The 57671-nt window shown below is 71.4% G+C and carries 48 protein-coding genes (1 of these 48 running past the window's edge); 26 read left to right on the top strand and 22 right to left on the bottom strand.

Annotated elements, in window-relative coordinates:
• From dpdD to dpdE, 8 genes are all read right to left on the bottom strand, one after another.
• Positions 1-392, bottom strand: the beginning of a protein-coding gene (gene dpdD, locus ACI78Z_RS07965; protein ID WP_457035986.1) for a protein DpdD. The gene continues 1375 nt to the left of window position 1, outside the view; 392 of the gene's 1767 nt are visible here — the first part of the coding sequence; the start codon lies at positions 390-392; its stop codon lies off the left edge, out of view.
• A 221-nt stretch (positions 393-613) separates the two neighbouring features.
• Positions 614-1135: a phospholipase D-like domain-containing protein DpdK gene (dpdK, locus tag ACI78Z_RS07960; RefSeq protein ID WP_457035985.1), complete on the bottom strand. Its 522-nt coding sequence runs from the start codon at positions 1133-1135 to the stop codon at positions 614-616.
• The gene (gene dpdJ / locus ACI78Z_RS07955) at positions 1132-5523 is read right to left on the bottom strand and encodes a protein DpdJ (RefSeq protein ID WP_457035984.1); all 4392 of its coding nucleotides are present in this window, start codon (positions 5521-5523) and stop codon (positions 1132-1134) included. The genes dpdK and dpdJ overlap by 4 nt, the downstream gene beginning before the upstream one ends.
• A complete protein-coding gene (locus ACI78Z_RS07950; protein WP_457035983.1) occupies positions 5520-6206 on the bottom strand; it encodes a hypothetical protein in 687 nt (228 codons plus the stop codon). The genes dpdJ and ACI78Z_RS07950 overlap by 4 nt, the downstream gene beginning before the upstream one ends.
• Positions 6199-9177, bottom strand: a complete 2979-nt coding sequence (gene dpdH / locus ACI78Z_RS07945; protein ID WP_457035982.1) for a protein DpdH — start codon at positions 9175-9177, stop codon at positions 6199-6201. The genes ACI78Z_RS07950 and dpdH overlap by 8 nt, the downstream gene beginning before the upstream one ends.
• Entirely contained in the window at positions 9174-10055 is an 882-nt protein-coding gene (locus tag ACI78Z_RS07940; RefSeq protein WP_457035981.1) for a hypothetical protein, read from the bottom strand. Before ACI78Z_RS07940 ends, dpdH begins: the two co-directional genes overlap by 4 nt.
• Positions 10056-12626: a protein DpdF gene (dpdF, locus tag ACI78Z_RS07935; protein WP_457035980.1), complete on the bottom strand. Its 2571-nt coding sequence runs from the start codon at positions 12624-12626 to the stop codon at positions 10056-10058.
• A complete protein-coding gene (gene dpdE / locus ACI78Z_RS07930) occupies positions 12619-15822 on the bottom strand; it encodes a protein DpdE (RefSeq protein ID WP_457035979.1) in 3204 nt (1067 codons plus the stop codon). Before dpdE ends, dpdF begins: the two co-directional genes overlap by 8 nt.
• A 129-nt stretch (positions 15823-15951) precedes the next feature.
• Between dpdE and ACI78Z_RS07925 the strand changes: the two genes are divergently transcribed.
• Positions 15952-16539 (top strand): hypothetical protein, encoded by a 588-nt coding sequence (locus ACI78Z_RS07925; protein WP_457035978.1) that lies wholly within the window; start codon positions 15952-15954, stop codon positions 16537-16539.
• Here the strand turns inward: ACI78Z_RS07925 and ACI78Z_RS07920 are convergent.
• Positions 16514-16999 carry a GGDEF domain-containing protein gene (locus tag ACI78Z_RS07920; protein WP_457035977.1) on the bottom strand — a complete coding sequence of 162 codons (486 nt, stop codon included), beginning with the start codon at positions 16997-16999 and terminating at the stop codon, positions 16514-16516. The genes ACI78Z_RS07925 and ACI78Z_RS07920 overlap by 26 nt on opposite strands.
• A gap of 866 nt (positions 17000-17865) precedes the next feature.
• Between ACI78Z_RS07920 and ACI78Z_RS07915 the strand changes: the two genes are divergently transcribed.
• Both ACI78Z_RS07915 and ACI78Z_RS07910 read left to right on the top strand, forming a co-directional pair.
• Positions 17866-18183 carry a hypothetical protein gene (locus ACI78Z_RS07915; protein ID WP_457035976.1) on the top strand — a complete coding sequence of 106 codons (318 nt, stop codon included), beginning with the start codon at positions 17866-17868 and terminating at the stop codon, positions 18181-18183.
• Between the two features lie 171 nt (positions 18184-18354).
• Positions 18355-19647, top strand: coding sequence for a Fic family protein (locus ACI78Z_RS07910; RefSeq protein ID WP_457035975.1), 1293 nt, complete (start codon positions 18355-18357; stop codon positions 19645-19647).
• 380 nt (positions 19648-20027) lie between these two features.
• Here ACI78Z_RS07910 and ACI78Z_RS07905 read toward each other — a convergent pair whose 3' ends face one another.
• On the bottom strand, positions 20028-21284 hold the full coding sequence (locus tag ACI78Z_RS07905; protein ID WP_457035974.1) for a hypothetical protein: 1257 nt from the start codon (positions 21282-21284) through the stop codon (positions 20028-20030).
• 153 nt (positions 21285-21437) lie between these two features.
• Here ACI78Z_RS07905 and ACI78Z_RS07900 point away from each other — a divergent pair, with 153 nt between their 5' ends.
• From ACI78Z_RS07900 to ACI78Z_RS07855, 10 genes are all read left to right on the top strand, one after another.
• Entirely contained in the window at positions 21438-22085 is a 648-nt protein-coding gene (locus ACI78Z_RS07900; protein ID WP_457035973.1) for a DUF2332 family protein, read from the top strand.
• Positions 22086-22206: 121 nt separating this feature from the next.
• Positions 22207-22830: a hypothetical protein gene (locus ACI78Z_RS07895; protein ID WP_457035972.1), complete on the top strand. Its 624-nt coding sequence runs from the start codon at positions 22207-22209 to the stop codon at positions 22828-22830.
• A 269-nt stretch (positions 22831-23099) separates the two neighbouring features.
• Positions 23100-24344, top strand: a complete 1245-nt coding sequence (locus tag ACI78Z_RS07890) for a polyhydroxyalkanoate depolymerase (protein WP_457035971.1) — start codon at positions 23100-23102, stop codon at positions 24342-24344.
• Between the two features lie 132 nt (positions 24345-24476).
• Positions 24477-25529: a hypothetical protein gene (locus ACI78Z_RS07885; protein ID WP_457035970.1), complete on the top strand. Its 1053-nt coding sequence runs from the start codon at positions 24477-24479 to the stop codon at positions 25527-25529.
• A 113-nt stretch (positions 25530-25642) separates the two neighbouring features.
• A complete protein-coding gene (locus ACI78Z_RS07880; RefSeq protein WP_457035969.1) occupies positions 25643-27187 on the top strand; it encodes an acyl-CoA synthetase in 1545 nt (514 codons plus the stop codon).
• 284 nt (positions 27188-27471) lie between these two features.
• Positions 27472-28809, top strand: coding sequence for an ABC1 kinase family protein (locus ACI78Z_RS07875; RefSeq protein WP_457035968.1), 1338 nt, complete (start codon positions 27472-27474; stop codon positions 28807-28809).
• Between the two features lie 82 nt (positions 28810-28891).
• Entirely contained in the window at positions 28892-29149 is a 258-nt protein-coding gene (locus tag ACI78Z_RS07870) for a type II toxin-antitoxin system Phd/YefM family antitoxin (protein ID WP_457035967.1), read from the top strand.
• Positions 29146-29574 carry a type II toxin-antitoxin system VapC family toxin gene (locus tag ACI78Z_RS07865; protein ID WP_457035966.1) on the top strand — a complete coding sequence of 143 codons (429 nt, stop codon included), beginning with the start codon at positions 29146-29148 and terminating at the stop codon, positions 29572-29574. Before ACI78Z_RS07870 ends, ACI78Z_RS07865 begins: the two co-directional genes overlap by 4 nt.
• Positions 29575-29675: 101 nt before the next feature.
• The gene (locus ACI78Z_RS07860) at positions 29676-30509 is read left to right on the top strand and encodes a hypothetical protein (RefSeq protein WP_457035965.1); all 834 of its coding nucleotides are present in this window, start codon (positions 29676-29678) and stop codon (positions 30507-30509) included.
• 8 nt (positions 30510-30517) lie between these two features.
• A complete protein-coding gene (locus ACI78Z_RS07855; protein ID WP_457035964.1) occupies positions 30518-30814 on the top strand; it encodes a hypothetical protein in 297 nt (98 codons plus the stop codon).
• A 6-nt stretch (positions 30815-30820) separates the two neighbouring features.
• On the opposite strand, the gene ACI78Z_RS07850 is transcribed toward ACI78Z_RS07855, so the two are convergent.
• A complete protein-coding gene (locus ACI78Z_RS07850; RefSeq protein ID WP_457035963.1) occupies positions 30821-31267 on the bottom strand; it encodes a hypothetical protein in 447 nt (148 codons plus the stop codon).
• A 130-nt stretch (positions 31268-31397) separates the two neighbouring features.
• On the opposite strand from ACI78Z_RS07850, the gene ACI78Z_RS07845 reads away from it, so the two are divergent.
• Positions 31398-32378 carry an NAD(P)H-dependent flavin oxidoreductase gene (locus ACI78Z_RS07845; RefSeq protein ID WP_457035962.1) on the top strand — a complete coding sequence of 327 codons (981 nt, stop codon included), beginning with the start codon at positions 31398-31400 and terminating at the stop codon, positions 32376-32378.
• Between the two features lie 156 nt (positions 32379-32534).
• On the opposite strand, the gene ACI78Z_RS07840 is transcribed toward ACI78Z_RS07845, so the two are convergent.
• Complete coding sequence (locus tag ACI78Z_RS07840) at positions 32535-35786, bottom strand: DEAD/DEAH box helicase (RefSeq protein ID WP_457035961.1); 3252 nt, start codon at positions 35784-35786, stop codon at positions 32535-32537.
• Positions 35787-36342: 556 nt separating this feature from the next.
• Positions 36343-37743, bottom strand: coding sequence for a DUF4407 domain-containing protein (locus ACI78Z_RS07835; RefSeq protein ID WP_457035960.1), 1401 nt, complete (start codon positions 37741-37743; stop codon positions 36343-36345).
• Positions 37744-37929: 186 nt separating this feature from the next.
• Between ACI78Z_RS07835 and ACI78Z_RS07830 the strand changes: the two genes are divergently transcribed.
• Complete coding sequence (locus ACI78Z_RS07830) at positions 37930-39033, top strand: hypothetical protein (RefSeq protein WP_457035959.1); 1104 nt, start codon at positions 37930-37932, stop codon at positions 39031-39033.
• Between the two features lie 240 nt (positions 39034-39273).
• Here the strand turns inward: ACI78Z_RS07830 and ACI78Z_RS07825 are convergent, their stop codons facing one another.
• A complete protein-coding gene (locus tag ACI78Z_RS07825; protein WP_457035958.1) occupies positions 39274-39654 on the bottom strand; it encodes a hypothetical protein in 381 nt (126 codons plus the stop codon).
• Between the two features lie 106 nt (positions 39655-39760).
• Between ACI78Z_RS07825 and ACI78Z_RS07820 the strand changes: the two genes are divergently transcribed.
• The 4 genes from ACI78Z_RS07820 to ACI78Z_RS07805 all read left to right on the top strand — a co-directional run bounded on the left by ACI78Z_RS07820 (position 39761) and on the right by ACI78Z_RS07805 (position 41878).
• On the top strand, positions 39761-40519 hold the full coding sequence (locus ACI78Z_RS07820) for an alpha/beta fold hydrolase (protein WP_457035957.1): 759 nt from the start codon (positions 39761-39763) through the stop codon (positions 40517-40519).
• Positions 40520-40636: 117 nt separating this feature from the next.
• Complete coding sequence (locus tag ACI78Z_RS07815; protein WP_457035956.1) at positions 40637-41059, top strand: nuclear transport factor 2 family protein; 423 nt, start codon at positions 40637-40639, stop codon at positions 41057-41059.
• A gap of 175 nt (positions 41060-41234) precedes the next feature.
• Positions 41235-41489, top strand: coding sequence for a type II toxin-antitoxin system Phd/YefM family antitoxin (locus ACI78Z_RS07810; protein WP_457035955.1), 255 nt, complete (start codon positions 41235-41237; stop codon positions 41487-41489).
• Positions 41486-41878 (top strand): PIN domain-containing protein, encoded by a 393-nt coding sequence (locus ACI78Z_RS07805; protein WP_457035954.1) that lies wholly within the window; start codon positions 41486-41488, stop codon positions 41876-41878. The genes ACI78Z_RS07810 and ACI78Z_RS07805 overlap by 4 nt, the downstream gene beginning before the upstream one ends.
• Before the next feature lie 44 nt (positions 41879-41922).
• On the opposite strand, the gene ACI78Z_RS07800 is transcribed toward ACI78Z_RS07805, so the two are convergent.
• Positions 41923-42504, bottom strand: coding sequence for a TIGR03086 family metal-binding protein (locus tag ACI78Z_RS07800; RefSeq protein WP_457035953.1), 582 nt, complete (start codon positions 42502-42504; stop codon positions 41923-41925).
• Positions 42505-42670: 166 nt separating this feature from the next.
• Between ACI78Z_RS07800 and ACI78Z_RS07795 the strand changes: the two genes are divergently transcribed.
• The 3 genes from ACI78Z_RS07795 (at position 42671) to ACI78Z_RS07785 (ending at position 45124) form a co-directional block, all read left to right on the top strand.
• Complete coding sequence (locus tag ACI78Z_RS07795) at positions 42671-43069, top strand: excalibur calcium-binding domain-containing protein (RefSeq protein ID WP_457035952.1); 399 nt, start codon at positions 42671-42673, stop codon at positions 43067-43069.
• A gap of 10 nt (positions 43070-43079) precedes the next feature.
• Positions 43080-43943 carry a class F sortase gene (locus ACI78Z_RS07790; protein WP_457035951.1) on the top strand — a complete coding sequence of 288 codons (864 nt, stop codon included), beginning with the start codon at positions 43080-43082 and terminating at the stop codon, positions 43941-43943.
• A 68-nt stretch (positions 43944-44011) separates the two neighbouring features.
• Entirely contained in the window at positions 44012-45124 is a 1113-nt protein-coding gene (locus ACI78Z_RS07785; protein ID WP_457035950.1) for a transglycosylase domain-containing protein, read from the top strand.
• 141 nt (positions 45125-45265) lie between these two features.
• Here the strand turns inward: ACI78Z_RS07785 and ACI78Z_RS07780 are convergent, their stop codons facing one another.
• The 3 genes from ACI78Z_RS07780 to ACI78Z_RS07770 all read right to left on the bottom strand — a co-directional run bounded on the left by ACI78Z_RS07780 (position 45266) and on the right by ACI78Z_RS07770 (position 47222).
• Complete coding sequence (locus ACI78Z_RS07780; RefSeq protein WP_457035949.1) at positions 45266-45496, bottom strand: hypothetical protein; 231 nt, start codon at positions 45494-45496, stop codon at positions 45266-45268.
• Positions 45497-45617: 121 nt separating this feature from the next.
• The gene (locus ACI78Z_RS07775; protein WP_457035948.1) at positions 45618-46355 is read right to left on the bottom strand and encodes an enoyl-CoA hydratase-related protein; all 738 of its coding nucleotides are present in this window, start codon (positions 46353-46355) and stop codon (positions 45618-45620) included.
• 78 nt (positions 46356-46433) lie between these two features.
• Complete coding sequence (locus tag ACI78Z_RS07770) at positions 46434-47222, bottom strand: SDR family oxidoreductase (RefSeq protein ID WP_457035947.1); 789 nt, start codon at positions 47220-47222, stop codon at positions 46434-46436.
• A 108-nt stretch (positions 47223-47330) separates the two neighbouring features.
• On the opposite strand from ACI78Z_RS07770, the gene ACI78Z_RS07765 reads away from it, so the two are divergent.
• From ACI78Z_RS07765 to ACI78Z_RS07750, 4 genes are all read left to right on the top strand, one after another.
• Complete coding sequence (locus ACI78Z_RS07765; protein WP_457035946.1) at positions 47331-48554, top strand: MFS transporter; 1224 nt, start codon at positions 47331-47333, stop codon at positions 48552-48554.
• A gap of 10 nt (positions 48555-48564) precedes the next feature.
• Entirely contained in the window at positions 48565-49764 is a 1200-nt protein-coding gene (gene lhgO, locus ACI78Z_RS07760) for an L-2-hydroxyglutarate oxidase (protein ID WP_457035945.1), read from the top strand.
• 223 nt (positions 49765-49987) lie between these two features.
• Positions 49988-51892 carry a S9 family peptidase gene (locus ACI78Z_RS07755; RefSeq protein WP_457035944.1) on the top strand — a complete coding sequence of 635 codons (1905 nt, stop codon included), beginning with the start codon at positions 49988-49990 and terminating at the stop codon, positions 51890-51892.
• Positions 51889-52311 (top strand): DUF1810 domain-containing protein, encoded by a 423-nt coding sequence (locus tag ACI78Z_RS07750; RefSeq protein ID WP_457035943.1) that lies wholly within the window; start codon positions 51889-51891, stop codon positions 52309-52311. The genes ACI78Z_RS07755 and ACI78Z_RS07750 overlap by 4 nt, the downstream gene beginning before the upstream one ends.
• A gap of 47 nt (positions 52312-52358) precedes the next feature.
• Here the strand turns inward: ACI78Z_RS07750 and ACI78Z_RS07745 are convergent, their stop codons facing one another.
• The 4 genes from ACI78Z_RS07745 to ACI78Z_RS07730 all read right to left on the bottom strand — a co-directional run bounded on the left by ACI78Z_RS07745 (position 52359) and on the right by ACI78Z_RS07730 (position 57275).
• Positions 52359-52886 carry an Lrp/AsnC family transcriptional regulator gene (locus ACI78Z_RS07745; protein WP_457035942.1) on the bottom strand — a complete coding sequence of 176 codons (528 nt, stop codon included), beginning with the start codon at positions 52884-52886 and terminating at the stop codon, positions 52359-52361.
• An 82-nt stretch (positions 52887-52968) separates the two neighbouring features.
• Positions 52969-54366, bottom strand: a complete 1398-nt coding sequence (locus ACI78Z_RS07740) for an APC family permease (RefSeq protein WP_457035941.1) — start codon at positions 54364-54366, stop codon at positions 52969-52971.
• A gap of 257 nt (positions 54367-54623) precedes the next feature.
• A complete protein-coding gene (locus tag ACI78Z_RS07735; RefSeq protein WP_457035940.1) occupies positions 54624-55922 on the bottom strand; it encodes a DUF1116 domain-containing protein in 1299 nt (432 codons plus the stop codon).
• 6 nt (positions 55923-55928) lie between these two features.
• Complete coding sequence (locus ACI78Z_RS07730) at positions 55929-57275, bottom strand: glutamine synthetase family protein (RefSeq protein WP_457035939.1); 1347 nt, start codon at positions 57273-57275, stop codon at positions 55929-55931.
• Positions 57276-57671: the final 396 nt, after the last annotated feature.

Here is a 57671-nt window from a genome sequence, read left to right as displayed (position 1 = left end):
TCTTGGCCGAGTCGTGCGAGTCGTCGAATCTCAAGATAGGCGAGGTTCTCGTGGGAGATCCCGCCCAGGGTCTCGATCTCGTGCAGGATCTCGGCGGAGGTTTCGGCCGACCCGTTGGCGAGTGCCAGTTCGAACTCGCGGAGCATTCGTCCGATCGGGCGGGCCGGATTGGGGCGGCGCAGTGGTTGGTCACGGAGGGTGTCGACCAGGCGTTTGATCGCGGTGTAGGCCGGTCCTGCTGTCTGCGGTTGGGGGCGCAGGACGTAGGTCGTGCCAGGGCCAACGAGGTCCAGGATTGCTGCGTCGATGGGATCCTCCGCCTTGAGCGCGGCTACGCGCCCATCGAAGGGACACCAGTTGTGGGCGACCGCTGCCTCCAGCAAGGGGCGCATGCGGCCGGCGTGCGCGGTATCCCAACAGGTCACGTAATACAAGGCCGCTGGCCAGGACGTCTCGCGGCGAGGCAGCACCAATGGGCACTCGCCGCGTTTCGACAGCGCGTCAAGAAACGGGGCCAAAGTCGTGGCCGCGGGATGCCGCGGGTCGGTTTTTGGCCACGCCGTGTTAGGTGCAGCGAAGAACCGCGACAGGAACGCTTGTGCAGTCGCCTCTGTCATGATTGTGCGCCGATCCACCGAGTCCTGACCTCGAGGCGCTGACGGGCCGCGTTGGCCGGATCGACTTCAAGATCGAGGGCTTCTTCGTTTAGTTGTGTCCCGTTCCAGGTGAAGTTCATAGATCCTTTCAACACCCAGTTCCAGCCGATCATGATTTTTTCGTGCAGCTCGCTGCTGGAGTACAGGTGGAGGTGGTCGGCGACGCAGGTACGGCGCAACCTGTCGACGAAGCTCAGGTTGTGCGGGTCCTGTCGAACGGCGACGTGAAGGTGGGTGTCTTGCCGGGTCAGCAGCGCGAAGACCTCGCTCAGGCTGAGGGTGGATCGTGATTCGAGGCCGAGGACGTCGTCGAATTGGCGGAACGAGTTGTCGATGATGGGGATGTCGGTAACCCATCCGGTGACGAGCCAGAATTCCGGGCTAGGTGCGCAGAGTTCGGACAACAGCGCGGCAGTAAGGACGTCGCCGATGGCGAGGCCGTTGCGGGGTCTGGTCCGCACCGTACGTTTGCCGGTCACTGCAGTTCCTCGGCGAGTGAGAAGTTCGCTTGCAAAGTTCCGTGTCGCTGGAGAATCCCGGTGATTCGACCGTAGACCCTCAATCCGTTACGTTCGGCGGCGGTAACCGTGGCCTGCCGGATGCTCTCGGCCAGGACTGCCCGCTGAGGATAGGGAGCGGTGAGAACGACTCGTCCATCGCTCTCAATGGCTTTGATGTAGTCCTCCAGCCAGTGGGGTCGCGTCACGTCCACGGCGGTTGTCCGGTCACGGATGACGCTTTCGAGCGCGAGGCGTTCAATCACGACGTTGTCGCGGTAGGGGTGCCAGTGTTCGAGTCGTTGCACGCGGGCTTGTGGTCCTCTCAGCCACAGCAGAGAGAACGCGGCGTCGGACGTCAGTGGTGCGAGGCTGAAGCCGAGGTGGCCTTGGTCAGCGTGGAAGAGCAAAGTGCGTGCGTCGATCTCCACGCCGATCCGAGCTTCCTGCTGAGTCCACGCCGTGGCGAGATTCGCGACTAGGTGATCGATCGTTGGGGTCGATCCGGGGCGTAGTAGTCGGGCGGCGAACGTTGAGACCAGCAGGTGTCCGGGCGGACCGTCGGACTCGGTCCAGGCAGTCAGCAGGCTGTCGAGGGCGCCGTCCATCGCGGCAATCCCGGTTGCGTTCCGGAAGGCCGCCACGGATTGAGCAAGGCGATGTGCCGGATTGAGAACGTCGACAAGGACGTCCTGCATGGCTTTGTCGACGTCTTCGGCTTCGGTCGGTGCACAGGCGCGGGCGACGGCGTCCCAAAATCTGCGTGGGTCTTGGGTGTAGTCGCGGTGGAGGCCTTCGATAAGTCCGAGTCCACCGATGGATGTTTCCGAGACGATGACTCTGTAGCGGCGGGTTTCAAGGTCGAACTCGACATCGACCGCAAGATCGGTTTCCTGGGCGTCAGGAAGAGTCTCTTCGGTGGCCGTCAGGACGGCGTTGGCCAGTGTGTCGAGGAACACGCGCTCCAGAAGGTCACTGGTGTAGCCGTACAGGTTGGGGGTCACGAGGAGGTCGCCATGCTCCTCAAGGACCGCTCGGACACTGGTGTCTGCAGACAGAGCGGTGAGATCAGTGATGGTGCGGGATTGGCCCGCGACGCCGTTGGGGTCGGCACGGTAGGCGATCGCGAGGAACTGGGCGAGGTCGTCGGCCCAGCGACCTGCTGCCAGGTTCGCCGGTATTTCAGTGAGATTCTGTCCGGCGAGTCCCTGAGCGATGAAGGCGTGCAGGTAGATCTCGGCGAGCCATTGTCGCTGGAAGACGTTGGCGATGTCGTCTAGGCGTGGGTCCTCGAGAACGCGGCGGCGGAAGGCCAGGGTTCGCCATTGGGGAGTGGTCGCGAAGGGCCGCAGGAAACTCCTGTCGGCGGGCGCCAATCGTCCGGTAAGAATCATGGCGTCGACATCCAGTTCGAAGCCGAGTGCAGCCGCCTGGCCGTTGTGTGTGTAGCGGACGTGGAGTGGGGTGCTGGTGCCGTTCTGGAGCAGCAGTTCACCGTCGGACCCGATCGTCATTCGACGGACGGTGAGCGGCCCACCGGCGACGTGCAGGGCGAACGCGCAGGTATCGACCAGATCAGCCCACGCCGAGGGGGTCGGCACGTCAACGTGGCGTAGGGAGACGAGGTCGTACTCGAATGTCGATCTCCACAACGGCATTGCATTAGACGTATCGCCGACATTCGCTGGTGGGCTGGCCAGTCGTAGCGCCAGGGGTCGGACCACCTCATAGTTCTGTCCGTCGGCGGTGGTCCATGTTCCCAACCCGTGCCCGCGGGCGACGATGTCTTGCAGTTCGAGGTCTTGTCCCGGTGGCGGAACGGGCAGCCAGGTGCGGGCCTGCGCGTTGGCGTAGCCGAACCGACGACTGACTCTGCCGGGGACCGCGTCACGCAGTGCTTGGGCTATCGGCATCGTCGCTTGCTGATCGGCGAAGCCGGCGGGCAGTTCGAATCGCACGTCGGGGGTGTTGAGGGACGCGAACAGAGGAGTGGTCATGAACTCCGGCAGCGGTGTTCGCTCTTGGGCGCCCGGATCAGCGTCGCCAGGCAGAGTTCGCCAGGCCGCTTCCAGTCGGCGCAGCGCGGTGGGCACAACCGACAGCAGCAACGAGCGGGGCTCTTCCCACAGCGCGGCTTGGACCTCGTCCGAACTTAGCGTCAAGGACCGGCGCAGGTATTCGGCCAGGTCCTGTTGACGCTCGGCGTTCCCGATCACCTCGCGCAGTAGCGTGAGTACCTGGCTTGTCTTCGGGTCCGACCAGCCGGGTCGTGGTGGGGACAAGATCGCGCGCACGTCGGCCGTCGACTTACGGGCCAGCCAGTCGAGCAGACCGTGGGCGGCCTGCATCTTGATGATGTAGCGGTTGTTGATCGGCAGTGATCGGGCGTCGATCTCGGGGTCGAGCAGTTTTTCGTAAGTCTGGTAGGCGATTCTGTCGCGGCCGTAGTCGGACAGGACGACGGCCGTGATGGGTCGCATCTCCAGTCGGCGTCCGGCGCGTCCTCGGCGTTGCAGGAAGGAAGCGAGGTCGCGGGGGGCTTTGTGTTGAATAACCGCGCCAACCCGGGGATCGTTGAATCCGACCTCGAGCGAGGAGGTGGCGGTGATGACGTCGGCGTTGGAGTCCGTGCCAACATCTTGAGATGACGTTCTAGCCACCCGTAGCGCGCGGTCCATGCGTTGCAGGCGTGCGGGCAGGTCCCAGGATTGGCCCTCTAGGTATCGGTCTGCGGCTTGCGGTTCTTGGGGGCTGCGCAGGTTGGCGAGGATGGCGCCACGCGCTCGGCCGTTGGGCAGGATTCCTTCGGCGTCGCGCAGATTGTCGTAAAGACGATTGATAACGTCGAGGTTGTCGGTGAACGCGAATGTGACCGAACCGTAAGTGCCAGGCGTGGTGTCCAAGGTGCGACCCAGCAGCATAATGGTCTGGATGGTTGTCGAAAGCAGTGACGCCCCAGAGACGGGGTCGCCGCGCAGCACGATGCCGTATTCGCGACTCGTCGGAAGCATGTCGTCAGGGGCAGGAGCGATGATTTCGACGTTGCTGCGCTCGGTGCCAGTCAAGGTAGAAAAGAAATCGCCCGCATCCCGCAGAGTTGCGGACAGCCCGACCATGACCGGTGCCTTGCTACCCCATTGGCGGTTGGCGTAGCGCCAGCGCCGCAGCATCAGACCCACCTGGGCACCGTGCGCTCCGGAGTAGGTGTGCACTTCGTCCAGCAGCACGAGACGAGTTCCGTTCGCTCCCTTCCACCCGAGCAATCGCCCCAGACCCGCACTCGTGGACTGCTGGCTGAGCATCTCGGTGGAACTGAACAGGATGTCGGGGGGCCGGGCGATCATCGAATCACGCGTCAACGCCACCGTGCCTGGGTTCGTCGCGTAGTTGCACGCTGAGCACACGAGTCGCTCGAGGCCTGCGCCTCGATCCTCGTCTGACCAGACCAGAGTGCCGCGGCAGTCATCGGTCGGGCACCCGAAATAGGGGCAGGCCCAGCCTTGTCCGTGCCGATTCCATTTGGTCCGACCCTTGCCGACCTGCAGGTCCGCATCCCAAGGCGTGTCGCCGTACAGCAGTGCGATCCGCGCCGACCTGGAACCAGGGCCGTGGAGCGGCCCCAACTCCTGGACAGTCCGCAGCGACTCGCGTGCTTGGTCCCGCAGCAACTCGTTGCGCGGGTAGAGCGCCAAGGTGTGCGGGCCGGTTCGAGCGGCGTCAGCGGTGGCCGCAATGTCGAGTAGCGCTGGCAGATAGAACGCAAGGGTTTTGCCCGAACCGGTGCCGGCGGTGATGATCCGTGCGGACATCGTGGACCCGGCGAGTGCGGACAGGATCGACGAAGCCGCGTGGACCTGGAAGTTGGCCAGCAGTGATCCGCCGACGAGGCGAGTGAGCACATCGGCGTGCAACGGACTCCAGTAGGACGCGCCGGCGAGTTCGCTGATCGCGTCGGCCGCTGTAACCGAGCGGCGTGGATATCGCCGCGGTGCGACGCGTAGTCGGTAGTCGGCGACGAGGGTGCTGGAGTTGCGCCACCAGCCTGCCGCTGTGGGGGTGTTCGGTGGCCAAAGTTGGCGCAGTGTGCGAAGCAGTCGCAGCGTCTCGCTGAGCCTTGTGCGGTAGCGCGGGATGGAGTCGGGCAACTTGTGCAAGAGTCCGGTGTCAAGGAGATGCTGCAGATACTCGTCACCGCTGGGCAGTGATCCCGTGGTCCTGCCGGCGTCGATGAGGCGTTGGTCGTCGATGGCTTGTTCGACGTCGGCGTGGTCGAGAAAGCCGTCGACGACCCCCCACTCCAGCAAGGGCCGTTCGAGGTCTTCCAACCTGCTGAGCAGGTCGCCGGTGCTGGCCCAAGGATCTGGGTTCACGAGATCACCACGTACAACTGATCCTTGAGCGCCTCGTCGCTCCTGAGCGTTGCCAGGTCCTCATCGCTGAGCAGGCTCAGCAGGATCTGGCCGCTCTGGAATCGGCTTAGAATCCCGTCGGATTCGGTTGTTCCAATGTTGGCGAGCAGTTCGGCGGCGTTGGAAAGCGCGACTCGGAAGATTGTCACCTCGCTGATGCTGATCTGCGATGCAGCGGCGGCCTTCTTCATCGTGTCGAGCGCACTCGCGGCTTGCCTGCGGTCCGCTGGATTCAGCTTGGGCAGGGCCGCGAGTGGGAGTTTGTCGATCTCTTCGGTGGCCCACGACCGCCACGCCTGTTGGTTCGCGGCAGCCATGTCCGTGGCGGCTTTACTAACGTCCGTCTTGCGGGCGTTCAGGAATTGATGGGTGGGGCGTCCGGTCGTCTCAACGTGATCCCGCAACCGTCGAGCAGGAGCGGCAAGGTCGGGCAGGTCTGTCACGGGGGCGCCGACTTCGCGCAGTTTGCGGTAGACACCTAGGGCGTTCTCGAGTCTGGCGAGCTCCGCCTTCAGGTTGTACAGAGCCGTCTCGGCTTGCCCCTGCTCCTGGGTCTCCTTCGCATTCTCGCTCTTGGCGCGCGATAGCGCCGTCAGGCGCTTAGCTCGCACGTAGAGGCTTTGCATGTCCGCGGTCTCAGTCATCCGTGGCTTCTTCCTCCAAGATGCGGGACCAGGTCTCAACAACATCACGGATTTGATCGTCGAGGTCTGATACGGCGCCGCTGTCGCTTTCAGCATCGGCGATTCCTGCCTCGATCCATTGCCTGCTGTACGCGAGGTAACCAGCCATCGCCTGTAGGTCAGCGCCCACAGGCGCGCCGACAAGGGAGAGCAGTGCCAGACCGCTCTCGGCCTTAGCGGTATCCAATAGTCTCTCCATGGATGACACAACGGACTGATCCCATTGGGCGGCGGCCTCGTTTCGCGCTTGAAGATCGGCCAGCGGTGAAACTTTCACGAACCCATAACTCTGGCCAGCCTTCACCGCGTCTATGATCGCCGTGACTGTCTCGTTCACGGTGGTGCCCTGAGGGACATCGACTCGGATGCGGTCGACCAGCTCCTGCCAGTGAGAGAGTTGCGCATGGCAGGCTTGCTCGAGGAATGCGAGTCGTCGGTGCGCTTTGGTGCTCCAGTTTGGAATGTCGAGTTCGGCGCCGTCGGTGATGAGTTTCCGCGCCGTGCGTATGATGGCGCTCAGGCGTTGGTAATCCACGGCATGCACGGCACCGGTCCCCTGTGCAACACCGATCCCGCGCAGGAAGTGATCGATGACAGCCCCACGTTCGGCCGTGTATTCCCTGTAGGCCGTCCGCCACCCTGGGGAGCGCGAGGCTTCATCGCTGCGCTGACCGGTCGACGACTGCCAGAAGATCGCGTTGGCGAAGTCGAGTTCCTTCGGCTTGGCAGGAAGACCGCCGCTGGCGGCGGCTCCCCGAATCAGGGATGCCGCCACTTGAGCCAGCGACGCGTCATCGACGGCCATAGCTCGCTGGATGCGGATTTTGGCTTCCTGTACGTGGCTGGCGACGGCGGCGTCCAGGCGAGGCAACGCATCGCCGGCGCGCTGCCAGAATCCGGCCTTGATCAATATGAGGCCGCGGAACATCATCGCGGTTCGAGCGTCTCGCGGGAGTCGCATGATCGGAACGACTCCGGCGAGGTTCTCACTTGCGCCGATGATCGAGATGCTGCGCATGTTGTTCGGTATTGCTTTGTTGACGGTCGTGGCGTCCGGTTCTTTGATGGCGGGATCGAACCAGTCGATTCGAGCCAGGAGGCGGTCACGGACTATGGCGCGCAATTCTGCGGCTAGGCTTTGCCGCAGGTCAGTGCCGTTGAGCCAACTGTCGATGCCGTCGAGCTGGCTGCGTACCGACGGTGGGAGATCCCCCGGTGCGGTAGTGACAGGGCCAGGTGCCGGATCGGTCGGACGTTCCCGGAACAGATCGGCAGGAAGCGATGGATGCGAGAACGCGGTGAGGATCTCATCGCTGATCGACTCTCGTCCGACGTTTCCCCAGAACGTCAGTAGGGAGTCGGCCCGGCCGCCGTCATCGCCGCTGAACGTTTTCTGGAGTTGCTCTTGCACGTAGGCCGGGAGAAAAGGCAGACCCATGGCAGATGATTCGTGACTGAGGAAGCCGGGCGGTGGGAACCTGCCGGCTTTGAGGGTCTGCACGTTGTCGTTGAGCACGTCGCGCACGGCACGGGACAACACACGCCGGGGGTTGAAGACAGCGCGCTCGCTGCCCTTGTCGGCGAGAGCACGTACGGCGCGCATCAGGGCGGCCCCGTTGTACGGGTAGAGACCATATCCCTGCTGCGATGCTCCAAAGGTCTCATGACATGACGGCTGGAACTGGCAACTCATACAAGCGTTCGGCACCTCAGGACTGGCCTGTTCTAGACTTGTCTTGCCAACCCGTGCCGCATTGAGATAGCGGCCCATGAAGTTCATAAATACCTGTTCGTCGGCGCCCGGCGTATCGAACTCCACGTCCACCGTATAAAGAGGGGACGAAGCCTCCGCGCGCGTCCGGAAGGTGTCGGGAAGCAAGTCCCGGTAGTAACCCGAAGTGACAGCGAGCATCGTGCGAACCGTGGCGTATTTTTCTTGCCCCTGCACGACGCCTACCTCAACGATCGCGTCCAGCAGGTCCCGCCTCACGCCCTGGATCAGTGCGACGTCCTCGATCAGCAGCACGATCTCATGGCCGGCGAACTTCTCGCGGATCCGTTTGAACGCTTGACTCACGTCGCCGGCGTTGAGACTCGCTGCCTTGGTTGTAGCCGCCTCGAGTACCTGGTTCAGGAGTCGTACGGCCTCAACTTGCATCGCCGGCTTCGAGATCAAGTCTTTGACGACCTCGCGAGTTTTCAAAGCGGCGTCAGAGAGATTCGCATAAGCGACAATATCGGTTGGCAAGTCTTCAAGAGTGAACTCCAGAGGCACGTCGGGTTCAGACTCTCCCCGCCCATGAAGTGCGTAATGCGCGTAGCGCTTCACAAACGAGTTGGGGCGCAGTAGATGGCTCCGAAGGAGCGGGTCGAGAAAGATCAGTCGCAGACCGTTATCTCCGACCAGTTTTTTTGCGAAGGGGTTATCGCCCGCTCTGGTGCGCAGCGCCTCGGCCAACCCGTCCAGGATGCGCTGTTCCATCTCATCGGGTGTCATTCCACTGCCCAGGCTGGACAGCTTTCGTCGGATCTCCTCGAATTCTGGGTCCACCTGACCGAGTAACAGCTTTTCGATAACGTCCTTTAGGCTCGTCTCGGTCTTCTGCAAGTAGATGACGTGACGACTCGGGCGTCTCTCGATGTTCGCTTCGATCCAGCGAATCAAATGGGACTTGCCCGCTCCCGATTCGCCGAGAACAGTTGCTGCGAGCACGCCGTTCGTGGGTGGCGACTCGAGAAACTCATCGAGCACGTCCTTCTCGGATATCGAGTTGGTCGCGGCCTGCCCGCCGCCCTCACCTCTCTGGCGGGTGATGCGCAACGGGGAGTGCGTTGCTAGTAGAACCGCCCGGGACTGCGTCGCTGCCTCAGTGGGGATCGTTGAGGTGACCTCCGCGGCAGACCAGCAGACGAAGTTGACCTGTGCGGTCACGGTGCCAACTCCTTGATTGTCAGGGCGGAAACGTACCGGTCGCGCCCAGCATCTTGGGCATCGGGCAGTGCGATCACGCCGGAGGGGTCGGACTGATAGGTCATGGTGAGGATGCCGCGCGCCTCGGCGCTGGTTAGAGCCAATCCCACGGCACGCAACCCGTTGTCGGGATCACCTGCAATCCCGTCGTAGTTGGCGCTGGGATGGCCAGGAAGGACGGGGAGTTCGGCGCGGAGGAATTCGAGCAGTTGCTGGATAGGGATTCGTTCGCCTCGCGGTATATGACCGGTGACGGGGTGCTTGATTACGTCAATGACAGCCTGGGTGGGATCCGGCACAACCTTCTCGCCGGTTGCCTTCTGTTTCGCCCCTTCGACCATGGCGCCCAGCGCCGGCATGCCCATGCCAAGGGCGATGCTCCACGGGCGGAACGCGTTGAAGCGAGTGTCGTTGGTGAACAACTGCGTGCGATTGACGGTCTGAACGTAGCCCCAGTCCAAGGGCACAAACGGTGCCTGCCGCATCAGCCATATGAGCCCAAGGCGTAGCGAGGGCGCGCCTTCGAAGTCGGCGCCGAAGGTCTCCGGTGGCGCGAGCAGTCGGTATCGCAGCACGCGTATGAACTCTGCGGAGTCTGCCAGTTTGTCGGCCTGGTACAACCCGTCGCCGCCAACGCAAACGAGTCCAAACTCGCGCAGCGCGGCCAAGGCTCGTGTCGCGTGCGCGCCGTTGCCGGGCGTGCGGGGCCGCATTGTCTCTGGTGTCACGAAGTCGAGGATCTGAGTTTGTGAGAGATCCGGATGTTCCATAATCACCCGATAGGTGAGCCACATGGCCTGCGGAACGCAGTAGGCAGGGCTCGGGTTGAGCACATCCATTCACAGACTCCTCAGTAGAGCGTCGAGCGCAATCGGGGTCGTGTCCCCCGTGACGTCCCGCAGCAGGCTGCCCGGTTTGTGCGGATCGGGTGTTGAGTCTGGGCCGATGACGTAGCTAATCAGGCCCAGAGCCAGCCGTTCGCTAATTTCGGCCGTCACGTGCGCTTGCGGGAGCACGAAGGCAATCGGCCCCGGAAAATAGTCGGACAGTTGGTGCGTCAAGGTGTGATCGTCCGTCACGATGGCAGTGTTCGGAACCGAGCGTTGCAGGTGGTCACCGACGGCGCCGGGCATACCGGCGAAGACGTGGACGCCGCGTTGGGCCAATCGCACCAGCAGTGGATCTGCTTGTTGCCCCTCGGTATACCAGATGAACAGCCCTGGTCTCTCCCCGCGCCAGGCCGCCAGGGGGTCGCGCCCACGCGGTGCTGGGAGGTCAGGGGCCGCTTCAAGCGGGTGCGTGCCAGGGCATTGCTCAGGCACTCGTCGGCAGGCCGGGCATCCACGGCAGGCCGGTGCCGTTCGAAGTGTGCCTCCTCCGAAGGGAACCTGGAAATGTCTGGCGATGACTCGCCCGACGCACTCCTGGCCTCGCACGAGAGAAAGCACAGCATGGAGTGCTTCATGTTGAGCGGTGCGTACTTCTTGGCGAATGAACGCCAGTGCGGTCTTCCAGCCTTGTTCCCCAAGCAGTTCGCCGTCAATCAGGTCGAACTCCAAGAAGTCATCGACGTTGGCGTAGAAGTCGTCGCGGTCTTTCGCGTTTGCCTCCTCCGAGGCGTCCGGATTGGGCGTCCAACGCGGGGCCCGCAAGCCGATGACCCCGGCCTGCGCCATCAGCGTCAAAGTGCGCACATTCCACTGCGCACTGCGCCCGTAGCCGTCGGTGAGGTAGGTGGGCAGTGTGCTCTTCCGCACGCGGTATCGAAACCCCGTGAGGTGCTCCGCGCCGTGCATCATGCTCCGCCAGCGTTTCCAGCCGAGATCGTCGCCGATTAGCACGACGCGACTGAGGCTCTCGGCGATCTGTTCGTCTTGCGGGCCACCGCACAAATATGCGATCGACGGCCGACCGTCGCGGCCGGCGCGGCCGACCTCTTGGTAGTACCGGTCGATGGTCTCCGGTAGGCACGCGTGTAGCACCGTGCGGACATTGGGCATGTCGAGTCCCAGTCCGAACGCAGACGTGCCAACTACAACATCGAAGCCCGTGGCGGTGGGCAGGCCGGCGGTCGTCGACCCGCGCCATTGCTCCATGACGGTGCGGCGTTGCTCGTCACTCGAGTCGCCGGTGACACATCCGACCCGCCGCAACCCTTGCGCGCGCAACGTCGCCGCCCAGGACTCCGCATCGTTGACCTTGGTGGTGTAAAGCAGCAGTGGTCTCGGCAGGCAGCTGACGGCGGTCACGATCGCTTCGGCGCGACTCTGTTCGTCGGGATACGAGTCGAGAAAGTACGCCGGTTCGGTACGCAGTTCGGACCCCCAGACGAGTTCGACCTCGTCCCCGCCCAGGGCGAACAGCTTGGTCAGCAGGCGCAGAGGTTGCCGGGAGAGCGTGGCACTGAGCAGAAGCACCGCGGGCTTGCTGGCCTGCGGGGCCCTGTCGTGCGCTTCGCGAATGAGCCCGGGCATGGTCTGGAACTCGGGACGAAAGTTCGCGCCCCATTGGTCGACGAGGTGCGCTTCGTCGATAACGATCTGTTGCAGGTGGCCCGCCGAGGCACACTCCAGCACCGCACTGGCCAGTCCAGAGACGAACGCCTCGGGTGAGGTGTACAGCAGTCGCTGCCGACCTGAGCGGACTTGGTCGCGAAGTTCCTTCTTGGTGTCATTGTCCAGGGATCCGACATATGCGTAGCGGCCGTTCGGGCTGAGCTCTTTATTCGAATTCCTTGCCAGTTCGGCTGTGCGGCGTTCCATGTCCAGTGCGAGCACCACGGTGGGTACCACGACGATGGTGACGCCGTGGCTGGACAACAGCACTTTGGACCACGCGACTGCGGTCTTCCCGCGGCCCGTGGGTAGGGCCACAACGAGGGCTGCGCCGTCGTTAAGGACGGCGGCGCGCGCAGCCTGGCGCTGCGACTCGCCGCGGTAGGCGGGGTAGCCGTGGGCGAATTTCCAGAATGGATCAGCCGGCAGCAGGGCCACCCCATCCGGCTCGACATCGCGGTAGACAGCGCGCACTTGCTCGCGTGCCAGAGATGCCGAGGTGGGCCCGTCGCGGGGAACAGGCGGCTCCCACTCCAGAGCCCCGACAGCCAGGCCTCCTCCGACCAGCGTGCTGGCGGCACATCGCACCTCGTGCCACTGGTCAACGGTGGGCCAGTGCTGCGTGACGGGAACCGACAAGCGTCTATCACCGCCGTACGTCGTCTGTGAGATGAGCAGCACTTGCCGGATCAGTGCGGCAACGTCGCGCCATCCCGCCTGCCCCACTTGCAGGCCTGCCATCGCGTTCAGGAGGCGCCGACAGACATCGCTGCAGAGGCTCTCGGCAGGGACCTCGACCGGGTCGGGCCAGGCCGACAGCGCTGCTTGCGCCACTGCCAGATCGTCCCTAGACATGCGAGCTCCACGGCTTGGAGGCGAGGACGACGCAACTGACCGTGCTGAGCCGGATGGCGGGTGCGGTGACGGCCGACTCCAGGGCCCTTCCCAGCGCCACGTCGGTCTCGAGCGCCAATGGATCGGCGACGAGACCGCCTGCTTGCGATCGGGCTCGGCTCTGCGCAAGCAAGTAATCGGTCTGCTGCCGGACTCGGTCACCGGCTCGCCGCGACGCCTCCACAACATCGGCGACATCCGTGACCCTGTTCAGCGCTGTTTCATAACAGGCGGTGGCTATGGGCGCCAGGTTCTCCTCGCCGCCCAGGATGGCGTGGAGGGCAGCGATCCGTTGCGAGTTGAGGTTCTTGTCGCTCCTGTCGCTGTAGGGCCGTGACAGGAGCTCGACGAGAGCGGCGTTCTCGACGGCTTGGCTGGTGTTCGGGGGAATCCAGACGCAATGGTGCTGTGGAGTGAACGCCACGTCGGCGCGGCGGCGGGAGATCGGTTCGAGTTCGGTGTTATCCGCGAGTACTGCGAGAACTGGTGCGATGTCGGCCTCGATGAGGAAGTCGAAGCCGAAAAACACCGTCGGCTCCTGGTGCCAACGCGGCTCGACTCGCCACATCGCCACTGCCTGGCCACGGTCGTCCAAACTCAACAGTGATTCAATTCCGCTAATGAAGGGGTTGCCCCGTCGAAACAGTCGCCGTCGGCCAGTGAGGCGCCAACGGTCAAAGAATCCGATCCGGGCCGCCTCGACAGTCATCAGTCGTGTCAGCAAGCGTCCGCTGACAAGTGGATCCGCATCCGGATTGCGTCCAAATGCGACACTGCCGTCCAGATTCGCCTTGCCAGCCAGACGTAGCCCCTCCGGACCTTCGACGAAGCCGCGGTATGCCCGTTCGATCTCAGCCGTGCGTGCCTCGTATTCGGCGATGGCCAGAGCCATCGCATCGCCGCCCGAGTGGGTTCCGTAGCTCGATTCGAGGGCGTCGATCTCGTTGATCCGGCGCTTCTCCTGCGTCAGCAGCGAGTGGATGGTCTCGGCTTCTGCGAGGAATCCTTCGACTCCCTCACGAATGAGTTGACCCCAAGCCCGCGCAGCCAGATCGCCGACAATCTCTTGCATCGCCGAGAGTGACTCGGTAAAAATGACAAAGCCGTTGGCGAGCACCTTGAGCCACGTGGTCAAAATGCCTTGGAGATCGGGGTCGACGACCACGAATTGCTTTCCGGCCCTACGATCGCTGTAGCGGTCAACGCGACCGATCCGCTGCTCCAGTGCGTTCGGGTTCCAGGGAACCCGCAGGTGGTACACGGCATCAGCATCTTGGAAGTTGCGTCCAACCTCGCCGCTGTCATCCACGACGAGCATGCCGCCGCCCGTCCGCCAGGCCCGCACTGCTTCTTCGCGCTGCTGCTCCGTCTGTGTGCTCAAGTGCGAAAGGGCTCGTCCGGGCCCACTGCTCGACAATTTCTGCACCAACTGGCCGGCGAGCGATCCTCGGCCGCAGAAGACGATGCTTCGTGCTGCCTTGCAGTGGTCCCGCAGCGCCGCCGCCAGCGCCTGCATTGCATCGGAGCCCTCCCCTGCACGCAGCCTCTCCGCGAGGTCGGCTTCGAAGGCCATCGCGGGATGCGCTCTTAGCAGCGCCTTTTCGGCCGGGGACAGCACCTCGCTATCGATGCCGCCGATGCGGTAGTCAACTGCCGCCAGCAGGTCGTTGACCGGACCTCCCGCCCGGGAGGCAAGCACGGCAAGAACCTGACCGAGGGGGACAACTTCCGCTCCCTCATCCAGCACCGCTGCAGCGCTCTTCGCCGCCCAATCAGCCAGGAAGGTGGCTGCGGCGGTAGCTTCCTCGGCCTCGATCCGAAGGACACCCGGCCGACTGCGCCCAGCGAACTCGAATGGCGTGAGCAGTCCCTGATCGTCCAGGCGTTGCATCTCCACGACATGCCGTCGGTTGCGGATGACGCGGTGATGTAAGCGATAGGTCTCAGAGACGTGGGTGCGAACCGCGGCCACGGCCCGTCGCAATTCCGCCCTGTCCACGTGTGCCGGATCGGCCCCCGGTGGCCCGAATAGAAGCATCGTCCGTTCGATCGTCTCGGCGAGAGTGCTGTCGTCGGGCACGATCTTGCGGATCTCGTCGAATTCGAACTGAAGCAGTTCGGGGTTGTCCGGGTCTGGATCCTCATCGAGGCCGAAGATGGCGAGTGCCAACTCTCTCCGCGCCTCCAGCAACCGGTCGAACTCCGCCCGGCGATCCCACCGAAAAAGGAGCGGGTCCAGTAGGTGTAGCAGCGCGAGATGAGTGGCGCTGTGACGCGAGAACGGCGTTGCGGTGAGCATCAGCAGTCGTGGCACGGCACGCGCCAAACTGGCAAGTTCGCGGTACGGCGATTCCTGCGGGCCTTCGGTGCGCGCCAGCAGATGCGCCTCGTCGATCACCAGAAGGTCTGCGCCGTCCAACTCGCTCCAGTTGTCGACCTCGTCGTGACCGAGAATCTCGAAGGGCAGGCGACCGCCGGGCAAGGGGAAGTCGTCCAGGTAGAACTTTTCGAGCAGTTCAGCGCGCCATTGGGCCTTTAGTGCGTCGGGGACGATGACCCCGATGCGTCGACCCGGGACGTCGATAAGCAACTGACGCATGACGAAGCCGGCCTGCACCGTCTTGCCCATCCCGACCTCGTCGGCTAGCAGATACCGCTGTACCGGATCTTGGATGATTCGCAGGGCAGCACTGATTTGATGCGCATGGAGTCGGACACCGGCCGACACGATCCCAGTCGCCGAAGCGGTGGCGGCCCGCTCAGCCAGCAGCAGTCGCCGGACCGGTTCACGCGCGTCGCGATAGCGCGGCGTCTCGTTCGCTCCTGCTAGCAGGACCTGCAACGGGTCTTGAGGAGGTCGATCCCAACGCACTCGCAGTCGGTCCTCGGAGACCTGGAAGTCCACATCGCTGTTCGGCAACCTCACGTGGTAGAGATCTGGACCGCCGCCGAGGACCCGGCCCGCGCGCCAACGTCCCCAACCATCCTGGAAGAAGACGCGCGTCTGCGGGCTGAGTCGAACCCGTCGGACCTCGGTCATCGGCACCCACCGCGACTCGGCGACGGGTTGAGCTACGGACTCGAACAGATCAAGCCGCGCTCGCCCATCCGCGACTTCACCGATCCGGGCGATGCCGGCAGCGTGGGGATGCAGCACGAACTTCCCAACATCGCCACTCGACGACACTCTTATCGCCCTCCCCCGTCTCGGAACCGCTGTGAGTCTGGCACCGGAGGTCGGAAGCTTCGCCGAGGCTCACCCTGTGAGGGTCATCGAGCACGCTCCGTGGCCGAGATCCGCGTCTCGCAGCAGCCGGAACGACCCGCCGGGGAGTGCTGGCGCCATCGACTGGTCGCCGAACTGCTCGCACTGCAGGAGGACGTGGCCGCCCCGGCCGGCGACAGTCAGGCTCTCCTGGCGATGGCCCTCTGCCATCCCAGGCGTCCGGGTAGGACCGACGACGACCGCGCATGGTCGGACGCCTTCCGCGACGTCCTCGACGACGCCCTGGGCACCTGTTGGAGGCCGCACCTGGCCGCGGGCGGCCAGGTTGAACCGCTCACGGACGTCCCGTTCTTCCTCGACCGGTTCCCGACCGCCGAAGACGGTGACGGCGCAGCACGGCGAGGCGCCCGTCCGGGACGGCGTCCCTCGCTGGACACCTGGTGCCGGCGACTGGGTGGTCGACACCGTCCCAGCCCCGCAACCGCGCGGCCGGCGCCGCTGGCGTCGTGGGCCTTCGTCGCCGGGGCAGCGCTCACGGTCGCCGCGGTCGTCGGCCGTGTGGTCGCTCACCAGGTACTCGGCTCCGGCCGGACTCACCGGGCCGAGGTGTTCGAGCAGTACCTCACCGCGGACCAGCGCCACGACTAGAACGCGCCGTGGGCACTGCTCTGCTCCGCACCCCGATAGAGGCCGACACCCGCACGGGCCGACAGCCCAGCTCGACTTCGTCCACGAGCACAGCAGCCAGCCTGTGCCCGATGGCCTCGGCCGTAGCAGTGTCCACTCCGGGCAGGACCGCCACGAACTCGTCCCCGCCGAGTCGGCCGACCACGGCCCCCGGCAGTTCCTTCTCCACGTGCCGGCGCAGCCGGTCGACGAGCCGGACGAGCAACTGGTCCCCCACCGCGTGCCCGCCGCGGTCGTTGACCTCCTTGAACCGGTCCACGTTCACGAACAGCACCGCTCCCCCGACGGCCAGCGCCGCGCGGCCGGTGTCGAGCAGGTGGCTGCGGTTGGCCAGCCCGGTCAGCGGGTCCTGCCGCGCCGTCCGCAGCAGCGCCTGCCGCCAGCCGTCGGCCTTGGTCGCCACCGCGGTCAGCCGGTCCACCGTCTCTGCAGCCGCAGCTCCTGGTCGGCGTCGGCATCCGCCACCCAGCCGGCGCCGGCTGCCTGATCCCAATCGATCGGACGCCCGACCCGGAGGCGGCCTGACGCTGAAAGACGTCGGCGAGCCGCAGTAGCGTCCATCGTCGATGCCGAAGAGCAAGAAGTGTGCGAAGTCCCGCCGCCCGCAGCAGCGACGGACGGCGCCGGCGACCGACCTGATGGACGCTTTGCGCGGCGGCGTCGACTCTGCCACTCCCGGTCCTCTCCTGGGGTCGTCGGCTGCTGCTGTCCGTGGTCGCCTCCGACGACGATCCCGGCGCCACGCTGGAGGACCTGGTCCGCAGCTTCTCCGCCGTCGACCGGGTCGAGACGTCGGCCGCCCTGCTGGCGATCGCGCCCCTCACCGTCGACGCCGAGCTGCGCCGGCGGGTGCGCCGCGAGATCGCCGACCGCGGGCACGTGCTCCCCCGCTGGCTAGCCGAGCTCGACCGCGCCGCACCGGTCGACCGGGCGGTCGAGGTCAGCACGGTGTTTCGGGGACGCCGACGAGCTGCTGGGGGGCGTCACCGTGCCCGGCGGCCACCCCCTGACCGCCGTCGTCCTCATCGACAACAAGGTCGGTGCCGACGCCACCGATGGGTACGTCGTGCAGTCCCCGCTGGCGTGGCTCGTCGAGCTGTGGGTCGAGGACGACGACCCGGACGTCCGCATGCGCGACATCCCTCCCGCGGACGCCCGCGCCCGCATCGCCGCGGCCCTCACCGAGCTCGACCTCGGCCCGGGCAGATCGGGTCCGAGGCGTTGGCCGAATTCCGCGCGCTGGTCGAGTGGATGCTCTAGCTGCTCTCCGAGGGCGGCCACGGCTCCGTGCTGCAGGAGCCGTCGGCCGACGACGACCTGCGGTGGCTCGTGGACGAGGTGCTGGCCGCGGGCAGGGCCAACGGCATCGGGGATCCGCTCATTTGGAGCCGGGACGACGTCGCCCGGCTGCTCGATCCCGAGCGCACGTTCCTGGCCCCCGGCACCCCGCGCCTCGACCACGCACCGCAGCTGCTCCGCGATCTGATCCGCCACGGGCACCCCGCCCGCGGCCCCCGGCAGGAGCTCACGGACGATGCCGTGGCCGCGGTCGATACGTCCACCGACGCATTCCGTACGGCCGTGCGCACGCTGGACGAGAACTGACACGCCCCAGGCCGAGCTGACCGGGCGCGCCTCGATGGCAGGCGGGACGACGTCAAGCTCGGTGCCGTGATCGTCGCCCGCGGGCCGGCACATCCTTGAATCGCGACACCGTCGACCAAAGGATCGCGTGTCAAAGTTCAATGGCGGTCCCGGTCATGAAAGGTTTTCCGCATGGCCCGCTGGCTGGACGAAGTCTGGGAACACTCGGACGTGACCATGGTCCCGCGCGCCGACCGGCTGTCCGGCCCCTACCGCACGTACGGCCCTGACGGCGTCACCGCCCGCCCCCTGCGCATGTCCCGCGAGGCCAATCACGCCGCGACGGTGGCCGAACGAGCGGTTCGAGAGCTGGACAGGGGACGAGGAGCGCGGGCGCTGGAAGGGCTCGCCCGCTTCCTCCTGCGCTCCGAGGCGATCGCCAGTTCCCTCATCGAAGGCATCGCCCCGTCACCCCAGCAAGTGGCACTCGCCGAGCTCGCCCAGGACGAAGACGTACGCGGGTTCAGCGACCAGGCGCGCCTCGTGGCCAACAACATCACGGTCCTGCGCAGGGCGAGTGAGGAGCTCGCTCGCGTGGACGCCGTCACGGTTGCCGATGTCGAGGCCTTGCACCGTGCCCTTCTGCCCGACGAGCGCCACCACGGTCTCCGGCGGGTCCAGAACTGGATCGGTGGCTCGTCCTGGCATCCGCTGTCCGCCGAGTTCGTCCCACCACCACCCGAGCTGGTCCCCGGCCTGATGGCGGACCTCGTCGACTACGTGAACGGTTCCGTCCATGCGCCGCTCGTCCAGGCCGGGATCGTGCACGCCCAGTTCGAGACCATCCATCCGTTCACGGACGGGAACGGGCGTGTCGGTCGTGCCCTGATCCACACGGTGCTCACACGCCGCGGGCTCACGCCGTCGGCGGTCCTGCCGGTGAGCCTCGTACTGGCCACACTCCGCGATCGATACGTCCAAGGGCTCACGTCCTACCGGTACGTGGGTCCGCCGGAGTCGGACCAGGCAGCCGAGGGCGTGGCTGCCTGGCTGGACCTGTTCCTGCACGCGACGACGGTTGCAGCCGAACAGGCGAGTCTGTTCGGCACGCAGATCAGCGAGCTGCAGACGGAGTGGGAGGCGAAGCTGGCGGAGCACCGTGCCGCACGGGGACGACGCGAGACACCTCGTGCTGACTCGGCGACCTCGCGCATCCTGCGCACCTTGCCTGAGGTGCCCATCATGACCACCCGCACGGCCCAGCGACGACTGGGCGTCTCGTTCCCCGCTGCACGGGCCGCCCTCGAGGAGCTCGCGGATGCCGGCATCCTCACCCGCCGCTCCGTCGAACGCGGAACGACCGGCTACACCGCCACGGACGTGTTCTCGGTCGTCACCCATGCCGAGCGGCAACTGGCCAGCACGCGCTGGGACACGCGCATGTCCGCTCCCAACCGTTCCGTTCCTGCGCCGCCACGACCCTGAGCTGCAACCTCGCGGACCCCCGTCGCACGCGGCTGAGAAGCACCCGGGTCCGGACGGGCGCGGTCGCGCCGCGCCGCGGTGCTCGAGGCCCCTGTCGAAGACGAGCTGCAACTCCTCCGTCGTCTCCACGTCCGGCGCCGCCCACTCCCCGCCGCCACCCCGAGGTCGAGCCGGGGCAGGTGCCAGCCTTCTCGGTGGGAGGTCAGGTCGGTCGGGCCGAGCGCCAGCCGTCCGTCGAGTTGCTGCACAGCTCCGTGCCTCCCGATCGCCGTCGCCCGGCAGCCCGCCTCTGCCGACCCCAGGGACAGCGGACGCCTCCGACACGAATCGGTGGGCGCGAGCCCTGGCAGCAGAAGCGTCACTCGGACAGGCGACGTCGCTTACTCGACCCCCTGCGCGGGCTCCTCGTCGTTCCGGCGCCAGCGGAGCGTGCGCCCAGCGATGCCGCTGGAGAACTTGCCCGTGACCGACTTCGCCCGGCCGAAGGTCTCGTTCCCCAGGCGCCAGGACGCGTCGACGCCCTCCGCCCCCGTCTCCAGCACCTTGTCCCGGAACTCCGTGGCGGCCGACGTCCAGGCCCGCGCCTCCACCGACTGCCGCCCGTCCGACTCGAGCCCCAACCGCCCGTGGAAGTCAGTGACGGCAATCGCGACGTGCTGCCTCGCCCGCACGATGGCCGGCGACTGGAGGGGGTTCAGCAGCACCTTCGCGTTGGCCGTGCCCGCTGCCGCGTCCATGCGGGCCAGCAGACCCTCGGTGGTCTGCGTGATGGTGTCGAGGCGCTTCTGCCGGACAGCCTTCAGCCCGAGGCGGTGCCCGTCGAGATCCTCGGGCGCCACCTCCAGCACCCGGTCGAGTTCGAGCACGGCGATCGCGTCCTGGAGCTGGAAGCAGCGAGCCAGGACGGCGAGCCAGTCCTGGGTCTTGGCCTCGGCCTTCTTGGCCGACTCGGCGAGGTCGCCAACGCTCGTGTGGCGCTCCAGCTTCTCGGCGAGCGCGTCGAGCTGGCGCAGTGCGTACGCCTGAGTGCGCGCAATCGTCGCCGACGACCCCTGAACCTTCGACCACGTGACCTCGTTGACCCGGCCGCCGTGCTCGCGCAGGGTCATGGCCTCGTCGATGTCGAAGCCCACGCCGATCATGTCTGCCAGGACGGCGTCCTCCTGGGCGCGGAGCACGTCATCGAGCTTCGCGTCGATCGCGGCGAGATAATCGGTGATTTCCTCCATGGTCTGCTGCATCGCCAGCTGCGCCATGAGCCCCGCCGCACCGGACAGGAGCGCCGGGTTGGTGAGACCTGATCCGGGGCTCTTCACGATTTCGAGAAGTCCCGTGATCTTGCCGTTCTCGGTGAGCACGGCGCGGTTGACGTCCGGCCGCGAACCCTTCATCAGTGGGTGGTTGCCCATCTTCTCGGCGGATTCCTTGGTCAGCTTCACCCAGCGGCCTGACTGGGTGGCGATCTCGGAACCCGCCTGTGCGATCTTGGATCCGGTCTTGAGCACGGAATGGAGCCGCTTCAGCCCTAGATCTCTCGACGGCAGCCCCTCAGCGGTGAGGAAGCGTTCGACAGCAGTCGGACTCCCGATGACCGCCAGGCCATCGCCGTCACTGATCAGCTGGATGTCGGCATCCACCGTGGGCTCCTCGAACGCGGGTAGGGGAACGCCCTGCGAAGGAGACAGACGAGTCGGGCTCTTCACAGGCGCCGGCCAGGCACTCATTGGTGGCTTGCGCGCGGTGCGATGCATCCTGACCGAGCGGAACGCCGATGTGACGCAACCTGCGCGGTGCGCAGCCGGGACTGGCCGCCGGCCCCGATCCGGCCGCCCGACGTGGCCTACCGGCTCGGTGTGGACGTCGAGCCGCTGGACCTCACCGACCCCCGCACCGTGCGCTGGCTGGGCGCCTGCGTGCCGCCCGAGGTCGACGCCGTCACCCGGTTCGCCGCCGCCGTCGATGTGGCCCGCGCACACCCCGCGCCGACGATGCGCGGCGACCTCGTCGAGGTGCTGTCCGCCGAGGTCGACGAGGTCCCGGCGGACGCCCTGCTCTGCCTCATCGACACCTACGTCCACGTGTTCCTGCCGCCGGAGCGCCTGGCCGCGTTCCGGGAGGCGGTCACGGGGATCGGCCGCGACCTCGAGTGGATCTCGGTCGACCCGCTCGTCCCGCTGGGTCCGGCCGCGACCGGGACCGTGCAGGGCCTCGACGTACCGGCCGACTGGCTGCGGGACAACCGCGAGGGCGGCGTCTTCGGCATGATCGGTCGGGTGAGCGTCCGCGACGGCACGCGCAGGACGGAGGTGCTGGGCCGGGCCCACCCCGGCGCCGCCTGGCTGGAGTGGATCGCAAGGCCGGTCACGCATGCAGCTGGCTTCAGCGCGCCGCACCCCACAGCGGCGCAGTCCATCGACTCCCGTGCCGGTCCGGGCTGAGCCGACCCGGTCCCCGTCGACCGATCGCACCGCCTCACCGGAGCCATTGCCTCGCGGGTCGGCGGCCGAGAAGCTGACCCGCGAGGCGATGCCGCCGGGGCGCCGCCCGAACGGAGGTGGCATGTACGCCCGATCCACCAGCATCCGCGGCAACCTCAGCAACCTCGACGCCGGCATCGCCTACGTGCGCGACGAGGTGATGCCGACGGTCCAGAAGACCGACGGCTGCGTCGGCCTGTCCTTGCTCGCCGACCGCGAGAGCGGCCGGTGCATCGTCGCGACCTCCTGGGTCGACGAGCAGGCCATGCGCGCCACCGCCCACGAGGACCGCACCGTCCAGCACCGCCTCATGCACACGCTCGGCGGCGAGCACGCCGACGTCCAGGAGTGGGAGATCGCCGTCCTCCACCGCGAGCGCCCAGCCGGGGACGGCGCCGGCGCGCAGGTCACCTGGGCCCGCATCGCCCCCAACCACCTCGACGACCTGCTCGACGCCTACCGGCACAACCTGCTGCCCAAGCTCCAGGAGCTGCCCGGCTTCTGCAGCGTCAGCATGCTGGTCGACCGGCGCCTCGGCCGGACGGTCAGCGTCACCAGCTTCGAGAACCGCGACGCCGCGGGGCTGGTGCGCAAGCACGCGAGAGTCCTGCGCGAACAGTTCGCGCAGGCCATGGGCGCCAAGATCGTGGACGTCGCCGAGATGGACCTCGTCCTCGCCCACCTGCACGTCCCCGAGGCCGTGTAACAGCCCCTGAAGCGCAGAGCGCCCCGGCGACCGTGGTCGCCGGGGCGCTTCCGCGAGGTGGGTCAGCCTCCGGCCCCATCGACCACACCACCGCGACGTCCCGTCCCGCGACCGGTGCTGGAGTGGCCGCTGCTGCTCACGGGACGCCGGTGCCCCGACACGTGGCCCAGACCAGACCCCTCCGCGCGGCCGTCCTGTACAGCGGTTAACGTCTCTGCGGCAAGTGACCTAAGTCACTTGACAGATCCGACTCCGCGACAGGCAGGCCGATGCTCTACACCGCTTACGAGATGAACCGCCGGATGGGAGCGCCCGTCGTCGCGGCGTCCGAGTGGACCGCCCGCGCACTGCAGGGCCTGCCGGACCCGTGGGCCCGCACCCCGGCCGTCCGTCACGCGGTGGCCGCCTGCGACATCCTCGCCAACGCGCGTCCCACCCACCACCGCCCGGCCTTCGGCATCCCCACCGTGCCGGTCGGCGCCCGCACGGCGGACGTCTTCGAGCGCCCGGCCCTGAGGACGCCGTTCGGCACCCTGCTGCACTTCGCCAAGCCCTCGGTCGTCGGCCAGCCCCGCGTGCTCGTCGTCGGTCCCATGTCCGGCCACTTCACGACGCTCATCCGGCCGACCATCCGCACGCTGCTGTCCGACCACGACGTCTACGTCATCGACTGGCACAACGCCCGCGACATCCCCGCCGAGCACGGTCCCTTCGGACTCGACCAGTACATCGACCACGTGATGCAGGCCCTGCGCCACCTCGGCCCCGACACCCACGTCGTGGCCGTCTGCCAGCCCGCCGTCCCCGTGCTGGCCGCCGTCGCCCTGCTTGCGGAGGACGACGACCCGGCCCAGCCCGCCAGCGTCACCCTCATGGCCGGCCCGATCGACACCCGGATCAACCCCAACCGGGTCAACAAGTCAGCCACCGGCAAGCCGCTCTCCTGGTTCGAGCGCCGGGTCGTCGACACCGTGCCCAGCCGGTACGCGGGCGCCGGACGGCGGGTCTACCCCGGCGTCGTCCAGCTGACGGCCTTCATGTCGATGAACCCCCGGCGGCACCTCACCGCGCACGCGCGGATGTACCGCGACCTCGTCACCGGCAACGCGGCCAGGGCCGCGGCCACCCGCGCCTTCTACGACGAGTACGGCGCGGTCATGGACGTCCCCGCCGAGTTCTACCTGGAGACGGTCGGCCGCATCTTCCAGCAGCACGAGCTCCCCCAGGGCCGCTTCACCTGGCGGGGACGGCGCGTCGACCCCGGCGCCATCCGGAACACCGCGCTGCTCACCGTGGAGGGCGCGAACGACGACATCTGCTCCCCCGGCCAGACCGAGGCCGCCCACCGGCTGTGTACCGGGCTCCCCGAGGAGCGCAAGCGCCACCACCTGCAGGAGAAGGTCGGCCACTACGGCGTCTTCAGCGGCTCCCGCTGGGAGGCCGAGGTCTACCCCGTCGTCCGGGAGTTCATCACCTCCGCCCGCGCCGCCGTGCGGACGGCGTCCGGCGGCTGATGCCATCGGCGCGCTGACCGGCACCCGGACCCGCGGGCGACAGCGGCGGAGCAGGCCCGCTCGGCGGGGGATCACTGGTTGCCCTGGGAACCGGCCCGGCGGGACCCTCGGCCCCCCGCCCCGGGAGCCGACATGTCCCGCACCACCGCGGCAGCACTGGCCGTCCTGCTCACGGCCGCCTGCACCAGCGGGGACGACGACGTCGCGCCCGACGACCCCGCTCCTCCGCTTACGGCTGTCGTCGCCACCGTCGACCTCGACGAGGCTGTCGGCACGGACGTCGTCTTCTACGACCTCGCGCCCAGTCCCGACGGCGGGCCCGTGGCCCTGGTCGGCGCGGATTGTGCGGACCAGAACTGGCTCGTGCCGCTCGCCGGCGACGACGCCTCCCCCACCGTCCGCGCCATCCCCGCCGTCGACCCGGGCAGCGAGCTCGTCATCGCCGACGACGGCACGCCGCTCGTCGTCGGCACCGAGCTGACGAGGGTCGGCGACACCCCCACCGCCGTCCCGCTCCCCCTCGGCGGACCGCCGACCGCCGTCCTCCTCGACGGCGACACCCTCTACCTGGCCCACGACACCCGGCTCATCGCCGTCGACGCCATCACGGGCGCCGTCCGGGCCACCGCCGCCGTCCCCGCGCCCGTCACCCACCTCGCGCCGTCGCCGGGCGGCGGTCTCGCCGCACTCGTCGCCCAGCCGCGGGACGGCGGCACCGGTGCCCTCCTCGCCCGCTTCACCGCCGATCTCCGCCCGGACGGCGACCCGGTCGAGCTCGTCCCCGAGGGCAGCAGCACGCCGACCGGCCTGGAGGTGACCGCCGACGGCACCGTCGTCGCCGCGGTCTACGTCGGGGAGGCGCTCGAGACCGGTCGGCTGGTCACGGTCCCCGACGGCCGGGTGCGGACCGTGGCCGAACTGGAGGGCACCGACGACACCGCCTTCGACCTCGCCCTCGACCCCGGCGGCCGCGTCGCCTACGTGGTGCTGTCCGCCTCGTACCACCCGGCCGGGCTGACGGCGATCGACCTCGCCACCGGGGAGCCCCTCGGGACCGTGGCGCTGTGCGACGGCGTCGGCGTCTTCGGCGCGATCGCGCTCTCCGCCGACGGCAGCAGGCTCACCATCGCAGGCTCGTGCGTCACCGCTGACGGCTCTTCGACCACCGCCTTCACCATCGGGTGACCCATCCGGCCCCGAGGTCGGCGCGCCTGCAGGCGCCTCAGGGCCATCCGCCTCTGTCATCGCGGACGCCGTCGACGCCACGATCCGGACCCCCACCGGCTCGGGAGGTCGCCGTGTACCTCACCCAGGGGCTGCACCGCCACGTCCAGCAACGCGCGGACGAGGTCGCCACCGTCTGCGCCGGCCGCACCCGGACCCACGCCGAGTCGGTCGACCGGATCGCGCGGCTCGCCGGCGGCCTCCGGCAGCTCGGGATCCGGGACGGCGAGCGCGCGGCCATCCTGTCCCTGAACTCCGACCGCTATTCCGAGTTCCTCGCCGCGGCGTTGTGGGCCGGTGGCGTGGTCGTCCCGGTCAACATCCGGTGGAGCGTCCCGGAGATCGCCGACTCGCTCGCCGAGGTCGACGCCCGGGTGCTCGTCGTCGACGACGTCTTCGCGGGGTGCGTCGACGGCATCCGGTCGGCGCACGGCCGGCTGGAGCACGTCGTCCACGCCGGCGACGGCCCGACCCCCGACGGCATGCTCTCCTTCGAGCAGCTGATCCAGAGCTCCGAGCCGGTCGAGGACGCCCGCCGCGGCGGGAACCAGCTCGCCGGCGTCTTCTACACCGGCGGCACCACCGGCCGCTCCAAGGGCGTGATGCTCAGCCACGACAACCTGCTGACGTCGTCCCTGGGCGGGCTCGCGACCGACGACTTCCCGCCCGGCGGGGTGCTCCTGCACGCCGCGCCGATGTTCCACCTCGCCGCCTTCTCGACCTGGGTCACCGGCGGCGTGCTCGGCGGCACGCAGGTGATGATCCCGGTGTTCGACCCGGTCGCCGTGCTCACCGCCGTCCAGGAGCACGGCATCACCGACGTGCTGCTGGTCCCCACGATGATCCAGCTGGTGGTCGACCACCCGCGGGTCGACGAGTTCGACCTGAGCAGCGTCCGGCGGGTGATGTACGGCGCCTCGCCCATGTCCGACGCCCTGCTCGGCCGGACGATGAAGGCGCTGCCCAACGCCCGCTTCATGCAGGCCTACGGCATGACCGAGCTCGCCCCCGCGGCCACCGTCCTCCGGCCGGGCGACCACGAGGACCCGACCCACCGGCGCTCCGTCGGCCGCGCCGCTCCGCACGCCGAGGTGCGCGTCGTCGGCCCGGACGACGCCGAGCTGCCCCGCCGCGAGGTCGGCGAGATCGTCGTCCGCGGCGGCAACGTGATGCTCGGCTACTGGAACCGGCCGGAGGAGACCGCCGAGGCGCTGCGGGACGGCTGGATGCACACCGGCGACGCCGGCTGGATGGACGACGAGGGCTACGTGTACCTCACCGACCGCCTCAAGGACATGATCATCTCCGGTGGGGAGAACGTGTACTCCGTCGAGGTGGAGAGCGTCCTCGCCCAGCACCCGGCGGTGGCCACCTGCGCGGTCATCGGCGTCCCCGATGACACCTGGGGCGAGCGGGTGCACGCCGTCGTCGTCCCGGCGGCCGGCGCCGCCGTGACCCTCGAGGAGCTGCGCGCCTTCTGCGCCGACCGGCTCGCCGGCTACAAGGTGCCGAGGTCGATGGACGTCGTCGACGCGCTGCCGCTCTCCCCCGTCGGCAAGGTGCTCAAGCGCGAGCTGCGCGCGCCGTACTGGGCCGGGCAGGAGCGCGGCATCCACTGACCGCCCTGGTCGGCGCACTCTCCGCTCCGGACCGGGGACAGGGTGTCGGAGGCCTGGCACCTCGGCGACCGGCTCGGCTGGTCGACGAAGGCCGGAGTGCTGCCGCCCGCGCCAGGCATGGGTGGCTGACGGACCCCCCGGGGACGCCGGCGGGGGCGACCGGCCGGCCCCGGAGCGTCGTGTCCGGCCACGGCAACCGCTGACCCCGGTCACGGGTGGGACGACACGCCTCGCCGGGCCGGCGAGGCGTGTCGTCCCCTGCATGTCGGCGCTACGGTCCGCCGGTGACCTCCGAGGACGTCGGCCCGCCGCGGGGCCGCCTCGCCAGGACCGCCCGGCTCGCCGCGCTCCCCGCGGCGTACGCCGGGCGCACTGCCCTCGGCATCGGCAAGCGCCTCGGCGGCCGCCCCGCCGAGGTGGTCGCCGCGCAGGTGCAGCAGCGCACCGCCGAGCAGCTGTTCGCCGTCCTCGGCCAGCTCAAGGGCGGCGCCATGAAGGTCGGCCAGGCGATGTCGGCGATGGAGGCCGCGCTGCCCGAGCAGCTGACCGGCCCCTACCGCGAGGCGCTGGTGAAGCTGCAGGAGGCGGCGCCGACCATGCCGGCCGACCTCGTTCACGGGCAGCTCCGGGCGTCGTTCGGACCCAGCTGGCCGCAGTTGCTGAAGACCTTCGACGACCGGCCGGTCGCCGCGGCCAGCGTGGGGCAGGTGCACCGCGCCACCTGGTCCGACGGCACCCCGGTAGCGGTGAAGGTGCAGTACCCGGGCGCCGGCGAGGCGCTCGTCGACGACCTGGGCGTGCTGCAGACGCTGACGCCGATCGTGCAGGCCGCCGCGCCCGGCCTCGACGCCCGGCAGCTGGTCGCCGAGCTGCGCGACCGGCTGGTCGAGGAGGTCGACTACGTCCGGGAGGCCGACGCCCAGACGGCGTTCGCCGACGCCTACCGCGACGACCCGGACATCGCCGTCCCCGACGTGCTGGCCGTCGCAGGTCAGGTCCTCGTCACCCGCTGGGTCGACGGCACACCCCTGTCCCGGGTCATCGCCGACGGCACCCGGGACGACCGGGACCGTGCCGGTCAGTTGCTGGTGCGCCTGCTCGCCTCCGCGCCCGCGCGTGCCCGCCGACTGCACGGCGACCCGCACCCCGGCAACTTCCGGCTGCTGCCCGATGGCCGGCTCGGCGTCCTCGACTTCGGGGCGACCGAGGCCCTGCCGCACGGCTGGCCGGCCCGGCTGGGGCCGCTGCTCGCGGCCGGTCGGGACGGCGACGCCGCGACGCTGCACCGCATCGCCGCCTCCGCTGGACTGCTCCGGGCAGACCAGGTCTCCTCCGGAGCCCTGCTCGCGCTGCTCGACCCCTACCTGCAGCCGCTGCGCAGCCCGACGTACGAGTTCACCCGGGCCTGGATGCAGGAGCAGACCCGGCGCACCTCCGACCCCTTCAACGCCGCCTCCCGGACCCAGCGCCGGCTGACCATCCCGCCGAGGCACCTGCTGCTCCAGCGCGTGGCCGCGGGGCTGGCCGGCGTCCTCTGCTCCTTGGGCGCCACCGTGGTCGTCGACGTCGAGCTCCGGCGGTGGCTTCCCGGCTACGACGGGCCACCGCTCGGCAACGCCTGACGAGCAGTACTGCCGACGACGTCGGCGGATCCCTTGTGGCTATGATCGACCTGCGATATGTAGCCACAACGAGGGGGTAGCGATGAGCTCGGTCGGCGTCCGTGAGCTGCGGGACGGGTTGAGCCGGTTCTTGGCCGAGGTACGCGCCGGGCGCAGCATCACGGTGACCGATCACGGCCGACCGGTCGCCCGCATCGTCCCGGTCGACGAGCCCAGCCCGTTGGAGCGGCTGATCGCCGATGGGCTCGTGCAGCCAGCCCGCCAGCGGCAGCGGTCGGCACCTCGGCGCGTCAAGGCCTCCGGGCCGGTCAGTGACCTGGTCGCCGAGCAGCGCAGGTGATCGCCTACTTCGACACCTCTGCAGTGGTGCCGTTGCTCGTCGACGACGAGCCCGGGTCCGAGGTCTGCCTCCGGGTCTTCCTGCAGGCCGAGACCGTGGCGACCGTCCGGTTGACGTTCGCCGAGGTCTGCGCCGCGCTGGCCCGCGCGGCGCGACTCGGCCGACTGACCGCCGAGGCACACGACAGCGCACTGGTCGAGTTCGAGTCCGTCTGGGCCCAGATGGACGTCCTGGACGTGGATGAGGACCTCGTCCGCCAGGCCGGCGCGCTTGCTCGAACGCACGCCCTCCGCGGCTACGACGCCGTCCACTGCGCCTCGGGTCTGCGCGTGCGGAGCGCGACCACCGTGGGGCTGGCCGGCGACCGGCAACTGCTCGCCGCCTGGCACCGGGAGGACCTCCAGGCCATCGACACCGGGGCCTGACGGGGAGCGGTCGCCCGGCCTCGGATCGTCCGCGCTGGTCACGCACGAGGAGCACTCCGTCACTCGCTGATTGTCAGACCCTCGTCGATGATGTAACGGAGATGACCAGGACCGATTGCGTCGACATCACGGTCTGCACGAACGGTGAGTTGACGTACGACGAGATCGGTGGACACCTGCGTCCTTCGGGCACCGGATCCGTCGTGATCGACCTGACCCGGCTCCAGTTCATCGACCCGGCCGGACTGGTCAGCCTCGCCGTCGTCGCCGAGCGGGCCCGGCTCCTGGGCCGTGCCGTCTGTTTCCGCAAGCCCGAGGGCGGCGACGTCGCCAACTACCTCACCCGGATGCGGCTCGGCGAGCAGCTCGCCGGGCTCGACGTGGCCCACGACCTGCCCCAGGTGCGGGAGCGCCGGCTCGGCCACCGCCTCGTCGAGCTGCGCCGGTTCGACGGCGAGGCCGGGCTGGACACCGTGGCCGCGACCCTCGTGCAGAACTACGTCGACGACCACCCGGAGCTCGTCCAGCCGCTGTACGCCGCACTCGACGAGATGGCCCGGAACGTCCTGGAGCACAGCGCCCGGTCGCACGGGTACGTGGCGCTCCAGCGGTACGACAACGCAGGCGACCTCTCGTTCGCCGTCGGTGACAGCGGCATCGGCCTGCGTGAGCGACTCGCCGCGGTGGTCCCCGTGCCCGACGACCGGACGGCGATCGTGCGCGCCGCGCAGGTGCACGTGACCTCCATCGGCCGCCCGGGTCGCGGGCGCGGGATCAGCAGGGTCATCGGCATCACGGGGGAACACCGCGGGAGCGTGACGCTGATGAGTGGAGCGGCCAGCGGCACGTTCCGGGGCGGTCACACCGTTCCCGAGCTGACGGATCTCCCGGCGTCCTATCCCGGTACGCTCGCCCACGTGCGCCTGAGCCTGTGAGGAGGTCGATGACCGTGCCTGCTGTCCTCCCACCGATCGAGGTCCCGCAGCTGAGCGGCGGCCGCGAGCGCGCCCGTGCCCTGGTCGACGGCCTCGCGGACCGCATGTCCGGCGCCACCATCGTGGTCGACTTCCGGCGGATGGTCGCCGGGACGCCGTCCTTCGCCGACGAGCTCGTCACCCGCGTGCTCGTCGACGGTGGCGCCGCACTGCTCCGCGCGGAACACGTCACCCGGGAGTTCGGCGAGTACCTCCTCGAGGCCGCCCGCGACCACGGCGTCGCGGAGCGGCTGGAGACCGTCTGACGGCACTCAGTCCGTGGCGCGGACGGCCTCGCCGGTCACCCGCATCGCCGTCTCCCACGCCTCGGCCTCCGCCGCGGCGGTGGCCGAGTCGTCCCCCTGGAACCAGGGCAGGGCGACCACCTCCCACGCCAGGGCGGCGTCCCGGGCGGCGGACGACGACACGCGGTGCGCCAGCATCTGGTACCTGGACCGGGCGGCCGCGAGCTGCATGTCCGTGGCCCGCGAGGGCAGGATCTGGATCCTGTCCCGCACCAGCGCCGCCCGGTAGTCGGCCATCGCGCCCTGCAGCTCGATCAGCGTCTCGCGCTCGAACTCGCGCCACGCGCGTTCCCGCTGGTCCTGCCGTGCCCGCGCCGCCGCGCGGGCCTTGAGGGACTCGGCCGTGGCCTGGGCGGCGACCGTGAGCAGCCCGCCGGCCACCACGCCGATGAACGCCCACACGGCAGTGCTCACCGCTCCCCCTCACTCACCCTGAGTACAGGCTAGGGCCGGGGGACGACAGTCTCCGGCGTCTGCACGCGTCTTGACGGAGCCCTCCCCCGGCGGGACCGTCGACCCGCTCCAGCCCCGGAGGGAGGCCGGCATGCAGACCCGGTTCACCGAGCTGGTCGGTTGCACCGTCCCCGTCCAGCAGGCCCCGATGGGGACGATCTCCTCACCGGACCTCACGGTGGCGGTCGCCGATGCCGGTGGCGTCGGGACGGCCAGCGCGCTCGGCCTCCCTCCGGAGCTCCTGCTCCGGCGCCTGGAGGACGTGCGCCGGCGCACGTCCGGCGTGCTGTCCGCCAACTTCACCAGTGAGGACGTCGACGAGCAGGTGCTCGTGGCCGCCGCCGAGCGGGTGCGGCTGGTCGACTTCTTCTGGGCCGAGCCCTCGCCGCGGCGTGTGGAGCTGGTCCACCGGTCCGGAGCGCTCGCGGGGTGGCAGGTCGGCTCGCTCGCGGAGGCGCGTGCCGCGGTGGACGCCGGTTGCGACGTCGTCACCGTCCAGGGGGTCGAGGCCGGTGGCCACGTCCGCGGCGCCACGCCCCTGCGCCGCCTCCTCGACGAGGTGCTCGGCGCGGTCGACGTCCCCGTGCTGGCGGCCGGCGGGATCACCGACGGACGGGCCTTCGCCGAGGTGGTGGCGGCCGGTGCGGACGGCGCCCGCATCGGCACCCGGTTCATCGCGACCGTCGAGTCCGGCGCGCACCCGGCGTACAAGCAGGCCCTCGTCGACGCCGCCGGCGACTGCACCGTCATCACCGACGCCTTCGCGAACTGTCCCCTCTGCGCCACCAGCCCGCGGGCCCGGGTGCTGCGGGCCGCGGTGGAGCGGGTCGCCGAGCTGGGCGACGACGTGGTGGGGACCGCGGTCATGGGCGGCAAGCAGGTTGCCGTGCCGCGGGGGTCCGGCCTCCCGCCCGTGGCCGGTTTCGAAGGTCACCTGGACGCGACGGCCATGTACGCCGGGGCCGGCGTCGGCTCGGTGACCGGCATCCGTCCGGCCGCGGAGGTCGTGGCCGAGCTGGTGGCGGAGCTCGAGCGGCGGCTGCCTGCCGCACGCCGGAGCGGCGTCCGCTGAGCGCCGGGCCGGCCGACCGATCGCGCGGGAAGCGTCCCCACCGCCGCCGTCCGGCTCAGCGACGGCCCTCGCCCGAGACGGAGCTGGTGGCGCCCGAGCTCGACCGGGCGGCTTCGTACGGACGGCGCCCTCGGCCGGACGCGAGATGGTCGGAGCTCAGGTGAGCAGGCCGCGGATGTCCTCGGCCGTCAGCGGTCCGGCCAGCGCGCCGCCGTCGTCCAGCACGCGGGCGAACAGGTCGCGCTTGCGCTCCTGGAGCGCCATGACCTTCTCCTCGATGGTCCCCGCGGCCACCAGCCGGTACACCATCACCGTCTTGTCCTGGCCGATCCGGTGCGCCCGGTCGACCGCCTGCGCCTCCACCGCCGGGTTCCACCACGGGTCCAGCACGAACACGTAGTCGGCCTCGGTCAGGTTGAGCCCGAACCCGCCCGCCTTGAGGCTGATCAGGAACACCGGGGCCCGCCCGCTGCGGAACTCGTCGAGCCGTCGCTGCCGGTCCCGGGTGCGCCCGTCGAGGTAGGCGTAGGGCAGGCCGTGGGCGTCGAGCCGAGCGCGCACCGTGCCGAGGAAGCCGGTGAACGAGCTGAACACCAGCGCGCGGTGACCCTCGGCGACCACCTCCTGCAGGTGCTCGAGGAAGGCGTCGGCCTTGCTCGACCGGATGCCGGCGTAGACCTCGTCGACCAGCGCCGCGTCGAGGGCCAGCTGCCGCAGCAGGGTCAGCGACCGGAAGATGGTGAACCGGTTGCGCTGCAGGTCGTCGACGAGGCCGAGCACCTTGCGCCGCTCCCGCTGCAGGTGGGTGTCGTAGACCTTGCGGTGTCGCGGGTTCAGCACCACCTCGAGCACCTGCTCCTGCTTGGGCGGGAGCTCGGCGGCGACCTGCTCCTTGGTGCGGCGGCGCACCAGCGGCCGGATGCGGCGGCGCAGCGCGGCCAGCACGTCGGCGTCGCCGGCCTTCTCGATCGGCGTCCGGTAGTGCTCGGTGAACCGCTGCGGGCTCGGGAACAGCCCCGGCGCCACGATCGACAGCATCGACCACAGGTCCATCAGGTTGTTCTCCACCGGGGTGCCGGTGATCGCCAGCTTGAACCGGGTAGGCAACCGCCGCGCGGCGGCGTAGGTCTTGGCCGCGTGGTTCTTCACGAACTGCGCCTCGTCGAGCACCAGCCCGCTCCACGGCAGCGCGCGGTAGTCGTCCTCGCCGAGGCGCAGCAGCGTGTACGAGGTGACCACCAGGTCGGCGCCGTCGACCGCCTCGGCCAGCGGCATGCCGAGCTTGCGGCCGGTGGCCTCGATGGTCCGGACGACGAGGCCGGGCGCGAACCGCTCCGCCTCGCGCGCCCAGTTCGACACCACGCTGGTCGGGGCCACCACGAGCACCGGCGCGGTCAGCTCGCCGACCTCCTGGGCCCGGCACACCAGCGCCAGCGTCTGCAGCGTCTTGCCCAGCCCCATGTCGTCGGCGAGCACGCCCCCGAGCCCGGCGTCCCACAGCACCGAGAGCCACTGGTAGCCCTGCAGCTGGTAGGGCCGCAGCTGCGCGGCGAGCCCGGCGGGCGGCGCCGGCGGCTCGGCGGCGTCGACGTCCAGCAGGGCCCGGACGTCGCGCGCCCACCGCTCGCTCTGCTCGGCCACCACCCCCAGCTCCACCAGCTCGTCCCACAGCCCGGCCTGGTACCGGCTGATCCGCAGGCCCGGCCGCTCGGCGTCCTGCAGCGCCCGCGCCTCGTCGATCAGCCGGCGCAGGCGGTCGAACACGGGACGGCGGATGTCGAACCAGGTCCCGCTGGGCAGCACCAGGTGCGGGTCGCCGGCGGCCAGCGCGGTGAACAGCAGCGCGAACGGGATGTCCTCGCCGTCCACCGTGACGGTGACGCCGAGGTCGAACCAGTCGGCGTCCGGCCCGTCCGTGGCCGAGACCTGCACGACCGGGGCCGCGTCGGTGTGCCGGTAGTCCGCGGGCTCCCCGGTCACCTCCACCAGGACGCCGGCGTCGGCCAGCCGGGGCAGCACCTCGGTCGTGAGGACGACGGTGTCCATGCCGGACAGCACCGCGGTCGGTGCCAGCCGCCGGTCGGGGCCGTCCTGCCACAGCCGGGGCAACCGGTCCGCCGGCAGCGGCAGCGACCGCACCAGCCGCTCCTCCGCGGCGACGTCGCGGCCGGGATCCGCAGCCTCCGCTGCCAGCGGCACGTGGCGGACGTCCGCGCCCGTGCGGTACCGCACCGACCAGCTCAGCCGGGCGCGGTGGTTCCCGGTGTGCTCGACCTGCAGGTGCAGCTGCGGGGGCAGCACCTCCGGCAGCTCCACCGAGCCGTCGGAGGAGCGGACCGGCAGCGCGCGGTGCAGTGCCGGGTAGAAGCCGGTCAGGAAGCGCGCGCGGTCGGCCGCGGGCACGCGCAGCGAGCCGGCGGTGAGCAGCTTCCCCGCGCGCCGGGGAACCGGCTGCACGGGCACCAGCAGCAGTCCCCGCTCCGGCACCAGGTCCGGGGGCAGCACCGGGTCGCCGGGCAGCAGGACGGCGCCGTGCGGCGGGGTGCCGAGCAGCCGGACCGCCCCGGCGGGGAGGCAGACGCCGGAGCCCAGGTCGACGACGGGCTCGATGCGCAGGTCGGCGTCGCCGTCCCGGCGCAGGTCCACGGCGAGCGTCGCCGGCTCCCCGGCCACCCGGACCGCTCCGCCGCTGGGGGTCACGAGGGTCACCCCCTCGTCCACGACCTGCTGCAGGGCCGGCCACAGCGCGGGGCCGAACTCCTCGAGCAGCACCGGCGCGTCCCCGTAGCCGTAGTACGTGGGGCCGTCGTCGGTCACCTGGTGGGCGCGGTGCAGCGCGCGCAGCGCGGCGGCGTGCGCCGGATCGCACCGCGTGTAGTAGTCGTACTGCAGGGACCGCCAGGACACCCCGGTGCGGATCCAGCGACCCTTGGCGCCCGGCACGACCGGGCGCAGGCGGACGGACGGGCCGCCCGATCGGGTTGGCTCCACGTCGAACTGCAGGCCGAGCGGGGCGCCCGTCCGCTGCGCGGACGGGGCGGTGGACGGCACCAGGTCGGCGAGCGCCGTCTCCCACTCCGGAGCGCGGGCCGCGGCCGTCGGCGGCGGGCCGTCCAGGGCGTTGCGGCCGGTGATGAGGACGGCGGCGACGTGCTTGCAGTCCGCGCCGACCGGGCAGCTGCACTCCCCCCACCAGCGGGCGCTGCCGGCGTCGTAGGCCGCGACGGTCCGGTACCGGCGTCCCCCGCTGCCGATCACCGTGGCGTCGAACTCGCCGAGCGCCGGGGACCAGGCGACGTCCGAGACGCGCCCCTCGCTCGCGTAGGCCGCACCGCGGCGGAAGGTCTCGTGGCCGACCGACCGGCGGATGACCGAGTCGGTGAGCGCCGGTCGCAGCTGGTCCAGCACCCGTCCGAGGCTAACCGCCGCCAGGGTCGTGGGAACCGTTCGTCCACAACCGTCCTCCACGCCCGCGGGTCCGCTCGCAGCCGCGCGGGAAGTCGGCGAGGGCTGCCCGCGGACCTCAGCCTGAGCTGCGAGAACTGTCAGCGGTGCTCGCTACCGTGCGGGCATGAAGGACGGCGGATCACGACCTTCGCCCGCGGCTGGTCCTCCACCCTGCTGCCCGACGGCCGGCTCGTCGTCCGCACGCCGTCGGGGGTCGCCCGGACCACCCGCCCGCCCGGCTGGTGCCACGACCCCGAACCCGACCCGCCCTGGCTCGAGGACCTCGCTCCACCCGACCCGCTCCGCCTGTGACGGGCTCATCCACCGCCGCTCCTGCCGACATGTCGACCTGTCGAGACGCCGCCCTGTCCACCTGGCGAGCCCCGGGCCATGAACCCGCTCGCGCTGCCGCGCACCGCGCCCGGCAGGGGCCCGCGCGAGATCCCGCACGGCCGGCCCCGAACGCACAACACCCCCGGCGACCGTCGTCGCCGGGGGTGTTCGCGCTGGTCCTCGCTCAGACGCCGGCGGGCACGCGGTCGGCCGGGCGGCGGCGGGCACCGAGCACGGTGCGGGCGAGGCGCATCGGCCCGGTGTCCCACGGCCGGAGCCCGTCGCCGGCCGACTCGGCAGCCGGCGCGGCAGCCGCCAGCTCGGCAGCTCGGGCTGCGGCAGCCCGCTCGGCCCGGGCGGCCGCCTCGGCGGCCTCCCGGCGGGCGACGATCGCGGCCTTCTGCCGGTCGATCCGCTCCTTCTCGGCCATCACCAGCATCTCCTCACGGGCCGCCGCCACGGTCAGCCGCGACTCCTTCTGCAGCTCCTCGATCTCCACGTCCCCGGAGTCCCGCAGCGCCGCGAGCTTGTCGTACGCCGACGGCGGGCCGAAGTTCAGCAGCAGCTTCATCAGCACGGGGAGGATCTCGATGCTCATGAACAGCAGCGACAGCATCAGCTGCGCCGCGGCCAGGGTGGCGTTGCGGTCGCCCAGCCGGTCGAGGGCCTCCAGCCGCGCCAGGATCCCGTCGGCGTCCTCGACGGTCGCATCGAACGCCGTCTGCAGCCGGGTCTGCTCCGCGGTCAGCCGCTCCAGCTCCGCCCGGTCGGTCTCCAGCGACGCCGACGCCAGCTGGGCCGCGCGCCCCTCCGCCGCCGAGGCGGCCTCCGTGGCGGCGTCCAGAGCGGACCGCGCCGACGCGACCACCGCAGCCTGAGCGTCCGCCGCCGCCCGCGCCTCGACGTACGCCTGGCCCGTGCCGGCGTCCCCGGTGCCGCAGGTGCCGTCCAGCTCGCACTGCGCCTTCGCCTCGAGCTCCCGCTGGGTCGCCAGCGCCGCGTCGTAGGCCTGCTGGGCCGCCGTCGCGTCGCCCTGCACGACCGCGACCTGCGGGTCCGCGACACCACCGGAGGCCACGATCGACTCCTGCAGCGCCACCCGCTCCCGCAGCTCCGGCAGCCCGGCGAACCGGGCATCCTCCTCGAGCGACGAGCGGTAGGCGTCGGCCGCCTCCGCCTGCATCGCCTTGACCTCGGTGTCGATCTCCGAGGAGAACACCTGCAGCGTCAGCGGGGTCGCGATCACCGCGCCCAGGATGAGCGCCAGCCCCACCCGCGGGACGGCGAGCACCACGTTCCGCTTCAGCGAGGCGTCGTGCGCCATCCCGACCAGCAGCATCCGGTCGAGGTTGACCACGACCGCGCCCCAGCCCAGGCCGACCAGCAGCGCCAGCGGCCACCACACGCCCAGCGCCATCGCGACGGCGAACGCCATCGAGACGACGGCCAGCCCGCCGGTGCTCAGCAGGACGCCGCCCAGCGCCACGAACCGCGGCCGCGAACCGGGCGCCGCCTCCAGCAGGTCGGGGCGGGCGCCTCCGAGCACCGCCAGGCCATCACCGAGTCGTCGCTGCCATGCCGCCATACCGAGCCACTCCCGCGACGACGGGGGTAGAGAACAGTCCGTCGTCTCCCCCGGCTCATCGGCACCCATCCGCTGCGTCCGGACGAGCCAGTCACACGCGCCCCAGCCGCGTCACGGACCGCCCGCCCGAGTTGCCGTGATCACAGCTCCGGCGGAGGCTCGGCGTCTGCCGACCCCGGAGCCGACATGCCCCGCGTCCGCCGCGCCGCCGCGGTCCTCGCCGTCGTCCTGACGGCCGCCGCCTGCACGGGCAAGGGCGACGCGGGCCCGGACCAGCCCACCGGCCCCGCCCTGCTCGGCACCGTCGACCTCGATGCCGCCGTCGACGGCGACGCCCGCCTGCTCGACCTCACCCCCAGGCCCGGCGGCGACCCGGTCGCCCTGCTCGCGGACGGCGGCACGCGCGGCTGGCTGGTCGAGGTCTCCCCCGGCGAGGACGGCCCGACCGCGACGACGCTGCTCGAGCTGCCCGCCGTCGGGGACGACGCCGAGCTCGCCGTCCTCACCGACGGCTCGTTCCTGGTCGCCGGCACCGGCCCCACCACGGGGTACCAGCTGCTCACCGTCCCGCCCGACGGGCCGGCCACCGTCACCGCCCTCGGCCTGCGCCCCGACCGCGCGGCCACCGCCGTCTCCCTCGACGGCAGCACGCTCTACGCCGCGCTCGCCCTCCCCGGCGCCCCGTCCCAGCTGCTCGCCGTCGACCTGGCCGCCGGCGTCGTCACGATGACCGCGCCGGTCGTCCCCGAGGGCACGGTCACCGCGCTCGCCCCGCGTCCGGACGGCGGCCTCGCGGCGCTCGTCGAGACCGCGGACGGGCGCGCCGTGCTCACCGCGTACGACGACGACCTGCTGACGGTCGGCGCGCCGGCCGACCTCGCCCCCGACGCCCCGGTCGGCGCGCCGGCCGACGTCGACGTCACCGCCGACGGGACCGTGGTCGCCACCCTGCACGTCGGCGCCGGCCGCGAGCTCGGGCGGCTGGTCACCGTGGTGGACGGCGCGGTCGCGGACTCCGTCCAGCTGGACGGCGTGGGCGACTCCGCGCTCGACGTCGTGGTCTCCCCCGACGGCAGCTCCGCCTGGGTGCCGCAGGCCGACCTCTCCTACCCCGCCGAGCTGGTCACCGTCGACCTGGCCAGCGGGGAACGGGTCGCCACGGTGGCGCTGTGCGCCGGCGCCGCGGTGCTGGGCCACGTCGCCCCGATCGGCGCGGATGCCGGGCTCCTGGCCACCGGCTCCTGCGTGGACGGCGACGGCCCGCAGGCCACCGCGTTCCTGGTCGGTTGAACGCCCACGACCTCTGATGCAGAGCGCAGCCCGTTCATGAGAGGTCACGTCCGTGGCTGGATGGCGGGACGCGGTCTGGGAGCACTCAGACCTCGACATGGTCCCGCGCGGATCGGCTCTTCGGCCCCGTCGCCGGGCGCCGAGTGTTGATCATGGGACTGTTGCCGGTCTGCCCGGCTTGTCTGCCCGTGTCGCCGGCAACGAGCCCATGATCAACACGGGTGGACCGTGGCGCTCAGGTCAGCCCTTCATCGAGCGGACGACCAGCGCGGCGGCCCCGTAGGCCAGCGAGCTGGCGACCGCGCGCAGCGTGGTCGCCCGGCCGGCCTGCGCAGCCGCCGCCAACGCGGTCAGCGCGTCGATCGCGTTCATGCCGGCCACCACGGCCAGCCCGCGGTTCGTCTCCTCCTCGGTCTGCGCGCTCAGGGCCAGGACCGAGATCGCCAGCGCGTGGCTGCCGAACAGCCGCTGCAGCTGCAGGCCGGCCGGGGTGACCGGCACGCCGTAGGTCGCGGCGACCACCCTCGGCGCGACGACGCTGACCAACCCGAAGGCTGCTCCCGTGGCGCCCAGCGCCCGTGCCAGCTGCTGCTTCGACATCCCCGCGACCGTCGTCGCCATGGCGAACCCCTCCCGGGCCGGCCCGGACGGCTCGGCTCACCGTCTGCGGGGAGTCAACCAGCAACGCCGTCCGGTCGCAGCGCACGCCGGCGGCTACCGTCGCGCCATGACCGCCGACCCCGGCGTCGCGCTCGCCCACCGCCCCACGTCCTGGGGCGTGATGCGCAGCCGCACGGTGGGCACGCCAGGCGCGGGCGTCCCCGAGGTGGTCGTCGTCCCCGGCCTGGCCGTCGCGGATTACCTCCAGCCGGCACTGTGCGCGCTCGGCGCCTGGACCCGCGCCCACCTGGTCGAGCTGCCCGGCTTCTCCGGGAGCGGCGAGCCGCCGCACCCGCTGGACGTCGCCCAGTTCGCCGACGCCGTGGTGCAGTGGCTCGAGGGCAGCGGCCTCCACCGGGTCGTGCTCGCCGGGCACTCCAGCGGCACGCAGGTGGCCGCCCGCGTCGCGGTCCGCCGTCCGGACGTCGTGCGGGCGCTCGTCCTGGCCAGCCCCACCATGGACCCGCGGTTCCGCAGCACGCGCCGGATCCTGCTGGCCTGGCGCCGCAACCACCCGCTGGAGCTGCCGAGCCTCGACCAGCAGCACACCCGCGAGCGGCAGCGGGCGGGCTGGCGGCGCGTCCGGCACGCGCTCACGGTGCACCTCGCCGATGCCCTGGAGGACGTCGTCCCGCAGGTGCCGGTCCCGGTGCTCGTGCTGCACGGCGACCAGGACCGGTTGTGCACCGACGAGTGGGCGCGCGAGCTCGCCGGGCTGGCCCCGGACGGCCGGTTCCGCGCCGTGCCCGGCGCGCACAGCTTCGTCTGGACGACGCCGGACGCCTGGTCCGCCCCGATCGAGGAGCTGGCGCGAGGACTGCCGTGACGCCCGAGCAGCACCGGCGAGTGGCCGCGCGGCACACCGCTCGAGGACCTCCGCCACCTGTGCCGCGACCGAGCGGCTCACTACGGTCGTCTCATCCGCCTCTGGGAGGAGGTCGCCATGAGCCAGACATCCGCCACCAGCGTCGAGACGGTCAAGGGCATCTACGAGGCCGTCGCCCGCGGGGACCTCGGCGCGGTCACCGGTGCCCTGGACGAGAACATCGAGTGGTTCGAGGCGGAGGGGAACCCCTGGCACCCCGGCCACGCCTTCGTGGGCCCGCAGCAGGTCGTCGACGGTGTCTTCGCCAGGATCGGCGAGGAGTTCGAGGACTTCCGAGTCGAGCCGCGCCGCTTCATCGAAGCCGGCGACACGGTGGTGGTCGAGGCCCGCTACCACGCGACGAGCCACCGCGCGACCGGCAAGCCCATGGATGTGCAGGTCGCGCACGTGTGGGACCTCCGGAACGGCAAGGTGGTCCGCTGGCAGCAGTACGTCGACACCCGGCAACTGGCCGACGTGATGGGAGTCAGCGCCTACTGACCGCGGGGCGCCACGGTCCGCCGGCGCCCCGGCCCGAGGACGGCAGAGCCCCCTCGGGCGCTGCGGATGGCCCGACTGTCCGCGCTCTTGAGCTGTCCGAGCGTCGCGAACATCTGCTCGGCGGTGCGCTGCTTCACCTGGCCCGCAACGGCTACAGGAGGGCTACATTCGTAGCATGAGGGTCGCATCCCGTGAACTGCGCAACGACACGGCCGGCGTTCTCCGGCGGGCCGGTGCCGGCGAGTCCGTGGTGATCACCGTGAACGGCGAACCGGTCGCCGAACTGGGCCCCGTGCGGCCGCGACGCTCGCACTGGACGGCCCGCTCGGTGTTCCTCGAGCGGCTGGAACGGGCCCAGGCCGACCCGGACCTGCACGGCGAGCTGCTCGCGATCTCCGGAGACACCGACGAGCTGGGCCCCGTCCGGTGAGCCGTGGCCTCCTGGACACCAGCGTCTTCATCGCCCGCGAGGGGCGGGGCCTGGACGCGTCGGCCCTGCCCGACGAGGTGGCCGTCTCCGTCGTCACCTACGGCGAACTCCGCGCAGGCGTCCTCGCCGCCTCGGAGCTGTCAGTGCGATCCCGCAGACTGACCACCCTGCAGACGGTGGCCGACATGCACCCCGTACCGATCGACACGGCCGTCGCCGACGAGTGGGCCCGGCTCCGGCTCCTCCTGGCTCAGGCCGGCCGCCGGGTGAACGTCAACGACATGTGGATCGCCGCGACCGCCCTTGCGCTGCGCGTGCCGGTCGTCAGTCAGGACGCCGACTACTCCGCCCTCGCGGGGATCAGCGACCTGCAGGTCATCCCCGTCTGACCCACCACCGCCTGGACCGCCCGCCGTCCGCGTCAACGGGGGACTCAGGTCGGCGGCCGCCAGGCGGGGTCGCGGCCGGTGAGGGCGAGCAGCCGGTCCAGGAGCGGTGCGTCGTCGGGCACGGGCACCGGCGGGCCGAACAACCCCGGCGTGGGCCCCTCGGCGGCGGCCTGCGCCGCGAACTCGGTGCACGCGGCCACCGACGCGGGGTCGGCCGCGTAGTGCTGCCCGGTCGCGACGGCGAGGTCCCAGCCGTGCACCAGCACCTCGTCGAGCGCCACGATCGCCGTGACCGGCGCGGGCATCACCACGCCACCGGCCTCGGCGGTCCCCTCCCACGCCGACGGCCGCTGCCACGCGGCGACCAGCGCGTCGAGTTGCGCGGGCAGCCGGGTGCGCCATTCGGCCGGCAGGTCGTCCGGCGACGCTGAGGGCTGACCGAGCGCCGGCGTCTTTTCCGCGGCCATCCGGAACGCCGTGGTCAGGCCCACCACGTGCGCGAGCAGCCCCGCCACCGGGGTGCCGGCGCACGGCGTGGGGTCGCCGAGCTGGTCGTCGCGGATGCCGGCCACCACCCGCGCCACCTCGGCGGCCTGTGGACCGAGGTCGAGCCGTGTCGTCTGCATGGAGGACAGACCGTCCGGCGGCGCGGAAGTCAGCGGCGTGTCGGCGCGTGTTCTGCTGGCATGATCCGCTCAACGAGACGCTCACGTTCCGGTATGTCGCTCCGTACTGAACCGGTCACGGATCGGTGATGGTGGTCTCACCCCACCACCGTCTCCAGGAGATCCCATGCGCCGCACCACCGCCGCCGGTGTCCTCGTCACCGCACTGCTGACGCTCGGCACCACCGGCACCGCCCACGCCGCCACCGACCGCGACTGCCCCGACTTCGCCAGCCAGGCCGCTGCCCAGGCCGCCTTCGACGCGGTCCCCGGCGACCCGGAGCGCCTGGACGCCGACGACGACGGCATCGCCTGCGAGGACCAGCAGTACGCGCCCGCCTCCTCCACGAGCACCGGCACGTCGCAGGTCTCCACCCGCCCCGTCGGCGCGGTCGCCGCCGGCGACGGCAGCGCCAGCGCCAGCGAGGACGGCAGCGCGCTGCCGTTCGTCCTGGGTGGCGCGGCGCTGGCCGCCGCCGGTGGCGCGGCCGTCGCGGCCCGTCGCAGCGCCCGCGCCTCCGCCTGACCGGCGGCCCGTGCCGCAGCGCCCGCTCCCCGCCCGCCCCGGTCAGCACCCGACCGGGGCGGGCGGCGCCGCGCCCGGCACCGGCACGATCGCCATCCGGCTGCGCGGGGACGCCGACGGCGAGGTCCGGATCGTCGGCGCCTATCCGCCGCCCCTGGTCCCCCCGGACGTCGGCGCGCTGCTCACCCGGCCGCCCCGCGTCACCCGCTACGGCCGCCACCGGCGCCGGCGACCGCGCGCCGCGCTCGCCTGGTCGGCGGCCTCCGTCGTCCTGACCACGGTCGGCGCCGGCCTCCTCGTGCTCGGCCCCTCTCCCGCCGACGCGCCGGTGCACCGGGTCGTCGCCGCCCCCGCCGAGCTGCCGCCGGCGCCGCCGGCCCGTGCGGCCGTCACAGCCGTCGCGCCGGTCGCCGTCGTCCACCAGCTGCCGGCGAGCGCGCCCACCGCCGTCCGGATCCCGGCGCTCGGCGTCACCTCCGACGTCATGGAGCTCGGGCTGCAGCGCGACGGCTCGATGGAGGTCCCACCCGGCGGCTACCCGGTCGGCTGGTACGAGCGCAGCCCCACCCCCGGCCAGCTCGGCCCCGCCGTCCTCGCCGGCCACGTCGACTGGGCCGGCGAGCCCGGCGCGTTCGCCGGCCTCGACGAGCTGCTGCCCGGCGACACGGTGGAGGTCGACCGCGCCGACGGCAGCACCGCGGTCTTCCTCGTCGACCGGGTCGAGGAGCACGCCAAGGACGCCTTCCCCGGCGACGCCGTCTACGGCGACCTCGACCACGCCGGCCTGCGGCTGATCACCTGCGGCGGCGCCTTCGACGAGGGGACCGGCGACTACGCCGACAACGTCGTCGTCTTCGCGCACCTCACAGGCTGAACTCCGCGGTCATCACGGTCCGCCGCCGTACGATTGCGGCTCGCGTCCACCAGGGAGAACACCGACCCATGCCGCACGCCCCGTCGGACCGCTGGCCCACCGTCCGCCGCCGCCGGAACCGCGACAGCACCACCGCCGACCGGCCCCGCAGCCGACGGCCCCGGCACGACGACGCGGTCCCGTCCGGGCCGGTGCAGTACCCCCGCTCGACGTGGGACGACGTCGACGACCGGTACGGCCCCGACGGCCACGGATACGGATACGGCCCCGCACCGGAGGAGCAGGCCCGACGCCGGCGACGCCGCCGCGACCGGGAGGCACCCGACGAGCGGCGTCCCCGCGACGACCGTCCCGAGCAGCCCCGCTCGCGCTCGCGCCGGGAGCTGGTCGGCCGGATCGGCCGGGTGCTCGTCGTCGGGTTCGTCCTCCAGGCGCTGGTCATGTTCTCGCTGCGCTGGATCGACCCGCCGACGACGGCGTTCATGGCGGCCAACCCGAACGGCGCCCTCCAGCAGTCGGTGCCGGTCGAGCACGTGTCGCGCAACTTCCTCGCCGCCGTGATCGCGCACGAGGACGCCAAGCTCCCCTACCGCGCCGGGGCCTTCACCTGGGACGAGATGCTCGGCCGCGCGAAGGCGCACATGACCGGCGCGGAGGACCCGTCGGGCTCGACCATCCCGCAGCAGGTCGCCAAGAACCTCTTCCTCAACCAGGAGATGAGCGCCTGGCGCAAGGCGGTCGAGGCGGCGCTGTCCGCGGAGCTGGCCCTCGCCGTCGACGACCGGCGGATGCTCGAGCTCTACGTCAACTACGCCCAGTTCGGGCCGTCGCTCTACGGCGTCTGCGCGGCCAGCTGGTACTACTTCGACCGCCCGCCGCAGGACCTCCCGGTGGACCAGGCCGTGCAGCTGGTCGGCCTGCTCCCCTCCCCCGGCCACGTGCAGCGCGCCCCGGGCGGCGGTCTGGACTTCGACGTCGCCGACGGCAAGGGCTGGCTCTCCCGCTCGCACGTCATCAACGCGCAGAACCGGGTGCCGCGGCACATCGACCGGCTCGGCTTCGAGCCCGTCGAGGACGCCGGCGTGACCGGCCTGGCCAGCGAGCAGCCCCCCTCCGGCGACGACTGCTCGACCCGGCCGCAGGCGGTCGCCGACCTGATCGCGGCCGAGGGCACTGCCTGAGGAGGGACCCCCTGCCCCCGCCGCTCGCGGGCTCGCGGCGGCGCTCCCGCAGGGGCCAGGTGTCTCCCGGGAACCTCCGGCGCTGCTTCCACGTGTAAGCAGGGCCGGAGGTCCCGGCAGGGAACGTCGGGCGGCCGGAGCTCAGCCCTCGTCGTCGGTGTCGTCGTCGTCATCGAGGCCGCCGGTGCCGGGGTCGATGCCGTCGGCGTCCTCCTCGCCGCCGTCCACCGGGTCCGGGTCGGCGGAGCTGTCCGCCTCCTCGCCGGGCACCGCGTCGCCGGGCGGGTCGCCCGCCGCGCTGCCCGAGCAGCCGGTCACCCCGAGGGTCACCGCCAGCACCGTCCCGGTCAGCCACCGCCGCGTCCTGCGCATGCCGCCCCCTCCTCGCCGTCCGGTCGTCCGACGAGGCTGCCCGGCACGGCCGGGGCCGTGCCGCGGACGACGGCACCGACACGAGTTCGTCATCCGCGGACGGGGCCGGCCACGGCCGGGCTCAGGCGGTGTCGCGCCGCCGCTGCGACCACATCTGGGTGGCCCGCTCGAAGTGCAGCGCGGCCTCCCAGCCGATCCCGGGCGGCCCGGACTCGGTGCGGAACGAACGCGCCGCCTCGCGGGCCAGCTCCGGGTCCCTGGCCGCCCGGCCGGCCAGCTCGAGCGCGAGGTCCTCGACCTCGTCGTCGGGCACGGCCCGCCAGGCCAGCCCGATCTCCGCGGCGCGCACGCCGTCGATCTCCTCGCTGAACAGCCCCATCGCGGCGGTGGCCTCGCGGCCCGCCGTCCGGGAGCTGATCGTGAAGTAGCCGCCGCCCGGGTGCAGGCCGATGCGCAGGAAGCCGGCGAGCAGCCGGGCGTCCTCCCCGACGATGCGCAGGTCGGTCGAGAGCGCCAGGTTCAGCCCCGCGCCGACGGCGGCGCCGCGCACCGCGGCGATCGTCGGCACCTGCAGGGTGCCGATCCGGCGGAACGCCGTGTAGACCGCGCCGAGCTCCTTGTAGACGGTGTCCTCGGCCTGGTCGGCGCCGGCCGTCCAGCGCCGCCGGTCGGCCCCGGAGCAGAAGGTGCCCCCGGCCCCCCGGATGACGGCGGCACCGATCAGCGGGTCGGCGTCCACCTCGTCGCAGAGGGCCGCCAGCTGCAGCCCCATCTCGGGGCTGAGCCCGTTCTTGACCTCGGGCGAGTCGACCGTGAACACGGCGACGCCGCCGTGCCGCTCCAACTGGACCTGTCCCACGTGTCCCTGCCTCTCTGCTGGGTTCCGGGTGCGCCGCCGAGCATGCCCACCCGCGCCGGCGGCGGGGACGACGGGGTGTCAGATCGCGCGCACCATGCCGCCGTCGACCAGCAGGTGCTGGCCGGTGACGTAGGTGTTGGCGCCCGAGGCGAGGAAGGCCGCGACCTTGGCGAACTCCTCGGCGGTGCCGTAGCGGCCCACCGGGATGCCCGCCTCCTGCTGCGCGCGGACCTCCTCGACCGGTCGGCCGCTGCGCTCGGCGCGCGCGGCGTCGAGGGTGGCGACGCGGTCGGTGGCGATCCGGCCCGGGCCCAGGGTGTTGACCAGCACGCCGTCCCCGGCCACCTCGAGCGCGACGCTCTTGGCCAGCCCCAGCAGGCCCACCCGGAACGTGTTGGACAGCGTCAGGTCGTCGATCGGCTGCCGGATGGACGACGACGCGATGGTGACGATCCGGCCCCAGCCCTGCGCGCGCATGTGCGGCAGCACGCCGCGGAACAGCCGCACGGTCGACAGCAGGTTCAGCTCGAACGCCTCCTGCCAGGCGGCGTCGTCCAGCGCGTCGAAGCCACCCGGCCGCGGGCCGCCGGCGTTGTTCACCAGGACGTCGACCCCGCCGAGGCGCTCCCGCGTCTCCCGCAGCAGCCGGTCGAGGTCGGCGGCGTCGGACACGTCGGCCGGGCAGGACTCGACCTGCGCGCCGGTCTCCTCGGCGATCTCTGCCGCGGTCCGCGCCAGCTGCTCGGCGCCGCGGCTGGACACCACCACCCGCGCGCCCTCGGCGGCCAGCCGGGTCGCCGTCGCGCGGCCCAGGCCCTTCGAGGCGGCGGTCACCAGGGCGACGCGGCCGGTCAGTCCGAGGTCCATCGGGGCACTCCGTCGGGGGTCGGTGGCCGCGGGCCACGGGCGGGTCGGGGGCGAGGCGCACCGTAGTCTCCGGCCGGCGCGGGAGCGCCACGGGGAGACGGGAGTGGGATGCCGGTCCAGCGGTCCGCGGGGTCGGCCCGCGCGACGACCGCGGCGGTCACGGTGACCACCGCGGGGCTGCTGCCGGCGTACCTGGCCGGTGTCCTGGCGGTGCAGCTGCGCGCCGACCTCGGCGTCGGCCCGTCCCTGCTCGGCCAGCTCGTGGCGGTCTTCTTCACCGCCTCCGCGGTCTCGGCGTTCGCCGCCGGCGCGCTGGTGCGCCGGCTCGGCACCGTCCCGGTCGTCCGGCTCGCCGCCCTCACCGCGGCGGGAGCGATGCTGGTCGTCGCCGTCGCCGCGCACGATCCCGCCGTCCTCGCCGCCGCGCTGGCGGTCGCCGGGTGCGGCAACGGGATCGGCCAGCCGGCCAGCAACGACCTCGTCGCGCGGTCGGTGCCGGTGGACCGGCAGGGCCTGGCCTACGGGCTCAAGCAGGCGGCGATCCCGCTGTCGACGCTGCTCGCCGGGGTCGCCATCCCCCTGGTGGCCATCCCGCTCGGCTGGCGGACGGCCTTTGGCATCGGCGGCGCCCTGGCGCTGCTGGTCGCGCTGTCGGTGCCGGGGAGCGGTCGGCTGGGGTCGGCCGGGTCCGCGGCACCGCCGTCGGAGGCGGCCGGACCGTTCCGCCGGACGCCGCTGCTCGTGCTGGCCGCCGGGCTGATGCTGGGCGCCGGGACGGGCAACGCGCTGGGGACGTTCTCCGTCGCCACCGCCGTCGACAGCGGCATCGCCCCGGCGACCGCCGGCCTGCTCGCCGCCGGGGCGAGCACGGCCGGCGCCGGAACGCGGGTGCTCCTCGGCCGGCTGGCCGACCGGGTGCGCACCCGGTGGCTGCTCGTCGTGTCCGCGCAGATGTCGCTGGGTGGCCTGTCCTACGCGCTGCTCGGCACCGGCTCCGAGGCGCTCATCGCGGTCGGCGTCGTCGTCGGCTACTGCACCGGGTGGGCGTGGGCCGGGCTCGCCACCTACGCGATCGCCCGCATGCACCACGGCATGGCCGCCCGGGCCACCTCCATCACCCAGGGCGGGGTCGGGCTGGGCGCCGCGCTCGGCCCCCTGGCGTTCGGCGCGGTCGTCTCGGCCGCCTCCTACACCGTCGCCTGGACCGCCACGGCCGCCCTCGCCGTCCTCGGCGGGCTGGTCTGCCTGCTCGGCCGGCACCTGCTGCTGCGCGAGCGCCCGGCCCTGGTCGAGGCGCACCGGCGCCGCCGCACGGCCGCGCCGCCGCCGTAGGGTCCGCGCGGTGGCAGGGACGCGGTACGCCGTGGTCGGCGGCGGGATCATCGGGACGGCGGTGGCGCGCCGGCTGCTGCACCGGCGGCCGGACGCCGAGGTGACGGTGCTGGAGAAGGAGGACCGGCTCGCCGCCCACCAGACCGGCCGCAACTCCGGCGTGGTGCACGCCGGCCTGTACTACGAGCCCGGCTCGCTCAAGGCCACGCTGTGCCGCCGCGGCGTCGCGCTGCTGCGGGAGTTCTGCGCGCAGCACGCCCTGCCCCACGACGAGATCGGCAAGGTGCTCGTGGCCCTCGACGCCGCGGAGGAGCGGCGGCTGGACGCGATCGCCGAGCGGGCCCGCGCCAACGGCGTCCCCGGCGTCCGGCTGATCGACCGGGCCGAGCTGCGCGAGCTCGAACCGCACGTCGCCGGCACTGCCGCGCTGCACTCCCCCACCACCGCGATCGTCGACTACGTCGCGGTCACCGAGCGGCTCGCCGCGGACGCCCGCGCGGCCGGCGCGACGGTGCGCACCGGCTTCGCGGTCGGCGGGCTGCGGCCGGCCGGAGGCGTCGTCGTCACCAGCACCGCCGGCGAGGAGGTCGTCGCCGACCGGGTGGTGCTCTGCGCCGGGCTGCACGTCGACCGGCTGGCGCGGCTGGCCGGGGACGACGCCGACCCGCGGATCGTGCCCTTCCGCGGCGAGTACGCCGCGCTGCGCCCGGAGCGGCGCGGGCTGGTCAACGGCCTCGTCTACCCGGTGCCCGACCCGCAGTACCCGTTCCTCGGCGTGCACCTGACCCCGCGGGTGGACGGCGAGGTGCTGGTCGGGCCGAACGCCGTCCTGGCGCTGGCCCGCGAGGGCTACCGGTGGCGGGACGCCGACCCCGCCGAGCTGGCCGCCCTGCTGCGGTACCCCGGCTTCCGGAGGTTCGCCCGGCGGCACTGGCGGACCGGGCTGGCCGAGGTCCGCGGCTCGCTGAGCTCCCGGGCCTACGCCGCCGCGGCCCGCCGCTACGTGCCCGAGCTGACCGCCGGCGACCTGGTGCCCGCCCCGGCGGGCGTGCGCGCCCAGGCGATGCAGGCCGACGGCAGCCTGGTCGACGACTTCCGCGTCAGCCGGCGCGGCCCGGTGGTGGCGGTGCGCAACGCGCCCTCCCCCGCGGCGACGTCGTCCCTGGCGATCGCCGAGCACCTGGTCGACGTCCTGCTGCGGGAGGAGTGACGACGGCCGGCGGGTGAGCACGCCCGCAGGCCGGAGCCCTCGCGGGCCCGTACCGTGGGGCCGCGGTGCCGGGCGACCCGGCGGCCGGACGGCGTGGCCCGCTCCGGCCGGGGCCGGCGCAGCGCATGCTGCGCGAGCCGGACGCTCCGGACCACTCCCGGCACGGCAGGCTGTGGCAGCCTGCGCCCGCGACGAGGCTGCAGAACACGGAGGACCTGGCACGGTGACGACGCACGTGTACGCGGACCCGACGGTGGTCGAGGACGCGATCGCGCTGGGCGACGCGCTCGTCGACGCCTGGGGCAGCTGGGGCCCCAACATGACGCCGGACGCCCGGCAGGTCGCCTTCATCAGCGACCGCTCGGGGGTCCCCCAGCTCTACATCAAGGACGTCGTGCTCGACGGGCAGCGGCCCGTCGCCCGGCACATCAAGCTCTCCGACGACCCGGTGGTCTCCGTGCGGTGGGCGGCCGACAGCGGCTGGCTGACCTGCGAGGTCGCCACCGGCGGCGGGGTCCGGACGGCGGTGTGGGTGGTGCGGCCCGACGGCAGCGACGCCCGCCGCGTCGCCGGCGACGCGACCACGCACGCCGAGCTGGGGCCCTGGACGCGCAGCGGGCACCGCTTCGTCGTCAGCTTCCCCGGCGCCGCCGAGGGGGTGCCGACCCGCTGCTTCCTCGCCGACCCCGCGACCGGCCGGCTCGACCCGCTGGCCGAGGGCGAGTTGATCCGCGTGCTCGACGTGTCGCTGGAGGAGCGCTTCATCGTCGTCCGCGACGGCACGCGCGGGCAGCAGTACGTCGTCGTCGTCGACCGGCTCACCGACGAGGCCCTCAGCGTGCTGCCCCAGGGCGCGACCGGCTCCACCGAGGTCGCGCTCATCCGGCCGGCGCCCGCCGAGCACGGCGGGCCGGTCTACGTCTACCTGGCGTCGGACGTGGGTCTGCCCCGCCGGCAGCTGATCGGGGTGCCGTTCGGCCCCAACGGCTGGCGCGGCGAACCGCGGACCCTCGCCGCTCGCGACGACGCCGAGCTGGAGTTCGTCGACGCCGACGACGCCGGCCGCCTGCTGCTGCTGGTGTGGAACGTCGCCGGGCGCAGCGAGCTGGAGCTGATGGACACCGCCACGGGCGGGCGCACGCCCATCTCCGGCCTGCCCGGGCTGGTGGCCGCCGACCCGGTCCTCAGCCGCGACGGCTCCAGCGTGGTGCTCGGCGTGCAGGGCCCGACGCGGCCCCGCGAGCTGTGGCACCTGGACACCACGACGCACGCCTGGACCCGGGTCTCCTCCTCCCCTCCCCTCCCCGGGCGGCGGCTCGTCGTCCCGACGCTGGCGACGTTCGAGGGCAGCGACGGCCTGCCCCTGACCGGCTGGCTGTACCGCGCGCCCAGCCGGCTGAAGGGCACCGGCCCCGCGGTGCTGTGGCTGCACGGCGGGCCCGAGGCCCAGGAGCGGCCGACGTTCGACCCCGAGCACCAGGCGCTGGCCGCGGCCGGGATCACCGTGTTCGCGCCCAACATCCGCGGCTCGTCGGGCTTCGGCCGGGAGTTTGTGCACGCCGACGACCTGCACGGCCGCCACGACGCGTTCGCCGACGTCCTGGCCGCAGCACGGCACCTGGTGGACACCGGTGTCGCCGACGCCGACCGCATCGCGGTGACCGGTCGCTCCTACGGCGGCTACCTCACGCTGGCCTCGCTCGCCTTCTCCCCCGGCGTCTTCGCCGCGGGCGTCGACATCTGCGGCATGTCCGACTTGGTCACCTTCTACCGCGACACCGATCCGTGGATCGGCGCGGCCGCCGTGTCGAAGTACGGCCACCCGGAGCGGGACCGCGCGCTGCTGGAGGAGATCTCCCCGCTGCGGGCCGCCGCCGCCATCGACGTCCCGCTGCTCGTCGTCCACGGCGAGCACGACACCAACGTGCCGATCGGCGAGGCCCACCAGATCGTCCTGGCGCTGCGCGAGCTGGACCGGAGGGTGCAGTACCTGGAGCTCGAGGGGGAGGGCCACGAGTTCCGGCGGGCGGACGCCCGCAAGCGGCTGCTGGGGACGATGGTGCGCTTCCTGGCCCGGGCGCTGTCCCGGGTGCGCGAGGCCGACCGGGTGGGCGGCCGGGCGCAGTGAGCGAGGACGTCGACCTCGAGCGGTTCGTCCGGGCGCAGGACGGCGGCGGGTACGAGCAGGCGCTGCGCGAGCTGCGGGCCGGCGTGAAGCAGAGCCACTGGATGTGGTTCGTCTTCCCGCAGGTCGCCGGCCTCGGGCACAGCGCCATGGCGCAGCGGTACGCCGTCTCCGGGCTGGCGGAGGCGCGCGCCTACGCGACCCACCCGGTGCTGGGCCCGCGGCTGGTCGAGTGCGCCCAGGCGCTGCTGGAGCTGCCCGGCCGCGACCCGGCGCGGGTGCTCGGGTCGGTGGACGCGCTCAAGCTGCGCTCCTCGATGACCCTGTTCGAGGCAGCGATCCCCGACGAGCGGGTGTTCGGCGAGGTGCTGGAGCGCTACTACGGCGGCGAGCGGGACGAGGAGACGACGCGCCGCCTGTGATCCCGGCGAGGCGGGCCGACGCCAGCCCGGGACTCAGCGACGCACCGTCAGGGGATCTGCCACTCGTAGGAGAACTTCTCGATCTTCAGGATGAGGGAGGTCTCCACGTCGGTGATGCCGTCGAGGGCGCCTAGGACCTCGCTGGCGAACCTGACCACGTGCTCCTGGTCGGTGAAGAACGCCTCCACGATGAGGTCGTACCGACCGGCCGAGATCCCGCAGTAGCGGACCTCCGGTCGCTGGACCAGCGCGTCGGCGACCGACTGCAACGACTTCAGCTGCACCGAGATGCCGATGATCGCCGAGACCGTGTACCCGGCCAGCCGCGGCGTCGGCACGGCGACGACGGACACGAGATCGGCCTCCAGCATGGCTGCCAACCGCTTGCGGACCGTCGTCTCGGTGACGCCCAGCCGCCGGGCCACCTCCGAGTTGCTGGTGCGGCCGTCGACCTGCAGGACCCGCAGGATCTCGCGGTCGGTGTCGTCGATCGCCGCCTTCGGCGATCCGGCCGGCGCGTCTGCGAGGTCGCCGGGCCGGGTGTCCTCCTCGGCACGCGTGCTGCGACGGGTCATCCACGGAGGGTACGGGGAACACCCGGCGTCGCTGCCTGCACCGACACACGCCCGCTGGGGAGGACGGCCATGTCCGTACCACTCAGTAGATCCGCGACTCGGTCAGTAACTCGTACCGCACCGGGTCCCGCCGGCGGATCACCCAGGTGACGACGACGCCGGCGATGAAGGCCAGGGGCAGCAGCGCCAGCAGCAGCACGTTGACCCAGTCGGTGCGCCCGGTGAGCAGCTCGAAGTTGATGACCACCAGCCAGGTGGCCACGAGGAGGCCGACGAGGCTCGCCAACGGCGCCACGAGCGTGGCCCAGATCGAGGGGCGTCCCGTCCTGGCCTGGCGCCGGAAGAAGACGACGATCGCCGCGGCGCACAGCGCCTGCAGGACGATCACCGCCAGGACGCCAGGGGCCACCACGAGAAGGAACAGGCCGAGGTAGGGGTCGGCGCCGAACACCGCGAACAAGGCTGCGATCACGACGGCGATGACCACCTGCACACCGCTGGCAACGTACGGGGAACCGTGCACCGGGTGCACCGCCGCCAGGCGCCGGGGGAGCAGCCCCTCGCGCCCGAGGGTGAAGAAGTACCGGGACGCCGTGTTGTGGAAGGCCAGCGTCGACGCGAAGGCGCTGCTGATCAGCAGGACCTCCATGACCACGGTCGCCCAGTGGCCGACGTACTGCTCGGTGGCGGTGAAGAACATCCCGGTGGGGTCGTCGGTGGCCGCCCCGACGACCTGGGACTGCCCGAACGCGACCACGGCGATCCAGGCCATGAACGTGTAGAAGGTGCCCAGGAACCCGATGGCCAGGAACGTGGCGCGGGGCACCGTGCGCGCCGGCTCGCGGGTCTCCTCGGCGTAGATCGCCGTCGACTCGAAGCCGATGAAGGCCCCGAACACGATGGCGAACATCGCTCCGGTACCCCCGCCGGCGAAGATGGCGGACGGGGCGAAGGAACCGAAGTCCAGGCCCTCGGGACCGCCCTCCACGAGCACCGGCACCGCCAGCACGAGCAGGATGGCGACCTCCGCCAGGAGGGCCACCCCGAGCACCTTGGCGCTCAGGGAGATCCGCCGGTGCCCGAGGACGGCGACCACGAGGATGGCCGCGAAGGAGAACACCGGCCAGGGGACCTCCGCACCGGTGAACGCGGTGACCGTGCCGGAGGCGAACGCGCCGATGGCACCGAGCTGCCCCACGGCGATCAGGGAGTAGGCCCCCAGGGCGAGCATCGCCGCGCCGCCCCCCATCGGCTTGCCGAGGCTGCGGCCGATGTAGGAGTAGAAGGCACCGGGGTTGCGGATGCGCAGCGCCATCCGCGTGAACCCGACCGCGAACAGGAGCAGGACCAGGGCGGCGATGAGCTGGGCGCCGGGCGCACCGAGCCCGCCGATCAGGAACGCCAGGGGCGCGTACCCGGCGACGATCAGGAGCGGACCGGCCGCCGCGACGACGAAGAAGGTCAACTCGAACGTGCCCATGCTGCCCCGGGACAGGCGCGAGCCCGGCTGCGCGGGGGCCGGCCTGGGAAGTGGGGCCTGGGTCGTGGGGGGTACCGGCCTGGAGGGCGGCGCCTGGCTCGCCGGGGGAGCCGGCCGGACGGGATCGGACGTTGCCACGGAGTCTCCTGCTGGTGTGAGCGCGGAGTGCGGACGGGTCGTTCGCGGAGCAGGTCGTGCGGGGCGGTGAGCGGTCCGCCGGTGCGGCGGGACGCGCGCCGAGGAGGCGCCGTCCTCGTTCAGTCGGCGACGTAGCGATGCCGGTAGGCCTCGGCCGCGCTGGAGAAGCAGTCCAGGTCGGGCCGCAGCACGCCGGCCCCGATCTGGCCGCCGTCCCGGCCGGCCAGGCCACCGTCGATGACCGGCGTGACACCGGTGGCCAGGACGGCGAAGATGTCTATGCCGACCGGGGATCCCCGGAAGTCCAGGGGCGGTAGCCGGAAGTCGGGGTGCTCTCCCACCGTGATGGCGTACATGGCTTCGTTGTTGGCGCGCATCGCCTCTGTCGTGCCGCCCTGGTAGGCCTGCAGGGTGGGGGCACACGCCTGGGCGAAGCCACCGAGCCCGATCGTCTCGGTCACGCAGCTCTCGCCCCCGATCCACTCCGCGTCGGCCAGGGAGAACCCCTCGAAGAAACGACCCTCGAGGCGGGGGTGGACACCGCGGAACCACTGGTCCTCGAGCCCGCTGACCCGGATGGCGAACTCCCGGCAGTTGAGCGCCATCCCGGTGAGGACGCTGCTGCAGGGGACCCCGTGCGCGGCATCGGCCGTGGCCTTCGCCGCCGCCATCCCGACCCGGAGGAACGCGTAGTCGTTGCGGCCGAGGAAGTCCAGCACCGCTCGTGCCGCCGCGGAGTGCCGCGTCGTCTCGAGGTCCAGGAACGCCGGGGTGAGCTCCCGGGTGAGCAGCAGCGTCGCCGCCGTGTTGCGACTGTGCAGCTCGTCGCCGAGCCGCAGCGCGCGGGCCATCAGGGGCTTGAGCCTGATCGGGCCGTGCCGGCGCAGCACCTCGGCCAGCAGCGGCCCCATCGTGGTCTCCAGCCAGCGGAGGCCGCGGACCACCTCGTCGTCGTAGGAGCCGTAGTTCAGCCGGTGCCGGCTCTCGCCCTCGTAGAGGTTGCAGAAGGCGGTGTTGCCGTGCGTCTCGTCGCGGACCACGAACACCGGCATCGAGGCGGTGTAGATGCCGGCGACCGAGCCGATGCACGAGTGCTGCTGGGTGCTGCGCACCCGCACCCTGCCGGCGGTGATCGCCTCCTCCGCGTCGGCCGGGTCGCGGGCCAGTCCCTCGTAGACGGCCGCGTGGAGCACCGCCCGGCGCTGGCCGCCGGTGTACTCCTCCCAGTGCTGCGGGGCCCCCGAGGTGAGGATCGTGGTCGGCGTCATGCCCGGGACGACGTCGGCGGCCGGTGCCACGTCGACGAGGACGGGCTCGGCTCGGGTCAGCCGGCTCAGGGTCTCGGCGTTGGCGGCTCGGCGCCTGCGCTCGACCTCGGCCGGGAGGGCCAGGACGGGAGCGGTCTGGTCGAGGGTCACGTGGCCTCAGATCCGCTGCAGGTAGGTGCGCGTCTCCCAGTCGGTGACGACCGACCGGTACTCGTGCGCCTCCTGCCGCTTGTAGGCCAGGTAGGTGGCGTGGAAGGCCGGACCGAACACGTCCTGGGCGACGTCGTCGGTCTCGAACTCGTCCAGCGCCTCGTCAAGGGTGGCCGGCAGGGCGAGGTCGCCGTAGGCAGCCAGCTCCTGCTCAGTGAGCTTGTACGTGTCGCGGTTGATCGGCTCGCCCGGGTCCAACTGGCGTTTGATGCCGTCGAGGCCCGCGGCCAGGACCATCGCGATCCCGAGGTGGTAGTTCACCGAGCTGTCGGCGGTCCTGACCTCCAGGCAGTGGCGGTTGACCGGCATCCGGCACATGAGGGTGCGGTTGTTCTCGCCCCACGCCCGGTGCACGGGCGCCCATGAGATCTCGTCCATGAAGCCCTTGCTGGTGAACCGCTTGTAGGAGTTCACCGTGGGGCAGATGACCGCGTTGATTGCGCCGGCGTGCGCGAGCACCCCGGCGACGAAGTGGCGGGACAGGTCGCTGTAGGCCCGGCTGCCGTCGCCGGCGGCGAAGACGTTCTGGCGCGTGTGCAGGTCGGCGAGGCTGATGTTGATGTGCGCCGCGGAGCCGAAGTCGTCCTGGAACGGCTTGGGCATGAACGTCGCGATGCAGCCCTGCTCACGCGCGACGTGCTTGGCCATGAGCCGGAAGAGCACCATCCGGTCAGCCATGGTCAAGGCGTCGGTGTAGTCGAAGTTGAACTCGTACTGGCCGTCGCCCCCCTCGTGGTCGAAGGAGTAGACGCCCCAGCCGAGGCTGTTCATGTGCTCGACCATCGGACCGAGGAAGGGCTCGGCCAGGATGGTGGCCTCCAAGTCGTAACCACGCGTCGGCGCGTTCAACCGGTCCCCGGGCACCAGGGGTTCCCAACCGCCGGGGGTCTCCCGCACGATGTAGAACTCAGGCTCGATGCCGACATTCGCCGTGAACCCGGCCGCCGCGGCCGCGTCGACCTGGCGGACCAGCACGTTCCGTGCGTCCTGGTCGTAGGGCTCGCCGTTCAGGTGCAACCGGGTGGGGACCAGTGCGAACCGGGGGTCCCACGGGAGCACGACGAGCCGGTCGAGGTCCGGGAGACCGGCGCACTCGTCCTCGTGCGGGCCCAGATCCCCCATCCCCTCCAGCGCCCCGACGGTGTAGAGCTCCGAGCCCTGCGCCATGTTCGGCAGCGACTCGACCGGCACGCACTTGCTCTTGGGGACGCCGTGCACGTCCGTGTACCAACCGAAGACGAACTTGACGCCCTGGTCGACGAGCCGGTCGCGCAGTTCATGGACGTGTGGCATGGATCACTCCCATCGAATTTCGCCGCAGTTTGCCAGTCGCCGGACGGTTGTCAACCCTGTCGGCCCGACGAGTTCGGTGATTTCGACGAGGATGCGCGCCATGGGATCGAAGTCGGTCTTGGCACCAGGGGCTCGGAGCGGCTAGCGTTCCGCCACACCAGGAGACCCAGATCACACCGCCGGCCCGCGCAGCCGCCCGAGCGGTCTCCGCACGTGTCCCCCCACTCGACAGCTGGTCCACCACGGCCGCGCACCCGCAGAGGAGCCCCATGAGCATTCAGGAGATCAGCCCGGCGACCGTCGTCCTGCACCCGCTGGACCCGCTCACCGCCGAGGAGATCTCGCGGGCGGTCGAGGTGCTGCGGCAGGGGCCTGCCCAGCCGGGCTCCTTCCGCT

It is taken from the genome of Geodermatophilus sp. SYSU D01176 (assembly GCF_054050015.1).
The sequence above is the reverse complement of the archived record's forward strand: the minus strand, read 5'-3'. Positions and strand labels throughout refer to the sequence as shown.

Coding starts and splice junctions, on each gene's coding strand:
- ACI78Z_RS07765 (WP_457035946.1), top strand. CDS start 47,331: ATGCCGGTCCAGCGGTCCGCGGGGTCGGCCCGCGCGACGACCGCGGCG.
- dpdF (WP_457035980.1), bottom strand. CDS start 12,626: ATGTCTAGGGACGATCTGGCAGTGGCGCAAGCAGCGCTGTCGGCCTGG.
- ACI78Z_RS07855 (WP_457035964.1), top strand. CDS start 30,518: ATGACCGTGCCTGCTGTCCTCCCACCGATCGAGGTCCCGCAGCTGAGC.
- ACI78Z_RS07860 (WP_457035965.1), top strand. CDS start 29,676: ATGACCAGGACCGATTGCGTCGACATCACGGTCTGCACGAACGGTGAG.
- ACI78Z_RS07780 (WP_457035949.1), bottom strand. CDS start 45,496: ATGCGCAGGACGCGGCGGTGGCTGACCGGGACGGTGCTGGCGGTGACC.
- ACI78Z_RS07910 (WP_457035975.1), top strand. CDS start 18,355: ATGGCCCGCTGGCTGGACGAAGTCTGGGAACACTCGGACGTGACCATG.
- ACI78Z_RS07950 (WP_457035983.1), bottom strand. CDS start 6,206: ATGACTGAGACCGCGGACATGCAAAGCCTCTACGTGCGAGCTAAGCGC.
- ACI78Z_RS07800 (WP_457035953.1), bottom strand. CDS start 42,504: ATGCAGACGACACGGCTCGACCTCGGTCCACAGGCCGCCGAGGTGGCG.
- ACI78Z_RS07825 (WP_457035958.1), bottom strand. CDS start 39,654: ATGGCGACGACGGTCGCGGGGATGTCGAAGCAGCAGCTGGCACGGGCG.
- ACI78Z_RS07895 (WP_457035972.1), top strand. CDS start 22,207: ATGTACGCCCGATCCACCAGCATCCGCGGCAACCTCAGCAACCTCGAC.
- ACI78Z_RS07835 (WP_457035960.1), bottom strand. CDS start 37,743: ATGGCGGCATGGCAGCGACGACTCGGTGATGGCCTGGCGGTGCTCGGA.
- ACI78Z_RS07870 (WP_457035967.1), top strand. CDS start 28,892: ATGAGCTCGGTCGGCGTCCGTGAGCTGCGGGACGGGTTGAGCCGGTTC.
- ACI78Z_RS07745 (WP_457035942.1), bottom strand. CDS start 52,886: ATGACCCGTCGCAGCACGCGTGCCGAGGAGGACACCCGGCCCGGCGAC.
- ACI78Z_RS07815 (WP_457035956.1), top strand. CDS start 40,637: ATGAGCCAGACATCCGCCACCAGCGTCGAGACGGTCAAGGGCATCTAC.
- ACI78Z_RS07770 (WP_457035947.1), bottom strand. CDS start 47,222: ATGGACCTCGGACTGACCGGCCGCGTCGCCCTGGTGACCGCCGCCTCG.
- ACI78Z_RS07845 (WP_457035962.1), top strand. CDS start 31,398: ATGCAGACCCGGTTCACCGAGCTGGTCGGTTGCACCGTCCCCGTCCAG.
- ACI78Z_RS07890 (WP_457035971.1), top strand. CDS start 23,100: ATGCTCTACACCGCTTACGAGATGAACCGCCGGATGGGAGCGCCCGTC.
- ACI78Z_RS07810 (WP_457035955.1), top strand. CDS start 41,235: ATGAGGGTCGCATCCCGTGAACTGCGCAACGACACGGCCGGCGTTCTC.
- ACI78Z_RS07830 (WP_457035959.1), top strand. CDS start 37,930: ATGCCCCGCGTCCGCCGCGCCGCCGCGGTCCTCGCCGTCGTCCTGACG.
- ACI78Z_RS07740 (WP_457035941.1), bottom strand. CDS start 54,366: ATGGGCACGTTCGAGTTGACCTTCTTCGTCGTCGCGGCGGCCGGTCCG.
- ACI78Z_RS07885 (WP_457035970.1), top strand. CDS start 24,477: ATGTCCCGCACCACCGCGGCAGCACTGGCCGTCCTGCTCACGGCCGCC.
- ACI78Z_RS07820 (WP_457035957.1), top strand. CDS start 39,761: ATGACCGCCGACCCCGGCGTCGCGCTCGCCCACCGCCCCACGTCCTGG.
- ACI78Z_RS07795 (WP_457035952.1), top strand. CDS start 42,671: ATGCGCCGCACCACCGCCGCCGGTGTCCTCGTCACCGCACTGCTGACG.
- ACI78Z_RS07940 (WP_457035981.1), bottom strand. CDS start 10,055: ATGGATGTGCTCAACCCGAGCCCTGCCTACTGCGTTCCGCAGGCCATG.
- ACI78Z_RS07785 (WP_457035950.1), top strand. CDS start 44,012: ATGCCGCACGCCCCGTCGGACCGCTGGCCCACCGTCCGCCGCCGCCGG.
- ACI78Z_RS07730 (WP_457035939.1), bottom strand. CDS start 57,275: ATGCCACACGTCCATGAACTGCGCGACCGGCTCGTCGACCAGGGCGTC.